Origin of the sequence: Lactobacillus sp. B4005, from assembly GCF_026536045.1 — a bacterium.
GTDB lineage: Bacteria > Bacillota > Bacilli > Lactobacillales > Lactobacillaceae > Lactobacillus > Lactobacillus panisapium.
In genome coordinates this window covers 92343-150013 of the sequence record NZ_JAFNOZ010000002.1, presented here as the reverse complement: position 1 = coordinate 150013, position 57671 = coordinate 92343, and the positions used below count along the sequence as shown (strand labels likewise).

Annotated in this window: 65 protein-coding genes (1 of these 65 only partly in view); 56 read left to right on the top strand and 9 right to left on the bottom strand. The window is 38.7% G+C overall.

Features of this window, described 5'->3' with window-relative positions; all coding sequences use genetic code 11:
- Positions 1–925 carry the end of a DNA-directed RNA polymerase subunit beta gene (gene rpoB / locus J3U73_RS05165; RefSeq protein WP_220232231.1) on the top strand. Its footprint begins 2717 nt before the window's first position, so only the last 925 of its 3642 coding nucleotides appear in the window; its start codon lies off the left edge, out of view; its stop codon occupies positions 923–925.
- 16 nt (positions 926–941) lie between these two features.
- Positions 942–4607: a DNA-directed RNA polymerase subunit beta' gene (gene rpoC, locus J3U73_RS05160; RefSeq protein WP_267409777.1), complete on the top strand. Its 3666-nt coding sequence runs from the start codon at positions 942–944 to the stop codon at positions 4605–4607.
- A 60-nt stretch (positions 4608–4667) separates the two neighbouring features.
- Here rpoC and J3U73_RS05155 read toward each other — a convergent pair whose 3' ends face one another.
- Positions 4668–5360, bottom strand: coding sequence for an A24 family peptidase (locus J3U73_RS05155; RefSeq protein WP_220268378.1), 693 nt, complete (start codon positions 5358–5360; stop codon positions 4668–4670).
- Between the two features lie 178 nt (positions 5361–5538).
- On the opposite strand from J3U73_RS05155, the gene rpsL reads away from it, so the two are divergent.
- From rpsL to rplQ, 32 genes are all read left to right on the top strand, one after another.
- The gene (rpsL, locus tag J3U73_RS05150) at positions 5539–5946 is read left to right on the top strand and encodes a 30S ribosomal protein S12 (RefSeq protein ID WP_103752371.1); all 408 of its coding nucleotides are present in this window, start codon (positions 5539–5541) and stop codon (positions 5944–5946) included.
- A gap of 14 nt (positions 5947–5960) precedes the next feature.
- Entirely contained in the window at positions 5961–6431 is a 471-nt protein-coding gene (rpsG, locus tag J3U73_RS05145) for a 30S ribosomal protein S7 (protein ID WP_220268377.1), read from the top strand.
- Positions 6432–6454: 23 nt separating this feature from the next.
- The gene (gene fusA / locus J3U73_RS05140; RefSeq protein WP_267409776.1) at positions 6455–8551 is read left to right on the top strand and encodes an elongation factor G; all 2097 of its coding nucleotides are present in this window, start codon (positions 6455–6457) and stop codon (positions 8549–8551) included.
- A 430-nt stretch (positions 8552–8981) separates the two neighbouring features.
- Complete coding sequence (rpsJ, locus tag J3U73_RS05135) at positions 8982–9290, top strand: 30S ribosomal protein S10 (protein ID WP_046307586.1); 309 nt, start codon at positions 8982–8984, stop codon at positions 9288–9290.
- Between the two features lie 25 nt (positions 9291–9315).
- A complete protein-coding gene (rplC, locus tag J3U73_RS05130; protein WP_103752374.1) occupies positions 9316–9945 on the top strand; it encodes a 50S ribosomal protein L3 in 630 nt (209 codons plus the stop codon).
- A 14-nt stretch (positions 9946–9959) separates the two neighbouring features.
- Positions 9960–10592: a 50S ribosomal protein L4 gene (gene rplD, locus J3U73_RS05125; protein WP_103752375.1), complete on the top strand. Its 633-nt coding sequence runs from the start codon at positions 9960–9962 to the stop codon at positions 10590–10592.
- Complete coding sequence (gene rplW / locus J3U73_RS05120; RefSeq protein WP_103752376.1) at positions 10589–10894, top strand: 50S ribosomal protein L23; 306 nt, start codon at positions 10589–10591, stop codon at positions 10892–10894. Before rplD ends, rplW begins: the two co-directional genes overlap by 4 nt.
- Positions 10895–10909: 15 nt before the next feature.
- Entirely contained in the window at positions 10910–11746 is an 837-nt protein-coding gene (rplB, locus tag J3U73_RS05115; RefSeq protein WP_103752377.1) for a 50S ribosomal protein L2, read from the top strand.
- An 18-nt stretch (positions 11747–11764) separates the two neighbouring features.
- Positions 11765–12043, top strand: coding sequence for a 30S ribosomal protein S19 (gene rpsS / locus J3U73_RS05110; protein WP_267409775.1), 279 nt, complete (start codon positions 11765–11767; stop codon positions 12041–12043).
- A gap of 19 nt (positions 12044–12062) precedes the next feature.
- Complete coding sequence (rplV, locus tag J3U73_RS05105; protein WP_038523752.1) at positions 12063–12416, top strand: 50S ribosomal protein L22; 354 nt, start codon at positions 12063–12065, stop codon at positions 12414–12416.
- Between the two features lie 13 nt (positions 12417–12429).
- Entirely contained in the window at positions 12430–13101 is a 672-nt protein-coding gene (rpsC, locus tag J3U73_RS05100) for a 30S ribosomal protein S3 (RefSeq protein ID WP_220268375.1), read from the top strand.
- Positions 13101–13541 carry a 50S ribosomal protein L16 gene (gene rplP / locus J3U73_RS05095; RefSeq protein ID WP_220268374.1) on the top strand — a complete coding sequence of 147 codons (441 nt, stop codon included), beginning with the start codon at positions 13101–13103 and terminating at the stop codon, positions 13539–13541. The genes rpsC and rplP overlap by 1 nt, the downstream gene beginning before the upstream one ends.
- Positions 13531–13728, top strand: coding sequence for a 50S ribosomal protein L29 (gene rpmC / locus J3U73_RS05090; protein ID WP_103752381.1), 198 nt, complete (start codon positions 13531–13533; stop codon positions 13726–13728). The genes rplP and rpmC overlap by 11 nt, the downstream gene beginning before the upstream one ends.
- An 18-nt stretch (positions 13729–13746) precedes the next feature.
- Complete coding sequence (gene rpsQ, locus J3U73_RS05085; RefSeq protein ID WP_220268373.1) at positions 13747–14013, top strand: 30S ribosomal protein S17; 267 nt, start codon at positions 13747–13749, stop codon at positions 14011–14013.
- 32 nt (positions 14014–14045) lie between these two features.
- Positions 14046–14414 carry a 50S ribosomal protein L14 gene (gene rplN, locus J3U73_RS05080; protein WP_034980437.1) on the top strand — a complete coding sequence of 123 codons (369 nt, stop codon included), beginning with the start codon at positions 14046–14048 and terminating at the stop codon, positions 14412–14414.
- 17 nt (positions 14415–14431) lie between these two features.
- Positions 14432–14683 carry a 50S ribosomal protein L24 gene (gene rplX, locus J3U73_RS05075; RefSeq protein ID WP_046307564.1) on the top strand — a complete coding sequence of 84 codons (252 nt, stop codon included), beginning with the start codon at positions 14432–14434 and terminating at the stop codon, positions 14681–14683.
- A gap of 14 nt (positions 14684–14697) precedes the next feature.
- Positions 14698–15240, top strand: coding sequence for a 50S ribosomal protein L5 (gene rplE, locus J3U73_RS05070; RefSeq protein ID WP_103752383.1), 543 nt, complete (start codon positions 14698–14700; stop codon positions 15238–15240).
- A 12-nt stretch (positions 15241–15252) separates the two neighbouring features.
- Positions 15253–15438, top strand: coding sequence for a type Z 30S ribosomal protein S14 (locus tag J3U73_RS05065; RefSeq protein WP_103752384.1), 186 nt, complete (start codon positions 15253–15255; stop codon positions 15436–15438).
- A 22-nt stretch (positions 15439–15460) separates the two neighbouring features.
- Positions 15461–15859, top strand: coding sequence for a 30S ribosomal protein S8 (rpsH, locus tag J3U73_RS05060; protein WP_090092302.1), 399 nt, complete (start codon positions 15461–15463; stop codon positions 15857–15859).
- A gap of 24 nt (positions 15860–15883) precedes the next feature.
- Positions 15884–16414, top strand: coding sequence for a 50S ribosomal protein L6 (gene rplF / locus J3U73_RS05055; RefSeq protein ID WP_267409774.1), 531 nt, complete (start codon positions 15884–15886; stop codon positions 16412–16414).
- A 24-nt stretch (positions 16415–16438) separates the two neighbouring features.
- Positions 16439–16798, top strand: coding sequence for a 50S ribosomal protein L18 (rplR, locus tag J3U73_RS05050; protein WP_103752386.1), 360 nt, complete (start codon positions 16439–16441; stop codon positions 16796–16798).
- Between the two features lie 16 nt (positions 16799–16814).
- On the top strand, positions 16815–17321 hold the full coding sequence (gene rpsE, locus J3U73_RS05045) for a 30S ribosomal protein S5 (protein ID WP_103752387.1): 507 nt from the start codon (positions 16815–16817) through the stop codon (positions 17319–17321).
- A 13-nt stretch (positions 17322–17334) separates the two neighbouring features.
- Complete coding sequence (rpmD, locus tag J3U73_RS05040) at positions 17335–17520, top strand: 50S ribosomal protein L30 (RefSeq protein ID WP_220268372.1); 186 nt, start codon at positions 17335–17337, stop codon at positions 17518–17520.
- Between the two features lie 23 nt (positions 17521–17543).
- Complete coding sequence (gene rplO, locus J3U73_RS05035) at positions 17544–17984, top strand: 50S ribosomal protein L15 (protein WP_220268371.1); 441 nt, start codon at positions 17544–17546, stop codon at positions 17982–17984.
- Positions 17984–19279 (top strand): preprotein translocase subunit SecY, encoded by a 1296-nt coding sequence (secY, locus tag J3U73_RS05030; RefSeq protein WP_220268370.1) that lies wholly within the window; start codon positions 17984–17986, stop codon positions 19277–19279. Before rplO ends, secY begins: the two co-directional genes overlap by 1 nt.
- 10 nt (positions 19280–19289) lie before the next feature.
- On the top strand, positions 19290–19946 hold the full coding sequence (locus J3U73_RS05025) for an adenylate kinase (RefSeq protein ID WP_267409773.1): 657 nt from the start codon (positions 19290–19292) through the stop codon (positions 19944–19946).
- Between the two features lie 65 nt (positions 19947–20011).
- A complete protein-coding gene (gene infA / locus J3U73_RS05020; protein ID WP_220268368.1) occupies positions 20012–20233 on the top strand; it encodes a translation initiation factor IF-1 in 222 nt (73 codons plus the stop codon).
- Positions 20234–20247: 14 nt separating this feature from the next.
- Complete coding sequence (rpmJ, locus tag J3U73_RS05015; protein ID WP_003647815.1) at positions 20248–20364, top strand: 50S ribosomal protein L36; 117 nt, start codon at positions 20248–20250, stop codon at positions 20362–20364.
- 23 nt (positions 20365–20387) lie between these two features.
- Positions 20388–20735, top strand: a complete 348-nt coding sequence (gene rpsM, locus J3U73_RS05010; RefSeq protein WP_046307546.1) for a 30S ribosomal protein S13 — start codon at positions 20388–20390, stop codon at positions 20733–20735.
- A gap of 23 nt (positions 20736–20758) precedes the next feature.
- Positions 20759–21142, top strand: a complete 384-nt coding sequence (rpsK, locus tag J3U73_RS05005) for a 30S ribosomal protein S11 (RefSeq protein WP_034980403.1) — start codon at positions 20759–20761, stop codon at positions 21140–21142.
- A 45-nt stretch (positions 21143–21187) separates the two neighbouring features.
- The gene (locus J3U73_RS05000; RefSeq protein ID WP_103752393.1) at positions 21188–22126 is read left to right on the top strand and encodes a DNA-directed RNA polymerase subunit alpha; all 939 of its coding nucleotides are present in this window, start codon (positions 21188–21190) and stop codon (positions 22124–22126) included.
- A 25-nt stretch (positions 22127–22151) separates the two neighbouring features.
- Positions 22152–22535, top strand: coding sequence for a 50S ribosomal protein L17 (gene rplQ / locus J3U73_RS04995; protein WP_103752394.1), 384 nt, complete (start codon positions 22152–22154; stop codon positions 22533–22535).
- Between the two features lie 977 nt (positions 22536–23512).
- Here the strand turns inward: rplQ and J3U73_RS04990 are convergent.
- On the bottom strand, positions 23513–23893 hold the full coding sequence (locus J3U73_RS04990) for a hypothetical protein (RefSeq protein WP_267384393.1): 381 nt from the start codon (positions 23891–23893) through the stop codon (positions 23513–23515).
- 18 nt (positions 23894–23911) lie between these two features.
- Entirely contained in the window at positions 23912–24385 is a 474-nt protein-coding gene (locus J3U73_RS04985; protein ID WP_267409772.1) for a hypothetical protein, read from the bottom strand.
- 474 nt (positions 24386–24859) lie between these two features.
- Between J3U73_RS04985 and J3U73_RS04980 the strand changes: the two genes are divergently transcribed.
- The 7 genes from J3U73_RS04980 (at position 24860) to J3U73_RS04950 (ending at position 29568) form a co-directional block, all read left to right on the top strand.
- Positions 24860–25711 (top strand): energy-coupling factor ABC transporter ATP-binding protein, encoded by an 852-nt coding sequence (locus J3U73_RS04980; RefSeq protein ID WP_267384389.1) that lies wholly within the window; start codon positions 24860–24862, stop codon positions 25709–25711.
- Positions 25687–26532, top strand: a complete 846-nt coding sequence (locus J3U73_RS04975; protein WP_267409771.1) for an energy-coupling factor transporter ATPase — start codon at positions 25687–25689, stop codon at positions 26530–26532. The genes J3U73_RS04980 and J3U73_RS04975 overlap by 25 nt, the downstream gene beginning before the upstream one ends.
- Positions 26533–26536: 4 nt before the next feature.
- The gene (locus J3U73_RS04970) at positions 26537–27334 is read left to right on the top strand and encodes an energy-coupling factor transporter transmembrane component T family protein (protein WP_267409770.1); all 798 of its coding nucleotides are present in this window, start codon (positions 26537–26539) and stop codon (positions 27332–27334) included.
- A complete protein-coding gene (gene truA, locus J3U73_RS04965) occupies positions 27334–28128 on the top strand; it encodes a tRNA pseudouridine(38-40) synthase TruA (RefSeq protein ID WP_103752398.1) in 795 nt (264 codons plus the stop codon). Before J3U73_RS04970 ends, truA begins: the two co-directional genes overlap by 1 nt.
- A 100-nt stretch (positions 28129–28228) precedes the next feature.
- The gene (gene rplM, locus J3U73_RS04960) at positions 28229–28672 is read left to right on the top strand and encodes a 50S ribosomal protein L13 (protein WP_103752399.1); all 444 of its coding nucleotides are present in this window, start codon (positions 28229–28231) and stop codon (positions 28670–28672) included.
- Between the two features lie 13 nt (positions 28673–28685).
- A complete protein-coding gene (gene rpsI, locus J3U73_RS04955) occupies positions 28686–29081 on the top strand; it encodes a 30S ribosomal protein S9 (RefSeq protein WP_103752400.1) in 396 nt (131 codons plus the stop codon).
- A gap of 124 nt (positions 29082–29205) precedes the next feature.
- The gene (locus J3U73_RS04950) at positions 29206–29568 is read left to right on the top strand and encodes a DUF6176 family protein (protein ID WP_267409769.1); all 363 of its coding nucleotides are present in this window, start codon (positions 29206–29208) and stop codon (positions 29566–29568) included.
- 143 nt (positions 29569–29711) lie between these two features.
- Here J3U73_RS04950 and J3U73_RS04945 read toward each other — a convergent pair whose 3' ends face one another.
- The 4 genes from J3U73_RS04945 to J3U73_RS04930 form a co-directional block, all read right to left on the bottom strand.
- Positions 29712–30977 carry an ABC transporter permease gene (locus tag J3U73_RS04945; RefSeq protein WP_267409768.1) on the bottom strand — a complete coding sequence of 422 codons (1266 nt, stop codon included), beginning with the start codon at positions 30975–30977 and terminating at the stop codon, positions 29712–29714.
- Positions 30974–31657, bottom strand: coding sequence for an ABC transporter ATP-binding protein (locus tag J3U73_RS04940; RefSeq protein WP_220220053.1), 684 nt, complete (start codon positions 31655–31657; stop codon positions 30974–30976). The genes J3U73_RS04945 and J3U73_RS04940 overlap by 4 nt, the downstream gene beginning before the upstream one ends.
- A gap of 130 nt (positions 31658–31787) precedes the next feature.
- Positions 31788–32417 (bottom strand): SdpI family protein, encoded by a 630-nt coding sequence (locus tag J3U73_RS04935; protein ID WP_220220052.1) that lies wholly within the window; start codon positions 32415–32417, stop codon positions 31788–31790.
- Positions 32410–32682 carry an autorepressor SdpR family transcription factor gene (locus tag J3U73_RS04930; protein WP_103752405.1) on the bottom strand — a complete coding sequence of 91 codons (273 nt, stop codon included), beginning with the start codon at positions 32680–32682 and terminating at the stop codon, positions 32410–32412. Before J3U73_RS04930 ends, J3U73_RS04935 begins: the two co-directional genes overlap by 8 nt.
- 192 nt (positions 32683–32874) lie before the next feature.
- Between J3U73_RS04930 and J3U73_RS04925 the strand changes: the two genes are divergently transcribed.
- The 7 genes from J3U73_RS04925 (at position 32875) to J3U73_RS04895 (ending at position 40543) form a co-directional block, all read left to right on the top strand.
- Positions 32875–33186 (top strand): PadR family transcriptional regulator, encoded by a 312-nt coding sequence (locus tag J3U73_RS04925; protein ID WP_220268363.1) that lies wholly within the window; start codon positions 32875–32877, stop codon positions 33184–33186.
- A complete protein-coding gene (locus tag J3U73_RS04920) occupies positions 33183–33827 on the top strand; it encodes a DUF1700 domain-containing protein (protein ID WP_220268362.1) in 645 nt (214 codons plus the stop codon). The genes J3U73_RS04925 and J3U73_RS04920 overlap by 4 nt, the downstream gene beginning before the upstream one ends.
- Before the next feature lie 2 nt (positions 33828–33829).
- Complete coding sequence (locus tag J3U73_RS04915; protein ID WP_267409767.1) at positions 33830–34699, top strand: DUF4097 family beta strand repeat-containing protein; 870 nt, start codon at positions 33830–33832, stop codon at positions 34697–34699.
- 255 nt (positions 34700–34954) lie between these two features.
- A complete protein-coding gene (locus J3U73_RS04910) occupies positions 34955–36028 on the top strand; it encodes a S66 family peptidase (RefSeq protein WP_220268360.1) in 1074 nt (357 codons plus the stop codon).
- A gap of 195 nt (positions 36029–36223) precedes the next feature.
- Entirely contained in the window at positions 36224–36484 is a 261-nt protein-coding gene (locus J3U73_RS04905; protein WP_220268359.1) for a SemiSWEET family transporter, read from the top strand.
- Between the two features lie 30 nt (positions 36485–36514).
- The gene (locus J3U73_RS04900) at positions 36515–37867 is read left to right on the top strand and encodes a hypothetical protein (protein WP_267409766.1); all 1353 of its coding nucleotides are present in this window, start codon (positions 36515–36517) and stop codon (positions 37865–37867) included.
- A gap of 441 nt (positions 37868–38308) precedes the next feature.
- Positions 38309–40543 carry a glycoside hydrolase family 3 C-terminal domain-containing protein gene (locus tag J3U73_RS04895; RefSeq protein ID WP_267409765.1) on the top strand — a complete coding sequence of 745 codons (2235 nt, stop codon included), beginning with the start codon at positions 38309–38311 and terminating at the stop codon, positions 40541–40543.
- 140 nt (positions 40544–40683) lie between these two features.
- Here the strand turns inward: J3U73_RS04895 and J3U73_RS04890 are convergent, their stop codons facing one another.
- Positions 40684–41967 carry a glycosyltransferase family 2 protein gene (locus J3U73_RS04890; protein ID WP_267392317.1) on the bottom strand — a complete coding sequence of 428 codons (1284 nt, stop codon included), beginning with the start codon at positions 41965–41967 and terminating at the stop codon, positions 40684–40686.
- A complete protein-coding gene (locus tag J3U73_RS04885) occupies positions 41958–42458 on the bottom strand; it encodes a hypothetical protein (protein ID WP_267409764.1) in 501 nt (166 codons plus the stop codon). The genes J3U73_RS04890 and J3U73_RS04885 overlap by 10 nt, the downstream gene beginning before the upstream one ends.
- Positions 42459–42958: 500 nt before the next feature.
- Between J3U73_RS04885 and J3U73_RS04880 the strand changes: the two genes are divergently transcribed.
- From J3U73_RS04880 to J3U73_RS04845, 8 genes are all read left to right on the top strand, one after another.
- Entirely contained in the window at positions 42959–43408 is a 450-nt protein-coding gene (locus tag J3U73_RS04880; protein ID WP_267409763.1) for a PTS sugar transporter subunit IIA, read from the top strand.
- 4 nt (positions 43409–43412) lie between these two features.
- Positions 43413–43730 (top strand): PTS fructose transporter subunit IIB, encoded by a 318-nt coding sequence (locus tag J3U73_RS04875; RefSeq protein WP_220220043.1) that lies wholly within the window; start codon positions 43413–43415, stop codon positions 43728–43730.
- A 1-nt stretch (position 43731) separates the two neighbouring features.
- A complete protein-coding gene (locus J3U73_RS04870) occupies positions 43732–44829 on the top strand; it encodes a PTS fructose transporter subunit IIC (RefSeq protein ID WP_220220042.1) in 1098 nt (365 codons plus the stop codon).
- A 72-nt stretch (positions 44830–44901) separates the two neighbouring features.
- Positions 44902–47571, top strand: a complete 2670-nt coding sequence (locus tag J3U73_RS04865) for a glycoside hydrolase family 38 C-terminal domain-containing protein (RefSeq protein ID WP_267409762.1) — start codon at positions 44902–44904, stop codon at positions 47569–47571.
- An 8-nt stretch (positions 47572–47579) separates the two neighbouring features.
- The gene (locus J3U73_RS04860; RefSeq protein ID WP_267409761.1) at positions 47580–50201 is read left to right on the top strand and encodes a glycoside hydrolase family 38 C-terminal domain-containing protein; all 2622 of its coding nucleotides are present in this window, start codon (positions 47580–47582) and stop codon (positions 50199–50201) included.
- Positions 50202–50258: 57 nt separating this feature from the next.
- The gene (locus J3U73_RS04855) at positions 50259–52190 is read left to right on the top strand and encodes a BglG family transcription antiterminator (RefSeq protein WP_267409760.1); all 1932 of its coding nucleotides are present in this window, start codon (positions 50259–50261) and stop codon (positions 52188–52190) included.
- Between the two features lie 13 nt (positions 52191–52203).
- Complete coding sequence (gene scrK, locus J3U73_RS04850) at positions 52204–53082, top strand: fructokinase ScrK (RefSeq protein WP_267409759.1); 879 nt, start codon at positions 52204–52206, stop codon at positions 53080–53082.
- Positions 53083–54087: 1005 nt separating this feature from the next.
- On the top strand, positions 54088–57671 hold a 3584-nt coding region (locus J3U73_RS04845), incomplete at its 3' end, for a DUF1542 domain-containing protein (RefSeq protein ID WP_267409758.1).

Below are 57671 nucleotides of genomic sequence, written 5' to 3'. Positions count from 1 at the left end.
AGTTCGCGTTTACATTGCCCAAAAGAGAAAGATTCAAGTCGGAGACAAGATGTCTGGTCGTCACGGTAACAAGGGTACGGTTGCTGCTGTTGTTCCTGAAGAAGACATGCCATACTTACCAGATGGTACTCCAGTTGATATTTGTTTGAACCCAATGGGTGTTCCTTCACGTATGAACATTGGACAGCTGTTAGAATTGCACTTAGGTCGAGCAGCTAATAGTCTTGGTATTCACGTTGCCACTCCTGTATTTGATGGAGCCAGCGAAGATGATGTTTGGGATACTGTCCACAAGGCTGGTATCGATAAAGATGGTAAAACTGTTCTTTATGACGGTCGGACGGGTGAACCATTCCATAACCGTGTATCTGTCGGAATCATGCATTACTTGAAGCTGACTCACATGGTTGATGATAAGATTCACGCTCGTTCAATTGGGCCTTACTCATTAGTTACGCAACAACCTCTTGGTGGTAAAGCACAATTTGGTGGTCAGCGTTTCGGTGAAATGGAAGTTTGGGCACTTGAAGCTTATGGTGCTGCTTATACTTTGCAAGAAATTTTGACTTACAAGTCCGATGATGTTGTTGGACGTGTTAAGGCTTATGAGGCAATTGTTAAGGGCGATAGAATTCCTAAGCCAGGTGTGCCAGAGTCATTCCGCGTTTTAGTCAAGGAATTGCAATCTTTAGGACTAGATATTCGTGTTCTTGACATGGACCACAAGGAAATTGAATTGCGCGACATGGATGATGATTCAAATGAACATTTGAATATTGATACTTTGTCGAAGATGGCCGAAGAACAACAAAAGAAGAAGTTAGCCGAAGAAACCACAAAATCTGAAGATGAAGAAACTGAGGAATCAACACCGGTTGATACTCCTGTGGATGAATCTGATGACGATAATAAGATTTCTAAATAAGTAGGGGGTTAAACTTTTGATCGACGTAAATAAATTTGAAAGCATGCAAATTGGTCTTGCTTCGCCAAACAAAATTCGGAGCTGGTCGTATGGTGAAGTTAAGAAGCCAGAAACGATTAACTACCGTACTTTAAAGCCAGAAAAGGATGGTCTGTTTGACGAAAGAATCTTTGGACCAACCAAGGATTGGGCCTGTGCATGTGGCAAATACAAGGGTGTAAGATACCGCGGGATCGTTTGTGATCGCTGTGGGGTCGAAGTTACTTCCTCTAAAGTTAGACGGGAACGGATGGGTCACATTGAGTTGGCCGCTCCAGTTACTCATATTTGGTACTTTAAGGGTATTCCATCACGGATGGGATTAATTCTTGATATGTCACCAAGATTGCTGGAAGAAGTTATCTACTTTGCAGCATATATCGTGATTGATCCAGGCGATACAGACCTTGAATTTAAACAATTGCTGACGGAAGCTGAATACCGTGAGCAAAAAGCTAAGTTTGGTAGTCGCTTTGAAGCAAAAATGGGTGCCGAAGCAATCCGTGACTTATTGCGCAAGGTTGACCTTGAAAAAGAAGTTAAAGATTTAAAGAAAGAATTGGAAACTGCTACAGGTCAAAAACGGACTCGTGCAATCAGAAGATTAGATATCTTGGATGCGTTTAAAGATTCTGGCAATAAGCCTGAATGGATGGTGATTGACGCTGTTCCAGTCATCCCACCAGACTTGCGTCCAATGGTACAACTTGAAGGTGGCCGTTTTGCCACTTCAGACCTAAACGACTTGTACCGTCGGGTTATTAACCGTAATAACCGTTTGAAGAGATTACTTGACCTGAATGCACCAAACATTATCGTTCAAAACGAAAAGCGGATGTTGCAAGAAGCAGTCGACGCTTTAATTGATAACGGTCGTCGTGGTCGTTCAGTTGTTGGGCCTGGTAACCGTCCACTTAAGTCACTTTCACACATGCTTAAGGGTAAGCAAGGACGTTTCCGTCAAAACTTGCTTGGTAAGCGTGTTGACTACTCTGGTCGTTCAGTTATCGATGTTTCACCAAAATTGAAGTTCTATCAATGTGGTGTTCCTCGTCCAATGGCACTAGAATTATTCAAGCCATTCGTTATGCATGAATTGGTTAAACGCAAGATTGCTTCTAACATTAAGAGCGCTAAGCGTAAGATTGATCGTGAAGACGATGATGTCTGGGATGTACTTGAAGATGTAATTAAGGAAAGAACGGTTTTACTAAACCGTGCGCCAACATTACACCGTTTGAGTATCCAAGCCTTTGAACCAGTTTTAGTTCCTGGTAAATCAATTCGTTTGCATCCACTTGCCTGTGAAGCTTACAACGCTGACTTCGATGGTGACCAGATGGCCATTCACGTACCTTTGTCAGATGAAGCTGTTGCAGAATCACGCTTGTTAATGCTTGCAGCTCATCATATTCTTGCTCCAAAAGATGGTAAGCCAATCGTTACTCCTTCTCAGGATATCGTTTTAGGTAACTACTGGTTGACTCAAGCTGAAAAGGGTCGTGAAGGTGAGGGAATGATCTTTAATTCACCTGACGAAGCAACTGTTGCATACAATAATGGTGATATTCACTATCACTCTATTATTGGAATGTCTGCGGACTCAATGCCAAAGAAAGCATGGCCTAAAGGTTACGAACACGGCATTTTCATTACTACCTATGGTCGTGTGATTTTCAACCAAATCTTCCCAGAAGATTACTTCTACGTTAACGAACCAACTGAAGAGAACCTGAATAATCCACTAGCTGCTAAGTACTTCTTGGAGCCAGGTGAGGATATTCATGAAAAAATTGATAATGTTGCTGGTGATCTAATTGCTGCGCCATTTAAGAAATCATTCTTATCTGACTCAATTGCCACAATTTACAAGTACTACAAGGTTCAAAGAACTTCAGAATACCTTGATGACTTGAAGACACTTGGTTACACAAGTTCAACTACTTCTGGTATTACAATCGGAATGACCGATGTTCCAGAAATTGATGACAAAGATGAAAAAGTAGCTAAGGCCCACAAGCAAGTTGATGTCGTTTCTAAGCAGTTTAGACGTGGTTTAATTACTGAGCAAGAACGTCACGATCGAGTAATTAGTATTTGGAATGAGTGTAAGGACCAGGTTCAAAATGAGATTGCACAGATCTATGATCCACGTAATCCTATTACAATCATGGCTGACTCTGGTGCTCGTGGTAATATTTCTAACTTTACTCAGCTTGCCGGAATGCGTGGTTTGATGGCCACTCCTAACGGTGGTTTGTTCGAAATTCCAGTTACTTCAAACTTCAAGGAAGGTTTGTCAGTTCTAGAATTATTCATGTCCACTCACGGTGCACGTAAGGGAATGACTGATACGGCCTTGAAGACTGCTCAGTCAGGTTACTTAACTCGTCGTTTGGTTGATGTTGCTCAAGATGTTATTATCCGGGAAGATGACTGTGGAACTGATCGTGGTATCAATGTTCACTCAATCATGGAAGGTGACGAATTAATTGAGCCATTATACGATCGTTTACTTGGTCGGTTCACTGCTGAAACTGTTAAGGATCCACAAACCGGTGAGGCGATCGTTGGACCAAACGTAATGCTTGATGAAAATCTGTCACATAAAATTTGTGATGCCGGTGTTACAGACGTGAAGATTCGGTCAATTTTAACTTGTGATACCCCTCACGGTGTCTGCCGTAAATGTTATGGTATGAACCTGGCTACAGGTGAAGAAGTTGAAGTTGGTGAAGCAGTTGGTACTGTTGCCGCTCAATCCATTGGTGAACCTGGTACGCAGCTTACTTTACGTACTTTCCACAACGGTGGGGTTGCCGGTGCTGAAGATATTACTCAGGGTCTTCCTCGTGTGCAAGAATTGTTTGAAGCTCGTAACCCTAAGGGTCGTGCTATTATTTCTGAAGTTGATGGTGTTATTGACTCAATTCAGGAAAACCCAGCAGAACACACACGTGAAATTACTGTTAAGGGTAAGATTGATACTAGAAGCTACAGTGTTCCTTATACTGCTTCAGTTGCAGTCAGTGAAGGTGATGAAGTTCGCCGTGGTAACAAGCTGACTCTGGGTTCAATCGATCCTAAGGAATTAATTCAAGTAACTGATACGTTGACAACCGAAGAATACATCTTGGTTGAAGTACAAAAGGCTTACCGGATGCAGGGTGTTGACATTTCAGATAAGCACGTTGAGGTCTTAACTAGACAAATGTTGCAAAAAGTTCGTGTTCTTGATCCTGGTGAGACTAACTTGCTTCCAGGTGAAATCATGGATATTGGTGAATTCAAGGAACGCAACACTTCTGTAATTATTTCAGGTGGAATCCCTGCAACAGCTCAAAGTGTAATTCTTGGTATTACTAAGGCTGCCCTTGAAACTAATAGTTTCTTGTCAGCTGCTTCATTCCAGGAAACTACTCGTGTGCTGACTGATGCTTCAATCAGAGGCAAGAACGATCCACTTCTTGGTTTGAAAGAAAATGTTATTATCGGTAAGATTATTCCAGCCGGTACTGGTCTTCCAATTTACCGTGATATGGAACCTGAAGCTGATGTGAAGAAGCCTAAGTCTGTTTACTCAATAGCTGATATTGAGAAAAAGATGAAGGAAGCTGATCAAGCTGGGGAACCACAAGGATAAGTAAAATTTATTAATAAAAATAGCTTTTCTACTAATTAAAGTAGGAAAGCTATTTTTTTGCTATTGCAGAAGTAATTGAATGATTAGTCCAACAAAAATATATGGTACAAAGGCAATTTGCTTTTGCAAGGACCAAGTTTTTCTTTTTAGAAAGAATTGAAAGAGAAGTAGAAAAGAGCCAAAAAGAAAAACCAGGTTAGCAAAGTGAGGGGTAAAGAAAAAGGCTAAAATTAAGTAGATAATTAAATCACCCGAACCCAACTTCTTTTGCATAGTATAAAAAAGCAAGACTAGCAAAATGGGAATTAGTTCAATTAAATCGCCTAATTGCAACTTAAAGAGATGTTTGAACCTAAGTAGTGTTAATAAAAGTGCGGGAAGAATCATTGTTAGGTGAAATTCTAGCCTGTCATAATCGCAGATTGCGGCCAATAGTAAACAAAAAATGACAATCGCAGTGGCAATTCCGGTCATCTGACTAAAATCAATCTTAAGATATGCTAAACCACCCAAAAATTCGATTAACGGTAATTTAATGGGGATACTGCGCTGGCAGTAGCGACATTTTCCGTGTAAAAAACAATAGGACAAAATTGGCAACTCGTCCACCAAAGTAAGTTTAGTCAAACAGAAATCACAGCGAGAACGTCCCCAAATGAAGTCATCAGTATCAAAGCGGTCGCAAACAACACAGGCGTGGGATGCTAAGCAGGTTCCAATTAAAAAGTTAGTAAGTTGATAAATCCAAGCCATTTTTTACCTCCCATAATTAGTTACGCTAAAAATAAAAAACTTTTTTGCCAAAATAATTTTGCTTTTTGGTAAAAAGGGAGTACAATGTCAATTGTGCATTTTGAAGATAGATTCAGGACTAAAAAAGAAACTCCTGGATGTGTGAACAAGATAATCAAATTTTAGGAGGAACAATTTAATGCCAACCATTAACCAATTGGTAAGAAAAGGCCGTCACTCAAAGACGACTAAATCAAAATCACCAGCCTTAAGCTACGGCTACAACAGTATGAAGAAAGAATTAGTATCAAACCCAGCACCACAAATGCGTGGAGTTGCAACTCGTGTTGGTACTATGACTCCAAAGAAGCCAAACTCAGCTTTACGTAAGTATGCTCGTGTTCGTCTTTCAAACTTAATTGAAGTTACTGCTTATATTCCAGGTGAAGGCCACAACTTACAAGAACACTCCGTTGTTTTAATTCGTGGTGGTCGTGTAAAGGACCTTCCTGGTGTACGTTACCACATCATCCGTGGTGCACTTGATACTGCCGGTGTTGACGGCAGAAAGCAAGGCCGTTCTAAGTACGGTGCCAAGAAAGATTAAGGAGGAGATAAATAATGCCTAGAAAAGGACACGTAACTAAAAGAGATATTTTAGCGGATCCAGTTTACAATTCAAAGCTTGTTACTAAGTTGATCAACCACTTGATGATTGATGGTAAGAGAGCTAAGGCATCTTCAATCCTTTATGATGCTTTTGACATTGTGAAAGAAAAGACTGATAAGGAGCCACTTGAAGTCTTTGAAGAAGCTATGAACAACATTATGCCAGTTTTGGAAGTTAGAGCTCGCCGTATCGGTGGTTCAAACTACCAAATTCCAGTTGAAGTTCGTCCAGAAAGAAGAACTACTTTGGGCTTAAGATGGCTTGTTTCATATGCTCGTTTACGTAATGAGCACACAATGGATGAGCGTTTAGCTAACGAAATCATTGATGCTTCTAACAACACCGGTTCAGCAGTTAAGAAGCGTGAAGATGTACACCGTATGGCTGAAGCTAACCGTGCATTTGCTCACTATCGTTTCTAATTTTTTAAGGAGAGAAATAATTTATGGCTAATAAGCGTGAATTTCCATTAGAAAAAACACGTAATATTGGTATCATGGCCCACATTGATGCGGGTAAGACTACCACTACTGAGCGTATTCTTTACTATACTGGTAAGATTCATAAAATCGGTGAAACCCACGAGGGTGACTCACAGATGGACTGGATGGACGAAGAAAAAGAACGTGGTATTACCATTACGTCAGCTGCTACTACAGCTCAATGGAATGACTACAGAATTAATATCATTGATACACCTGGACACGTTGACTTCACAATCGAAGTTGAACGTTCACTCCGTGTTCTTGATGGTGCCGTAACTGTTCTTGATGCTCAAGCAGGTGTAGAGCCACAGACTGAAAATGTTTGGCGCCAAGCTGAAACTTACGGTGTTCCTCGAATTGTTTTTGTTAACAAGATGGACAAGATTGGTGCAGATTTTGATAAGTCTGTTAAATCTTTACATGAACGTTTAAACGCCAATGCTTTAGCTGTTCAAATGCCAATTGGTTCTGCTGATACCTTTGAAGGTGTTATCGACTTGATCAACATGGTTGCCGATGTTTATGATGAAGACAAGCTTGGTTCAAAATGGGATACTATACCAGTTCCTGACGAATATAAAGAAGAAGCAGAAAAGCGTCGTAACGACTTAATTGAACAAGTTGCAGACGTTAACGATGACATTATGGAAAAATACCTAAACGGTGATGAAATTTCCATTGATGAATTAAAAGCTGCTATCCGTAAAGCAACTTTGGAATTGAAGGCATTCCCAGTATTTGCTGGTTCTGCTTTCAAGAACAAAGGTGTTCAAATGATGCTTGATGGTGTTGTTGATTACCTACCATCACCATTAGATGTTAAGCCTTACGTTGCTCATGATCCTAAAACTGGCGAAGAAGTTGAATTGATTGCCGGTGACGACAAGCCATTCTCAGCTTTAGCATTTAAGATCGCAACTGACCCATTCGTTGGTCGTTTAACTTATATCCGTGTTTACACTGGTTCTCTTGAATCAGGTTCATACGTATTGAATGCTTCTAAGAACAGTCGTGAACGTGTTGGTCGTTTGCTTCAAATGCACGCTAACTCAAGAAGCGAAATTTCAGAAGTATTTTCAGGTGATATCGCTGGTGCGATTGGTTTGAAAAACACTACAACTGGTGACTCATTAACTGATCCAGATCACCCATTAATTTTGGAAAGTTTGGAAGTTCCAGACCCAGTTATTCAAGTTTCAATCGAGCCAGAATCAAAGGCTGATCGTGACAAACTTGATGTTGCTTTGCAAAAGTTAACTGAAGAAGACCCAACTTTCAGAGCTGAAACTAATGCTGAAACAGGTCAAACTTTGATTTCCGGAATGGGTGAATTACACCTTCAAATCATGGTTGAACGTATGAAACGTGAATTCCACGTTGAAGCTAAGATCGGTGAACCACAAGTTGCTTACCGTGAAACCTTCACTAAACCTGCTAAGGCACAAGGTAAATTTGTTCGTCAATCAGGTGGTAAGGGTCAATACGGTGACGTTTGGATTGAATTCACACCAAACGAAAGAGGTAAAGGTTACGAATTTGAAGATGCCATCGTCGGTGGTGTTGTTCCTCGTGAATTTATCCCTTCAGTAGATGCTGGTTTGCAAGAATCAATGAAGAACGGTATCCTTGCTGGCTACCCATTGATCGATGTTAAGGCTAAGCTTTACGATGGTAGTTACCACGAAGTCGACTCTTCAGAAGCTGCCTTCAAGGTTGCTGCTTCACTTGCTTTGAGAAATGCAGCTCCTAAGGCTGGTGCTGTTATTCTTGAACCAATTATGAAGGTACAAGTTATCACACCTGAAGAATACTTGGGTGATGTAATGGGTTCAATTACCGCTCGTCGTGGTACAATGGACAACATGGTTGACCGTTCAGGTGCTAAGGTCTTGAACTCAATGGTTCCACTTGCTGAAATGTTTGGTTACGCAACTACTTTGCGTTCATCAACTCAGGGACGTGGTACTTTCACAATGGTATTTGACCACTATGAAGCAACTCCTAAGTCAATTCAAGAAGAAATTATTAAGAGCCGTGGCGGCAACAACGCTGACTAGTTTTTAATAACTGACAATAAAAATTAACAACAATTTTAATCGAGCTATTGGTAAATCCGATAGCTCTTTTTTTATTTAAAAATGAGTCTATTAGCGACCATAAAAAATTAAGAATGGCATTGCTCAAATTCTAAGCAAAAAAATTTACAAAATATATTTGGTAGAGTAAATTTTTATTTTGCCATTGCTTGTTTTCAGAAAATCATGAAAAAATTAAAGAAAAAGTCCTAAAACCCTTGATATTTAGGCTTAAAGTAAGTATACTAGTTTTTGTGCGCTTAGGGCATAGTATGCTCTATTGCACATATTTGTTGTAAAGCGTTGATGTAAAAGGTTGCGGCACACCAGGCTGCATTGCCACAGAGGTGGCGCCGGGAATTTTTGCGGAAGCTAGTCATCTTTTAAAAGAAGACGTTGAGGAGGTAATTCAATGGCAAGTCAATCAATTCGTATCAGACTTAAGTCTTACGAACATGGTATTCTCGATGAATCGGCTGCTAAAATCGTAGAAACAGCTAAGAGAACTGGTGCTGAAATTTCAGGTCCAGTTCCTCTACCAACAGAACGGGTATTATTCACTGTTCTTCGTTCACCACACAAGAACAAGGACTCACGTGAACAGTTTGAAATGCGTACGCACAAGCGTTTAATCGATATTTTAAGCCCTACACCTAAAACTGTTGATTCTTTAATGAAGCTTGATCTACCAAGCGGCGTTGACATCGAAATCAAATTATAATTTTTAAAGAGAAAGAGGTGTAATCATGACCAAAGGAATCTTAGGAAGAAAAGTCGGTATGACTCAAGTCTTCACCAAAGATGGCATCCTTGTTCCTGTAACTGTTGTCGAAGCAACTCCTAACGTTGTTATGCAAGTTAAGACTGTTGAATCAGACGGTTACGAAGCAGTTCAATTGGGATACCAAGACAAGCGTGAAGTTTTGAGCAACAAACCAGAAAAAGGTCATGCTGCAAAAGCAAAGACTTCGCCTAAGCGCTTCATACGTGAAATCCGCGGAGTTGAGCTTAAGGACTACGAAGTCGGCTCAGAAGTTACTGTGGACACATTTAAGGAAGGTGACGTCGTAGACGTTACTGGTACTACAAGAGGTCATGGATACCAAGGTAACATTAAGCGTTGGGGCCAATCACGTGGACCTGAAACTCACGGATCAAGATACCACAGAGTTCCTGGCTCAATGGGTTCCATCATTAACCGTGTACCAAAGGGCAAGCGTTTGCCAGGTCACATGGGTATGAAGAAAGTTACCATTGAAAACTTAGTAATTGAAAAGGTTGTAGCTGACAAGAACGTATTACTTATCAAAGGTAATGTTCCAGGTGCTAAGAACTCATTAATTACTGTTAAATCTGCTGTTAAGAATAATAAATAGGAAGGAGGACTAGAATGGCTAATTTAAAAGTTATCGATCAAAAAGGTAAAGATGCTGGTGAAGTTACTTTAAAAGATGAAGTATTTGGTATTGAACCAAACGAGAGCGTTGTTTTCGATGCAATCATCAGACAAAGAGCTGGCAAGCGTCAAGGTACCTCAAAGGTTAAAAATAGATCTGCTGTTCGTGGTGGTGGTAAGAAGCCTTGGAAGCAAAAGGGTACAGGACGTGCTCGTCAAGGTTCAATCAGATCACCTCAATGGCGCGGCGGTGGTGTAGTCTTTGGACCAACTCCACGTTCTTACGCGTACTCAATGCCAAGAAAACAACGTCGTTTGGCTATCAAGTCAGTTCTTTCCCAAAAATTGATTGATCAAGATTTAATCGTTTTAGACCAGTTGACATTGTCAGCTCCTAAGACTAAAGAATTTAAGTCAATATTAGACAGCTTAAATATTGAAGGTAAAGTACTTGTTGTTTCAGAAGACAAGAATGTACAACTTTCAGCAAGAAACTTGCCAAAAGTTAAGGTTATTACAATTAACGGCTTAAACGTTGAAGATGTAGTAAACTATGACAAGTTAATCTTGACTAAAGACGCTATTGAGAAGATTGAAGAGAATGTTGAGGGGGCTTCGAAGAAATGAGTGCACATGATATCATTTTAAGACCTATCATTACTGAAAAGTCAACGAACTTAATGGATGATAAGAAGTACACTTTCAACGTGCTTTTAACTGCAACCAAGACTCAAGTTCGTAACGCTGTTGAAGAAATCTTTGATGTCAAAGTTAAGAAAGTTAATATCATGAATGTTCGTGGTAAAGACAAGCGTGTTGGCCGTTACACTGGTAAAACAGCTCGTAGCCGTAAAGCAATTGTCACTTTAACTGATGATTCAAACGACATTAAGATTTTCAAAGACGAAAATCAAGAAGAAAATAAGTAATAGGAGGTCAGTCAATTGGCTATTAAGATTTATAAGCCAACCACAAATGGTCGCCGTAATATGACTTCTTCCGACTTTGCTGAGATTACTAAGAGCAAGCCAGAACGTACCTTGCTTGAATCACAATCACACACTGCAGGTCGTAACTCATATGGTCATATTACAAGTAGACACCGTGGTGGTGGTCATAAGCAAAAGTACCGTATCATCGATTTCAAGCGTAACAAGGACAATGCAAAAGCTGTTGTTAAGGCTATCGAATACGATCCAAACAGAACTGCTAACATTGCACTTCTTCACTACACTGATGGTATCAAAGCTTACATTTTAGCTCCCAAAGGATTAAAAGTTGGCGATGTGGTTGAATCTGGTCCTAATGCAGACATTAAACCAGGTAATGCTTTACCATTAAAGAACATTCCTACTGGTACTTCAATTCACAACATTGAATTAAGACCTGGTAAGGGTGGACAACTTGTCAGAAGTGCTGGTGCCAATGCTCAAGTTTTGGGTAGTGACGGTAAGTACACTTTAGTTAGACTTCAAAGTGGCGAAGTTCGTAAGATTTTGTCAACTTGTCGTGCAACTATTGGTGTTGTTGGTAACGAACAACACTCATTGATTCAATTAGGTAAGGCTGGCCGTAGTCGCTGGTTAGGCAGACGTCCACAATCACGTGGTTCTGTAATGAACCCTAACGATCACCCACATGGTGGTGGTGAAGGTAAGGCTCCAGTTGGTCGTCCACAACCTATGACTCCTTGGGGTAAGAAAGCTCGCGGTATCAAGACTAGAAATAGTAAGAGAGCTAGCGAGAAGTTAATTATTCGTCACCGTAAGGGTAACAAGTAATAGAAGGAGGGTTAATTAATGAGCCGTAGTATTAAAAAAGGGCCTTTTGCAGACGCATCTTTGCTAAAGAAAGTTGATGCACAAGCAGACACAGAGAAAAAACAGGTTATTAAAACCTGGTCACGTCGTTCAACTATTTTCCCTTCCTTCGTTGGTTTGACTATAGCTGTTTACGATGGTAGAAAAAATGTTCCAGTTTACATTACTGAAGACATGGTTGGTCACAAGTTAGGTGAATTTGTTCCAACAAGAACTTTCCATGGACACAAGACATCTGACGATAAGGCAACTAAATAGAGGAAGGAGAAACACTTAAATGGCAGAACAAATTAGTTCAGCTAGGGCTGAAGCAAGAACTGTTCGTATTGCTCCAAGAAAAGCACGTTTAGTCGTTGACTTAATTCGCGGTAAAGACGTTGCTGAAGCATTGGCAATCTTGCAATTTACGCCTAGAGCTGCTTCCCCAATCGTTGAAAAAGTTTTACGCTCAGCAATCGCTAATGCGGAACACAACTACGATCTCGAAAGTGCTAACCTTTACGTATCAGAAGCATACGTAAATGAAGGTGCAACTTTAAAGAGATTTAGACCACGTGCCAAAGGTATGGCTTCTCCAATTAACAAGAGAACAAGTCATGTAGTTGTAGTAGTTTCAGAAAAGAACGATTAAGGGAGGTATATTAATGGGTCAGAAAATTAACCCAAATGGTTTTCGTCTCGGCGTAATTCGTGACTGGGAATCTAAATGGTATGCTGACAGAGGATATAAAGAAACCTTAAATGAAGACCTGAAGATCAGAAAATTCATTTCTAAGAAATTAAAGGATGCCTCTGTTTCTACTGTTGAAATTGAACGTGCAGCAAACAGAATCAACGTATCAATTAATACCTCAAAGCCAGGTATGGTAATTGGTAAAGGTGGTTCTGAAGTTGAATCTTTAAGAAAAGAATTAAATGCGTTGACTAACAAGCAAGTTCACGTTAACATTGTCGAAATTAAGAAACCAGATCTTGATGCTAAATTGGTAGCAGATAGTATTGCAAGTCAACTTGAAGCTCGTATTGCTTTTAGACGTGCAATGCGCCAAGCTACTCAAAGAACTATGCGTGCTGGTGCTAAAGGAATCAGAGTTCAAACTTCTGGTCGTTTAAACGGTGCTGACATGGCGAGAAGAGAATGGCATACTGAAGGTCGTGTTCCATTACAAACTTTAAGAGCAGACATTGACTATGCTTGGGTAAATGCCTTCACTACTTATGGTGAAATTGGTGTTCAAGTATGGATCAACCGTGGTGAAGTCTTACCTTCAAAGAGTAAGCAACCTGAAAAAGCTGTGAAGGGAGGAAACAAATAATGCCTCTAGTACCAAAAAGGGTAAAGCACCGTCGTGAATTCCGTGGTAAGATGCGTGGTGCTGCTAAGGGTGGCAAAACCATTGCCTTTGGTGAATATGGTTTACAAGCTCTTGAATCACACTGGATTACTACCCAACAAATCGAAGCTGCTCGTGTTGCGATGACTCGTTACATGAAGCGTGGTGGTAAAGTTTGGATTAGAATTTTCCCTCAAAAATCATATACTGCTAAAGGTGTAGGTGTACGTATGGGTTCCGGTAAAGGTGCACCAGCCGGCTGGGTAGCTGTTGTTAAGAGAGAAAAAATTATGTTTGAAATTGGTGGCGTTAGCGAAGCAACTGCTCGTGAAGCTTTAAGACTTGCTTCAACTAAGTTACCAATTAAATGTAAGTTTGTGACTAAAAGTTCGGAAGTAGGTGGCAATTCTAATGAAGGCTAAAGATATCAGAGCACTAACCACTGATCAGATGTTGGACAAGGAAAAGCAATACAAAGAAGAACTCTTTAATTTGCGTTTTCAACAAGCAACGGGTCAATTAGAAAATACCGCTCGCCTAAGCAAAGTCCGCAAGAACATCGCTAGAATTAAAACAATTCTAAGTGAAGATGCATTGAAGAAAGATTAGTGGAAGGGAGTTATTAACTTGAGCGAATCAATCGAAAGAAATCGTCGTCACGTATATCAAGGTCGAGTAATTTCTGATAAGAATGACAAAACTATCACTGTTGTTGTTGATACTTACAAGAATCACCCTGTTTACAAGAAGCGTATCAAATATTCTAAGAAATATTACGCACAAGACGAAAATAATGAAGCTAAAGTTGGCGATACTGTTCGTATCATGGAAACCCGTCCATTATCTCGTACAAAGCGCTTCCGTTTAGTAAAAATTGTCAAGAAATCTGTATAGTTTTGCGGATTTAGTGAGGGGAGGATTAAATAGTGATTCAAAATGAATCCCGTTTAAAGGTTGCTGATAACTCAGGTGCCAGAGAACTATTAGTTATTAGAGTCTTAGGTGGTTCAAGACGTAAGACTGGTAACATTGGTGACATCGTGGTTGCAACTGTTAAACAAGCAACACCAGGTGGCGTTGTCAAAAAAGGTGACGTTGTCAAAGCTGTCATTGTTAGAACAAAATCAGGCGCACGTCGTGAAGATGGTTCATACATCAAGTTTGATGAAAATGCCGGTGTAGTAATTAATGCAGATAAGAGCCCACGTGGTACTCGTATCTTTGGGCCTGTTGCACGTGAGCTGCGTGAGCACGACTTTATGAAGATCGTCTCTCTTGCTCCTGAAGTCTTATAATTAAGTGAGGTGCACTGATGTTTGTTAAAACTGGTGACAAAGTAAAAGTTATTGCCGGAAAAGACAAAGGTAAAGAAGGTACTGTTCTTTCTGTTAACGTTAAGAAAAACCGTGTGGTTGTTAAGGGCGTTAACACAATTAAGAAACACCAAAAGCCTTCGCAAACTAATGCAAATGGTGGTGTAGTTGAATCAGAAGGTTCAATTCACGCATCAAACGTAAAAGTTATTGCTAAGTCTGAAAGCAAAAAAGAAGAAACTAAGAAATAGGAAGGAGGACACAAATGGCAAATTATTTAGCTGAAGAATATAAAGAAAAAATTGTTCCTGCATTGCAAGAAAAGTTTGAATACAGCTCAGTTATGCAAGTACCTAAGATCGAAAAGATCGTTTTGAACATGGGTGTTGGTGACGCAGTTACTAACGCAAAGAACTTGGATGAAGCAGTCGAAGAATTAACTTTGATCTCAGGTCAAAAGCCTTTAGTAACAAAGGCTAAGAAATCAATCGCTAACTTCCGTTTACGTGAAGGTATGTCTATCGGTGCTAAGGTAACACTTAGAGGAGACAGAATGTATGATTTCTTGTACAAGTTAATTAGTGTTTCGCTTCCTCGGGTTCGTGACTTCCGCGGTGTTTCAAGCCGTTCATTCGATGGTCGTGGTAACTACACTTTAGGTATCAAGGAACAACTTATTTTCCCAGAAATTGACTTTGATAAGGTTAATCGGACAAGAGGTTTAGATGTTGTTATCGTTACTACTGCCAACACTGATGAAGAAGCTCGTGAGCTTTTAAGTCAATTTGGTATGCCGTTTGCAAAATAATGGAGGACACTAATGGCTAAAACATCACAAATAATTAGAAATCATCGTCCTGCTAAATTCTCTTCACGTGAATATACTCGTTGCGAGAGATGTGGTCGTCCACACTCCGTTTACCGTAAATTTGGTTTATGCCGTATTTGCTTGAAGGATTTAGCTCACAAAGGTCAAATCCCAGGTCTTAAAAAGGCTAGTTGGTAATACGGTTAGGAGGATAGCATAAATGGTCATGACAGATCCGATCGCAGATTACTTGACTAGAATTAGAAATGCCAATATGGCAAAGCATAGTTCAGTTGAAATTCCTGCATCAAACATTAAAAAATCTATTTCAGAAATTTTGAAACGCGAAGGTTTCATCCGTGATTACGAAGTTACTGATGACAACAAACAGGGCATTATCAAGATTTTCTTGAAATATGGTCCAGACGGAGAACGTGTCATTTCAGGCTTAAAGCGTATTTCTAAGCCAGGTCTTAGAAATTACGTTAGTGCTGAAAACTTACCTAAAGTTCTTAATGGTTTAGGTATCGCCATCGTTTCAACTTCTGCTGGTGTAATTACCGATAAAGAAGCTCGACAAAAAGACGTCGGCGGCGAAGTTATCGCTTACGTTTGGTAATTCTGACAGAAAGGAGAACAATCAATGAGCCGTATTGGTTTAAAAACAATTGAAGTCCCAGATAGTGTCACAGTTACCAAGGATGGTGACAACATCACCGTTAAGGGACCAAAGGGTGAATTAACTAGATACTTCGATCCAAAGATTACTTTCAAGCAAGAAGATGGCAAGATTAACTTTTCACGTTCAAATGAAAGTGATAAAGCACTTCACGGTACTGAAAGAGCTAACTTGGCATCAATGGTTGAAGGTGTAGTTAATGGCTACAAGAAGACTTTGAAGTTAATCGGTGTTGGTTACCGTGCAACAGCACAAGGCAACAAATTAACATTAAATGTTGGTTACTCACACCCAGTTGAAATGACTGCACCAGAAGGTGTTTCCGTAAAAGCTACTTCAGCAACTGATATTGAAGTAGAAGGGATTTCTAAGCAAAATGTTGGACAATTTGCTGCTGAAATCCGCGATGTACGTCCACCAGAGCCTTACAAGGGTAAAGGTATTCGTTACACTGACGAATATGTACGTCGTAAGGAAGGTAAGACAGGTAAGTAATAAATAAATTTTTGAGGTGAAATTGTGATTTCAAAACCAGATAAAAATAAGTTACGCTTAAAGCGTCACAAACGTATTCGTGGCAAGATTTCTGGTACTGCTGAGCGCCCACGCTTAAGCGTTTTCCGTTCAAACAAAAACATCTACGCTCAATTAATTGATGACGTAGCGGGTGTAACGCTAGCAAGTGCCTCAACTTTGGATGATTCCGTAGCTAAGGATTCAACTAAGGTAGAACAAGCTCAAGCTGTAGGTAAGGCAATTGCCGAAGCAGCTAAAGCTAAGAACATTTCAAATGTTGTGTTCGATAGAAGTGGTTACCTATACCATGGCCGTATTTCAGCTTTGGCAGATGCCGCTCGTGAAAACGGATTAGATTTCTAGGGAAGGAGAATAATACATGGCAAACCGCAACGATTCTCGCAATAATCGCAGAAATAAAGACGACATCGAAGATCAGTTAGTAGCAATTAATCGTGTCACCAAGGTTGTCAAGGGTGGTCAACGAATGAGATTTGCTGCCTTGGTAATCGTTGGCGACAAAAAAGGTCGTGTAGGCTTTGGTACTGGTAAAGCTCAAGAAGTTCCAGAAGCAATCCGTAAGGCCGTTGAAGCCGGTAAGAAGAACATGATTACTGTTCCTAAGGTTGGTACTACCATTCCTCACGAAGTAATCGGTCACTACGGCTCGGGTAGCATCTTAATTAAACCTGCTCCTGCTGGTTCCGGAGTTGCTGCCGGTGGTGCCGTTCGTATCGTTATGGATATGGCTGGTATCGCTGATGTTACTTCTAAGTCACTTGGTTCAAACACTCCAATCAATGTTGTTCGTGCAACTATTGATGGATTGAAAAAACTTAAGACCAGTGAGCAAGTTGAAAAACTACGTCACGCTGATTTAGATTAGGGAGACAAAATAAATGACTGAATTAAAAGTTACTTTAATTAGAAGTGCTGCGCACCGTCTACCTAACCAACGAAAAGTTGTTAAAGCCTTAGGCTTAGGTAGAATTAATAGTACAGCTACTCTACCAGACAACGCCGCTACTCGTGGTGCACTGTTGAAAATTGCACATTTAATCTCTGTTGAAGAGATCAATAAATAATTAATTAAGGAGGTGCCGAATTAATGAAGCTTCATGAATTACATGCTGCTGAGGGTTCACGCAATACTAGAAAACGTGTTGGACGTGGTACTTCAAGTGGTTACGGAAAGACTTCTGGCCGTGGACAAAAGGGTCAATTAGCCCGTCAAGGTGGACACACTCGTTTAGGTTTTGAAGGTGGCCAAATGCCATTATTCAGAACTATGCCTAAGCGTGGTTTTAAGAACATTAACCGTAAAGAATATGCAATTATTAATTTAGACGACTTAAACAAGTTTAAAGACAACGACGAAGTTACTGTTGCTAGTCTTAAAGAAAACGGCTTGGTAAAGAAAGAACTATCAGGCGTTAAGCTGCTTGCTAAGGGTGAGCTAAAAGTTAAGTTAAACGTAAAGGTTAACAAGGTTTCCGCCGCTGCTAAAAAAGCAGTTGAAGCTGCCGGCGGATCTGTTGAGGTGATCTAATGTTTTCGACTTTGAAGAACGCCTTTAAGGATAAAGAAATTCGAAATAAGATTTATTTCACACTCTTTATTCTTTTGCTGTATCGCATTGGAGCTAACATTACTGTTCCAGGTGTCAATGCAAAAGCGATTACTCAAGTTGCACAAACTGGTTTAGTTCCAATGCTGGACACTGTTTCCGGTGGTGGGCTAGATAATTACTCAATTTTTTCACTTGGTGTTTCGCCCTTCATTACTGCGCAAATTGTTATCCAATTGTTGCAAATGGACATTGTTCCTACTTTAGTGGAATGGGGCAAGCAAGGTGAAGTTGGCCGCCGTAAGACAAACCAAGTTACAAGATGGCTTGCACTATTTGTCGCATTTTTTCAAAGTCTTGGAATCACGCTTGGATTTAACGCTTTGACTGAAATGGGACTAGTTAAATCCCAAACTTGGCAAACTTACTGTGAAATTGCAATCATCATGACTGCGGGCACGATGCTTTTGACCTGGCTTGGTGATGAAATTACCGATAAAGGTTTGGGTAACGGCGTTTCAGTAATTATTTTTGCCGGTATTATTGCTCGACTTCCACGCGGTCTTTGGCAGTTATATAAAGATGAAGTGATCAATAATAGTGCGAGTGATCGTTGGCAAGGAATTGTGTTCTTCATTGCGATTCTCATTGCAATACTCATCGTAACGCAGATAGTTACTTGGGTTGAACAGGCTGATCGCCGTATTCCAATCCAATACACTAGACGAGCAACTACTAGTGGCTCAGAAAGTTTCTTACCATTAAAAGTTAATGTCTCAGGTGTGATTCCAGTAATTTTCGCTAGTTCGTTTATTGTTACACCAGCTACAATTTTAATGGCCTTTCAAAGAACTCAAGGCGACCAACAATGGTATAAAGTAATGACTAACATTTTTAGTATGCAGACTACAACTGGTGTTATTATTTACACTCTTTTGATTGTACTGTTTACCTTCTTTTATGCTTTTGTTCAGGTTAATCCTGAGAAACTTGCAAAGAATTTGCAAAAACAAGGTGCTTACATTCCTAGTGTATGGCCAGGTAAGGATACGCAAGATTATGTTTCAAAGTTGTTAATTAGATTATCAACTGTTGGTTCAGTATTCTTGGGTTTGGTGGCTTTACTACCACAACTTGCTACTAATATTTGGGACTTACCGAGTTCAATTGGACTAGGTGGTACTAGTCTTTTGATCGTAATCGGAGTTGTCTTGGAGTTATCTCGTCAAATTAACGGTTTGTTAATGAAGAGAGAATATGTAGGATTCATCAGATAGGAACGAATAAATGATTAATTTATTTCTTTTAGGTTTGCCGGGTGCTGGTAAAGGAACAGTATCAGAGCAAATTGTTGATAAATATCATCTAACTCATATTTCAACTGGGGATATGTTTAGAGAAGCAATGGCTAATAAGACCAAAGTTGGTCTTGAAGCTAAAAGTTACATTGACAAAGGTGATTTGGTACCGGACGAAGTTACTGCTAGATTAGTAGAAGAACGTTTGGGTCAACCAGATATTAAAGAAGGCTACATTTTAGATGGCTTTCCTAGGACGATTGTTCAAGCTGAACTTTTGGAAGATATCACTAAGAAGTTGAACGAACCTTTAACTAACGTAATCTCTTTAGAGGTTAAGGAAGATACTTTAGTCAAACGTTTATCAGCACGCTTTATGTGTAAAAAGTGTGGTGCCACTTATAACAAAATTACTAAGATGCCTAAGGTAGAAGGTACTTGTGACCGTTGTGGCAGTCATGAATTTTATCAACGTGAAGATGACAAGCCAGAAGTAGTTAAGAATCGTTTACAAGTTAATGAAAAGATGAATACACCTTTGAAAGACTACTATCAAAAGAATGGGTTGTTAACCTGTGTAGATGGTGAACAATCTCCTGAGAAAGTCTTTGAAAGTGTTGATGCGGTTTTAAGTAAAAAGCAATAATTTGTATATTTACTTTTCCGTGTTATAATTTCAAAGTATGACTGTTTAAATGCGGAGGAACAGCTTTGGCAAAAGATGATGTCATTGAAGTAAAGGGTAAAGTTATTGATACTTTGCCTAATGCTATGTTTAAGGTTGAATTGGAAAATGGAGCAAAAATATTAGCACATGTTTCTGGGAAAATCAGAATGCACTATATTCGTATTCTGCCCGGAGACCGTGTTACTGTGGAACTTTCTCCTTACGATTTAACAAAAGGTAGAATTACTTATCGGTTTATAAAATAATAACGGAGGGAAACATGAAGGTTAGACCATCTGTTAAACCAATGTGTGAACATTGTAAGATTATTAAAAGACATGGTCGTGTGATGGTTATTTGTTCTGCAAATCCAAAACACAAACAGCGTCAAGGTTAAAAATAAAATAGGAGGTGCAATTTATGGCACGTATTGCTGGTGTTGACTTACCAAGAGATAAAAGAATAGTTGTTGCATTAACATACATTTATGGCATTGGTGAACCAACAGCTCAGAAAATTTGTGCGGATGCTGGTGTTTCTGAAGACATACGTTCAAAAGATTTGACTCCAGATGATCAAGAAAAGCTTCGCGCAGAAGTTGATAAATACCGTGTTGAAGGTGACTTGCGTAGAGAAGTCAGCATGAATATCAAACGGTTAATTGATATTGGTTCTTACCGTGGTATGCGTCACCGCCGTGGACTTCCAGTTCGTGGACAAAATACCAAGAATAATGCCCGTACTCGTAAGGGTAGTAAGAAGAGATAAACAAAATATAAGGAGGTTTATTGATGCCTAAAACAGCACGTAAGCGTCGTGTGAAGAAGCACGTTGAAAAAGGCGTTGCTCACATTCATTCTACGTTTAATAATACTTTAGTCATGATTACTGACGTTCAAGGCAATGCAATTGCTTGGTCTTCAGCTGGTGCATTGGGCTTTAAAGGTAGTCGTAAGTCTACCCCATTTGCAGCTCAAATGGCAGCCGAAGCAGCAGCTAAGAGCGCAATGGACCAAGGCATGAAACATGTAGAAGTTTCTGTTAAGGGTCCTGGTGCTGGTCGTGAATCTGCTATAAGATCACTTCAAGCTACTGGACTTGAGATCACTGCAATCCGTGATGTCACTCCAGTTCCCCACAATGGTTCTAGACCACCAAAACGTCGTCGTGTTTAATTTTGTTCTTAATGAAGGACGTTGCGTTTTGAAAGGGGCCTAGTAATGATTGAATTTGAAAAACCAAATATTACCGTTGTGGACCAAGAGAAGGCTTATGGTAAATTTGTTATTGAACCACTTGAACGAGGCTTTGGTACTACTTTAGGTAACTCATTACGTAGAGTTTTACTTACATCTATTCCAGGTACTGGACTTGTTTATGTTCAAATTGATGATGTTTTACACGAATTCTCCACTGTTCCAGGTGTTAGAGAAGATGTTGCTAAGATTATCTTGAACCTGAAGAAGCTTGAATTAAAATCTTTTTCAGATGAGCAAAAGACCATCGAAGTAGATGTTGAGGGTCCAGCTACTGTTACCGCCGATGATCTGAAAGCCGATTCAGATATTCAAATTCTGAATCCAGATCAATATATTTGTACCATTGCTGACGGTGGTCACTTGCATATGCAGATTGCAGTCAAAAATGGCCGTGGTTACGTTGCCGCAAGTGAGAATAAGAGTGAAGATATGCCAATTGGTGTTATTCCGGTTGATTCTCTCTTTTCACCAATTAAAAAAGTTAATTACCAGGTTGAGTCAACTCGTGTTGGTAAAAGAGACGATTTTGACAAGCTCACTTTAGAGATTTGGACTGATGGTTCAATCAAGCCTAATGACGCCCTTAGTTTTGCTGCCAAAATTTTGGTAGCGCACTTTAAAGTGTTTGAAACTGCTGATGCAAATACCCAATTCAATGATGTTATGGTTGAAAAAGAGGACGATACTGCAGAGAAGAAGCTCGAAATGACAATTGAAGAGCTTGATTTATCTGTTCGTTCATACAACTGCCTTAAACGTGCCGGCATTAATACTCTGCAAGAACTGACTGATAAGACAGAAGCAGATATGATGCGTGTACGTAATTTAGGACGTAAATCATTAGAAGAAGTTAAAAATAAATTAACTGATTTGGGACTTTCACTTCGTCAAGAAGATTAACTAACAAATAAAAGGAGGTAAACTGATGGCATACCGTAAATTAGGTCGCGATAGTGCACATAGAAAAGCAATGCTTAGAGAAATGACTACTCAATTGATCATGAACGAACGCATTGTTACTACTGAAACACGTGCTAAAGAAGTCCGCAAAACTGCCGAAAAGATGATTACTTTAGGCAAGCGTGGTGATTTAGCTGCAAGAAGAAAAGCTGCTGCTTACGTTCGTAATGAAGTTGCTGACATTCAAGAAGAAAAAGATGCAGTTGTTGTAAAATCAGCATTGCAAAAACTCTTCAGTGATATTGCACCTCGTTACAAAGACCGTAATGGTGGTTACACCCGTATTTTGAAGTTAGCAAAAGCTCGTCGAGGCGATGCTGCTCCAATGGTTATTCTAGAATTGGTTTAAGTTAGAATAACCAAAACTTAATAGCTATTAAGAATTACCCGTGAGAGTGAGAATAAGCGTTAAGATGATGACGAAAGTTTAGTCTAGCTTAGATAATTCATTTTATCCCTCCTCATGGGTGATTTTTTTTTCTGAATTCAATTGAAATGTAAAGTTTCAGCCTGAATTTAATATTTGTTTTTGAATGAATCCTAATTTTAGTGTAGCAACCAACGGATATATCTATCTAAGTGAAAGTCACGAATTTGCTCATATAAAGAGATGCAACTTTAGTTGAAACAAAAAAGTTTTGATTTAAGATCTTCTGATTGAACTCTTTTTAAAAATATTAAAATAATTGGAGTAGGTAAAAAGCTAATACGTTTCTTTTAATAGAAGTAAATTGTTATGTTTCAAATTGATTTTTTTATTTGAAACAAGTATAGTCTGACTATAATTCGATAAGTAACTGGTAAATAAAAAATGATTTTTTCAGTATGTTTCTTTAAAATTGTAATTAAAGAATAAATTTAATAATTATTTATGAGGTAAATAAGGGAATTCATTTTGGCATTCATTAAAGTTCACATTCTACTCAAAAGAGTCAGAAATTAAAAATTTAAACTAACTGTTTTCTCTTCAAACCGATTTTAAAAAATAAGTACCAAGACTTATTTGACTAAAAAATTGAAGAATGTGAGCCAAGAAAAGGTAATAAATTTTCCTTAAAAAGTAAACTCAAAATCATCAATACTGTTAAATTTGGATTGACTTAATTAAGGCTTATTCTGATAAAGCTTTTTATTACATCCATTTAGATCATTATATAAGCAAGGGACCAAATTAAAAGACTAAACTCTGATAAACAATCGGAATTTAGTCCAAAGATAGAAATTATTAAGATTTATTACTCCTAACTTTATATCAATAAAGTTAATATTTGTTTAATTACTTTTCTGCTACGATTTAATGGGAATCCAGTCTATTAAAACTTCGCTTTATTTTGTTATTGTTGGCACATCTGAAACCTTTTTAACAATAATTACCTTATCTTTCAAATTTGGATAATATAAATACGAATCTCTACTTGTTAAAATCAAGGTTCCATTAGTACCTTTTTTACTTTTTAAAATATATGCATATTCACTAGATTTTTCTATAATACCTCGATCAAATTCAGTTCCTTTAAAATACAGTCGATATATGCTCTTTTGATGTATACCTAAAGCGATTCTCACATTATTTCCTGGATTTAAATTGTTAGAAAAATCTCCAAAAACGGAAGGCGGTTTTCTAATTGCTTTCAATAAAAAAAACAATGATAAAGTAAGTAAAAAAGTAAGCAGAAAAGTAGTGATTTTATAGAAGTTTTTCTTCATAATATATATTTCCTAATGCTATTGTGCTACTGCCCAAGCTGTTTGAGAGTACCAATGTTTTCTGTAACCATAATACAAAAATTGTTTTGGTCCACTTTGATGATTAATCGGGTGACCATAGAAAGCTAGTCTTTCAGCTTTATATGTTTTCTGAGCGTAAACCTTGAAATAGTCTCTTGTATTAGGAGCCTTTACCCAAACTCCTGAGGGACCAACTGTACCAAGACTTATCGAAAAGCTAAAACCGGGAAAACCGGATCCAACGGAAATTGAAGGGCCTCCAGATGTAGACCAAAAAAAGCCGCCTGACGAATTTTTAATCCTTGTTCCATGTGAAGGCTGATTGCCAACATATCCTTTAGCACTAGGATATTTTGTTCCATCGATTTTATAGGTAATATTAACATAGTTTGGTGTCCTAGTTCGGCTATTTTCCTCAATAATTGCAGCAGCTTGCTGCTCCATATCCTTTTTTAGAACTTTATCAGGCACTTTATAGTTAACTACTAGTGAAGACAAATCCTTATTTACATTTGAATTGATAGCAAAATTGTTCTCGGACTCGATATTCTCTTTTGCCGAAACATGTTGAGATACACCAATAGAAACGCAGGATAATAAAAATATTATATTACAACTATTATTATAAAGCATAAATTAACTTTATACAACAATAAAATTAAATAAATATTAAATTGATTTAATGAGGTTAAGCACATGTGATACTAACTCTTAAAGTTTACTAAATTAGGAAATATCACTGATCAACTTATTTGTATTATCACTAAATAGCAAGTCTTTAAGCCTGTTTTGCTTTGAAATAAAAAACCAGTTCGTTGAAAAATTGATGTTGTTTAAAATCTATAAGGTTTTTAGAACAACGTAAAAATTTTATTTTTGTTGATAATTTATTATATGAGTCTTTTTTTGGTACAATTGAGTAAGACTTTGTAAGAAGGTGAGAGCATGGCAAAAGATAGTATTATTAAAGTTCATAATATCAGTTTTACATATCCTGAGACCGACTCACCTGCGATTGATCACGTCAGTTTTGAAATTAAACGGGGTTCGTGGACTTCGATTATTGGTCATAATGGCAGTGGCAAGTCGACCATTATTCGCTTACTTAACGGCTTGCTGGTGGCCGATGAAAACAGTGACTCAGCCATTGAAATCGATGGCACTAAGCTAGATGATGACAGTGTGTGGGACATTAGAGATAAAATTGGCGTTGTATTTCAAAATCCGGACAACCAATTTGTTGGTGCGACGGTTGCTGATGATGTGGCTTTTGGTTTGGAAAATCGTGGTGTGCCACGTCCTGAAATGCTTAAAATTGTGCCAGAAGCGATTGAAGCGGTGGGAATGAGTGAATATGCCAATACTGAGCCGGCTAATCTCTCCGGCGGTCAAAAACAGCGTGTTGCAATTGCCGGAATTTTGGCAATCAGACCCAAAATTATCGTCTTGGACGAAGCAACATCAATGTTAGATCCAGAGGGCCGCGATAAGATTTTAAGTATTGTACGGCAAATGAAAGACGAATACGACTTGACGGTCTTGGCAATTACTCATGACCTTGATGAAGCCAATCAAGCGGATAACGTTTTGGTAATGAACGATGGCAAGCTGTTAACTCAGGGCACGACGACGGAGGTTTTCGGTCAGGTAAAGCTTTTGCGGGAGATTGGCCTTGATGTGCCTTTTTTCCAACAAGTAATGGATGATTTACGCAGCGATTCGCTTAAACTGCCTCAAAAGATTAATTCAGAAAAAGAGTTGGTGAATTACTTATGTCAATTAAATTCGAACAAGTAGGTTACACATACTCAATCGGCTCGCCGCTTGAAAAAAAAGGTCTAGAAGATGTGAGTTTTGAACTAGCAGATGGCTCCTTTACAGCGATTATTGGGCACACTGGCAGCGGCAAATCGACTTTAATGCAGCATTTTAATGCGCTGCTAAAACCAACTGAGGGCAAAATTGAAATCGCGAATACAACAATTACGCCTGCAACTACCAATAAAGATTTAAAGGAATTAAGACGGCACGTAAGCTTGGTTTTTCAATTTCCTGAAGCACAATTATTTGAAAGTACTGTACTCGATGATATTGCTTTCGGCCCCAAAAACTTTGGCTATAGTGCCGAAAAGGCAAAGAAAAGTGCCAAAATCTGGTTAAGAAAAGTTGGCTTGTTAGATGATATCTCTCAGCGCTCACCGTTTGAATTGTCAGGCGGGCAAATGCGCCGGGTAGCAATTGCTGGCGTAATGGCTTATGAGCCCGATATTTTATGCTTAGACGAGCCAGCTGCAGGACTTGATCCACGGGCACGCAAACAGATGATGCATCTTTTTGCACAATACCAACAAGAAGGGCATACGGTAATTTTAGTTACACACAATATGGATGATGTTGCCGATTATGCGGATGATGTTCTGGTAATGGAACACGGAAAGATGATCAAGCATGACTGTCCGGCAAAAATCTTTCAGGATCGGACATGGTTAAAAAAGCATCATCTTGAGGAGCCTAAGGCATCGCTATTTGCGTCACGATTAACTAATTTTAATTTTGTTCAGCCACCATTAACGGAGAAAAAACTTGTAGAAGAAATAGAGCAAAATTTAAGGGGATGAACTTGTGAATAAAATTTTAATTGGTCGGTACATTTCCGGAGATTCGCTAGTTTATAAGATGGATCCACGGGGAAAACTATTAACAACAATTTGCTTTATTTTGTTAATATTTTTGGCTAATAATCCCATTACATATATTATTGTTACGCTTTTCAGTATACTTGCAGTGGCAGCAACAGGTTTGAAACCAAAGGTCTTTTGGGATGGTGTCAAACCAATGATTTGGCTGATCCTATTTACCTCTTTTTTGCAATTATTTTTTACTGTTGGTGGAAAAGTTTATTGGCGATGGGGCATTTTTGCCATTTCAACTTATGGTATTACTAATGCGGTTTTTATCTTTATTCGGTTCACTGTCATCATTTTAATTTCAACAGTCATGACCGTAACAACAATGCCGCTAGAAATTGCAGATGCAATTGAGTGGCTGCTAATCCCCTTAAAATTATTTAGGATACCTGTGGATAAAATTGCGTTAGTAATGTCAATTGCCTTAAGATTTGTCCCCACGCTTTTTGATGAAACTTATAAAATCATGAACGCACAGCGTTCTCGGGGAGCCGATTTTAATAATGGTGGCTTAATTCAACGTGCTAAAGCAATAACGCCACTTTTGGTTCCTTTATTCATTAGTTCATTAGAAACAGCCATCGACTTATCAACAGCAATGGAATCACGCGGCTATCGCGGTGATGAGGGACGAACTAAATTCCGAGTTTTAAAATGGTCAAAATATGATTTAGTAAACTTAGGTTATTTCGTCGTTTTAACAGCTCTATTATTAATTTTTAGGACACATTAATGAATTACACAAGGTATAAAATGACACTTGCCTACGATGGGCACCTTTTTCATGGCTTTCAATCGCAACCTCGTCAGCGGACAGTGCAGGGAACAATTGAAGCTGCGTTAAAGAAAATGACTAAAGGTCGCGAAGTCGCCGTTGAAGGTTCGGGAAGAACGGATGCAGGCGTGCATGCTTTCGGTCAAGTTATTCATTTTGATTATCCGGGGACAACAATTCCGCCTGAACGCATGATTTGTGCACTTAATTCAATCATGCCGCTTGATATTGTTTTCAAAGAATGTGAAATTGTTGATGAAAACTTTCATGTTCGCTATAGTGCAAAGGGAAAATGGTATCGTTACCGAGTTAGCCTAGATCGCTTTGTTGATCCCTTCAAGCGTTTTTATACGGGCCATTATCCTTATCCGGTTGACTTGGAAAAAATGCAGCTAGCAGCAAAAGATTTATTAGGAACACATGATTTTACTAGTTTTGCCGCTAGTGGAGGCCAGATAAAAAACAAAGTTCGCACAATGTATTATGTCAATGTGCAAAAAGATGAAGAGGAAAATGAAATAATTTTTGACTTCATTTGTTCCGGTTTTTTATACAATATGGTCAGAATTTTGGTGGCAACTTTACTGGAAATCGGTAATGGTAAAAGACCGCTCAATGATATACCCCGAGTAATTAAAGCGAAGAACAGGGAAGAAGTCAGAGAAACGGCACAAGCCAACGGCCTGTTTTTATATCACGTCTTTTATGAAGATATTCCGAAAAAATATCGCCTAGATAGCGAATTATATTGACAATTAAGCAAAAAGGACGTATTCTATTTAGGTATGTTTGTCCACGATAGGCCCCGGAATCTTATTGTATTCAAACAACGTATAAACGGAGGAAATTAAATTGCGTACTACACAATTAGCAAAACCTAATGAAATTGAACGTAAGTGGTATGTTATTGACGCAACAGATGTATCTTTAGGTCGTCTGTCTACTGCAGTAGCAACTATTTTAAGAGGTAAGAACAAACCTCAATACACACCAAATGTTGACACTGGCGACAACGTTATTATTATTAACGCTGCTAAGTTAAAGTTAACTGGTAAAAAGGCTACTGACAAGATTTACTATCACCACTCTTCTTACCGTGGCGGTTTAAAGGCTACCCCAGCAGGTGACTTACTTGCCAACAACCCAGTTAGATTAGTTGAATTGTCAGTTAAAGGTATGCTTCCAAAGAACACTCTTGGTCACCAAGAATTCATGAAGATGCATGTTTATGCTGGTGAAGACCACAAGCATGAAGCACAAAAGCCTGAAAAATTGGACATTAATAAATTAATCTAGGAGGTTATTATAAATGGCACAACAAGTTGCATATGCTGGTACTGGCCGGCGTAAAGATGCTGTCGCTCGTGTACGTTTAGTACCAGGCAGTGGAAAAATTACAGTTAATAACAAAGATGTTGATCAATACATCCCATTCCCTAACTTGGTTAAGGATTTAAAACAACCTTTGACTTTAACCGAAACTGACAGTCAATACGACGTTAAGGTTAACGTTAATGGTGGTGGTTTCTCAGGTCAAGCTGGAGCAATTCGTTTAGGTATTGCACGCGCTCTTCTTGAAGTAGACCCAGATTTCCGTGGCCCATTAAAGAAGGCTGGCTTCTTAACTCGTGACCCAAGAATGGTTGAACGTAAAAAGCCAGGTCTCAAGAAGGCCCGTAAGGCATCACAATTCAGTAAGCGTTAATTTATTTACGTCTATTGAACAGATCAATAAAACTATTTGGTTATTGGATTACTTATTCTTTTTCCAGACAGGTTTTCAAGGCATCAGTGTTAAACTGATGTCTTTTTTTATAAGGTAGTAAAAAATGGCAAATATCGAATTAACACGTTTTCGGATTAAAAAGGGCAAAGAACAAACAGCACAAGAGTGGATGGATTTCTTAAACCAGCACCACCAAGATACTGTCGCCACCATGGCAGGTGAAAAAATGTACGTTGAAACGGTTTTTAAGGAAAGCAATCCAGACGGTTATACATACTTCTACTGGTATTCAATACAGGGGATAGGTGGAAATGCGGTTGAAGATTCCACCAGTTATATTGATCAAAAGCATTTAGAATATTGGGAAGAATGCATTGATGAAACTTATCGTCCGGTTGATATGGTGGTTGAACAAAGTTTATTAGCACCACTAATTGAGCAGACAATCAAGCAATCCGAACAATAATTGTAGGTTGCTTATCCCAAGCAGCTGCCGATTTTAGTTTTGTTAGCGGAGAATATCTGTTATTTTACCTAATTACTAATTTTTAATTGAATCAAAAAAGTGCGAGAGTAATTTCTCGCACTTTTTGTTTGTTTTAGAATTTGTTATTCATATCGTAGGGCCGTAATTGGATCTAGTTTAGCTGCCCGTCGTGCTGGTAGTGTTCCTGCCAAGAAGGTAATTAAACAGATGATACCAATGATTATCAAACTGCTTGACCAATTGAATTGTACCAATGTAAAGCCATCTAGTCCCTTTAGGAAACTTGTAGTCGCAACTTTATTAATGGCGTGTCCGATGCCCATTGCCGCTAACAAGCCAAGTAGGGATCCGATCAGGCCAATTAAAATTGCTTCACAACTAAAGATTGAGAAGACTTTTCCGCCGCCTAATCCAAGGGCCTTCATCAAGCCAATTTCACGCGTACGATCACGCACTGACATGTAAAGAGTGTTGATAACGCCAAAACTAGCAGCAATCAGTGCAATCGCACCGAATAAAATCAGTACGCCAGTCACAGCATTAAAGACTTGGAATAATTGTTTAACCGATTCCTTGAGTGTCATTGCATCAAAGCCTTTTTTGTTGAGCCTGTCCTCAATTTCCGTAATCTTTTGATCATCCTTACTTGTTGGTGTGGCTACAACTTCAACGTAACGTGCTTTTAGTGCTTTAGGTAAACCGGCTTGGTTGGCAGCAATAATCTTATCACTTAAACCGGTGCTATAAACCGATTGACCGCTGCTGACCATGCTTTCGTTACGAACGCCCACGACTTTAGCTGCAATCTTTTCCTTTTTCTTAGTCACAGGTGAAATTGCTGTCAAATTAATTTGTTGACCAATCGCGTGCCGTGGGTTTTTGTAGCCAAACGCCTTAGCCATCTCTTTAGTCAACAGAATTTCGCTTGCCTGACCTTGAGTAGCAACTTGACGTCCGGCCAACAAGTCATATTTAATTCCTAAGGTCACTTGAGCATCAATTAGGTATTTGGTTTTGCTTTTACCCTGAGCATACTCAACGTTACTATCTTTAAGAGCCTTAACGTCTTTTAACCCTTTGACAGACTTGATTTTGGCGACATCTTTTTTACTAATCATGCCATCGGCATTGTGGCTGCTCTTATTTGAGTTGTATTTTTGTGGTCCTGAACCATCACTGCTAGAATATTGCGGGCTGATAATCATTTGTTCAGTATTGCCAACATTGCCAATTTGCTTATGCAAATAATCGTTAACACCGGTATTGATTCCAAGCGTAATACTAATTGTCAAAGCACCGATTAACACCGCGATTATGGTTAAAAAAGTGCGTCCTTTGTTATGCCATAAATTAGTTGCGGCGGAATTTAAAATATCACGAAATTTCATTCTTTGCCTCCTTCAACTAACTGGCCATCTTTAATTTGAATTTGTCGTTCACACTTGTTTGCTAAATCTGGATCGTGGGTGACGATAATTAAGGTGATTCCTTTTTCTTTATTTAAGTTGAATAAAATATTTTCAACCATTTCACCAGTGCCAGAGTCAAGATTACCAGTTGGTTCGTCAGCAAAAATTATTTGCGGATCATTGACTAAAGCACGTGCGATGCAGACCCGCTGCTTTTGACCACCAGAAAGTGCGTTAGCCTTATTATTAGCCTTGTTTTCAAGGCCCACGGCTTTAATTGCCTTTAAGGCAGCTTCACGCCTTTTCTTCCCCGTGATACCAGCTATTTTCATTGGCAACATGACATTTTCGAGTACACTGTCTTGAGCATTAAGAAAAAATTGTTGGAATACAAAGCCAAAAGTCTTGTTACGCAACTTATTCAAGTCTCGCGCCTTGATTTTAGCTGTTGGTTCGTCATTAAGCCAAACGCTACCCGAAGTGGGGTGGTCAAGTAAGGCCATGATATGCATCAAGGTTGATTTACCCGAGCCACTTTTACCGATAATGGCAACTGATTCGCCCTGATTAATTTGTAAACTGATTCCACGCAGCGCATCGAACTTAGAGGCACCTTTGCCATAAGTTCGTGTGACTTCGCGCGTTTCTAGTAGACTCATCTAGTCTTTCCTCCTTGGATCACTGTATTATTGATATAATACAGCTCAGTATATTAATAGTCAATACTTTTTTAATAAAAATCACAGATTAGCGTAGATAGCTGTTACTATTAGATTTACAAGTGCCTTCTTACTTTTTACTTAAATAGTATGAGTAGATAATGGGCACAATAAGATCGATAAGAATAATGATGATAAAAAGGGACATTGTTTGATCAAGTGCGGTTACTAATAAAAATAGCCCACTAAGCAGCATGAGCCAACCAGCTAGACGGTGTGTTTTTTGCCAGTTAACATTATTGTTCAATGTCCAAGGAAGACGAAAACCGATTTGACCATTCGGTCTGGTTTTTGGCAGGTAATTGCCGAAAATAACCAGTATTAATCCAAACAAAATATTGAAAACGAATGACATTTTAAGTGGGTAGCCGAGTGCAAAAGCGTAAATTGAATAACTGGTTACGTTAACAATAATTGGAATAAACCATAAGGTAATGTTAACGATCTTAAAATTTAAACTACCTGTCTTTGACTCATGCGCAATGAGATAAAAAACTAACAATTGCAACAGCAACATTAAGATTGGAATAGCACAAATTGCCCAAATTTTAGCAGCAAAACCGTTTGGACTATCATTTAGGCCAAAGTGAATTGCCATTCGCGCAGGTAATTTATTATATAGCAGTAAACCAACTAAAATTGGTAAAAGCGTTAGTAAACAGGTAATCACAAACGTTTTTTGGTATCTTTTTTTATTCATCTTGATCTCCTTTCAAATCAACGAGCCAAGTCATGATTTCTTCAATGATGGAAGTATTTAAAGAGTAATAAATATAGTTTTTTTCTTTTTCTTCACTAATTAAATCAGCTTTTTTAAGAACGTTTAGATGATAAGAAATTGTTGCTTGTGTCATATCAAAGTGACTAGCAATTTCACCGGCAGACATCTGTCCAGCTTTTAATAACTGCAAAATCTTACGTCTGACAGGATCTGCTAACGCTTTAAAACTGGTTTCAAAAGCCATTTTTTCTCCTTTCTATTTAGAAAAACATCTAATTAGGTAGTTTTCTAAATAGTACCACCTTTTTTACTGAAAGCAAGTTATTGGGACAGTAAAAGTTTTAAACTGAAACTTTTAAAAAAATAAGGTACTTGCATTAATAGGTCTTTCATTTTAGAATATTATATAAAATATAATATCGGAGGAAATAAAAGTATGCAAATGCAAATTCAAACTCGTTTCCTTGATGGCGCAGTTTTAGCTCTGATTAGTCAAAATCACTTGTACGGTTATGCTCTGACCCAAGAAGTTAAACAGATTTTTGCTATTTCTGATTCAACTGTTTATCCCGTCTTGAAACGATTAAGAAAGGAAAACTTAGTTATTACTTATGATGAGCCCTTTCAGGGCCGTAATCGGCGGTATTATCAAATTACCGCATCTGGAAAAAAGGAATTAGAGACTATTGAACAGGAATGGTGGGCTTTTAGCACCAAATTAAACAATCTGATGGGGGAGAGAAAATGAGTAAAATAATTGAGAATTACATTAAGGAACTAAATCAAAAGCTAGAGGATCTTCCTGAATCTGACCGTCAAGATGTCATTGATTATTACCATGAATTTTTACTTGACGGTGATTTTCAAACTGAACAAGCAATTATAGAGGATTTAGGCACACCTAAAATGCTGGCACGCAAAGTATTAGCTGATTACTCTGCTTCGGCTGATTCACAGTCAACTAAGCAAAGTAGGAAATCTTCACATTCTAATTTGAAAACTATCTGGCTAATTCTATTGGGCGTTCTTGCAGCACCGATTGGCATCCCGTTAGCAATAGTTTTTGCTTTTGTTATGATTGCTGTTCTCGTAATCTTTTGTGCTGTTTTCATTGCTTTTGTTGCCTTTGTCCTGGCACTCATTACTGGTGGAATTTTTGTACTAGTCAAAACCTTTGGACTGTTGTGTAGTAGTAACTGGGCAACAGGAATGTTCTATGTTGGCCTCAGCCTAGCCCTAACAACTATTGGCATCATGCTGTTACCAATAATTGGCAAATTTGTTCAGTTTTTGCTTGCCAGGTGTGCCACTCTTTTTCGCTATCTGGGTGGAAAAATATTTAAAAGACATTACTTTAAAACGAGATCAACATCAGGAATCGAGGAATAAAAATGAAGAAGTTTTATCGAACTAGTTTGGTAGTTGTCATTATTGGTTTAATTACGGCAATTATTGGAGGAATCAATCATGGCGTGAAGCCAGTGATTGATAATGGCAAAACGTTTACCTACACGGCAATTAATGATCGTTTACAGACAACGACTCTGACTAATCGAACAGATTTTAATATTGTAGAAATAAATTTAGATCAAGCAAATGTGCAAATAACCCAAGGAAAGCAAAATAAAATTGTGTTTAAGTCAAATAACCCATACGCACTTAGGGCTCATGTCGCTGGCAGAAAGTTGATTGTTGGAGAACCACCATTAAAGGGGATTGTTTGGAAGAAAATTAATAACAATGTTCAAGTTATTATCCCTAAAAAGCTGAAATTACGCGCACTTGTCGTGGGAAGTGCGTCAGGCAATGCTGAGATCAATAATTATTCTGGTGACTTTGTCAGCATGATTACTGCTAATGGGCGATTGGTTGCTAACCAGCTGACTACTAATAGTGCGAATTTAGCCGCTACCCAAAGGGGTAAAATTGACATTGATCGTTCTAAAATAACTAATAGCGATATTGACATTAATTCTGGTAATCTTTCTATTGCTAATAGTATTATTAATACTAATGCTAGGACTGTTGGTGGTAATGCAACAATCACAAATTCCGAGTTACTTGGTAATAACTCCATTGAAATGAAAAAAGGTGGTGATATAATCATCAAGAATGCCTCTAAATTATCTTATAAACTAATTTCAAATTCGGAGGGAATTTATTATCATAACTTAAAGCCACGTAATCATTTTGCTAAAAGAGTAGCTGGTAAAAACTCGCTTTATGTTAAAAATCTTGATGGAACGATAGCGATTAAGTAACAAGAATTAAAAAAAGCATATTTTATATAGCTAGCCAATTTGAGTATTTTAATTAATCAAGCAAATCGAAATTTACTAGGATTTTTAACTCAATTAAATTGGACTATGATTTATTCGCTCAGCTATTAAAACGAGACCCTGAATTAGAAAAAACTAGATGCACGGTAATTCTTGTGGTTACCTTATTCAATAATTATTGTAGTTTAGTTCTATTGCTTATGCTTGGTCTGTTAGTTAACCAACAGGAGATACTAGATGTTAAAAAAACCGCACCGTCTAAACCAAGGAGACCAAATTGCTATTGTTAGCTTATCAATGGGAACGCTAGGAGAGGATTTTGCCGCACACCAACTTAAGCTGGGCAAGAGGCGAATTGAAGAACTCGGCTTAAAACCAGTTTTTATGCCACACGCTCTTAAGGGAATTGATTATGTAAGAAATCATCCGGAAAAAAGGGCAGCGGATCTGAAAGAGGCCTTTCTAACTCCTAACATTAAAGGCATTGTTGCTGCAATTGGGGGCGATGACACTTACCGAATTCTACCTTATTTGCTGGAAGACGAAGAATTTAAACAAGCGGTAGTAGATCATCCGAAGCTGTTTACCGGTTATTCGGACACTACTAATGATCATCTGCTGTTTTATCGGTTAGGGATGCAGAGCTTCTACGGCATTAGCTTTTTAAACGATTTTGCTGAACTAGATAATGACATGTTGCCGTATACTGCAAAAACGATTGCCCACTTTTTTACTAATCCGCCAATAACGGACATCCCCGCTAGCACAACTTGGTATGAAGAGCGAACGGATTTTTCTCCGACCCAATTGGGCCAAGCTCGCGTGAGTCATCCTGATACAGGCTACAAAATTTTACGCGGCAAAGGTAAGATTCAAGGCCAACTTTGGGGTGGCTGTCTTGACAGCCTAGCCGATGATTTAGGTGATGATCGCTATCCTGATGAACCTGAAGTTATTTCCCACTACCATCTATTGCTTTCGCCCGATGAAGCCAAGGGAAAGCTGTTGTTTATCGAAACATGCGAAGAACAGCCTGAGCCCGCTCTTTTCCGTGAAAAATTAGCTAAGCTTGATAAGGTGGGAATTTTACCCAGTGTCAGTGGTATTTTAGTCGGTAAGCCGCAGAATAAAAAATATTTTTCAGAATATCAGCAAGAATTACTGGCTGCAACCGCGGACTACCAAACACCGATTTTATATAACGTCAACTTTGGTCATGCCTATCCGCATACGGTCCTGCCATACGGTGCTACTGCCGAAATTGATTGCGAGCAAGCGGGCTTACGGATTCTAGAACCGTGGTTTGCTTAGTATAATTCCTTTTATGCTAGGTCATTAAATAAAGGTTCACATGTTTTAACCTTCATTTATATAAAAATCGTGCCACGGCTGCTGTAGAAAACCTGGTAACTCCACCAACATAAATTTTTTTCATCTGCGACTTCAAATCTTTGTGAAAGCGATCGCTTAATGCTAGGCTATTCATATAGATAGGAGGTAAAGTTGATGAAAATTGATAAATTTATGAATACGCTAGGATGGATTGCTTCGATTACGGCAATCATTATGTATGTTGCATATATACCGCAAATTTTTAACAATATAAGAGGAATTAAAGGTAGTCCAATACAACCTTTAGCAACGGCCATCAACACTTTTTTATGGGTAATCTATGCTCTTTTTAAAAAAGATCGTGACCTTCCTTTAGCTCTGTGCAATGCCGCTGGTGTAATTTTTGGTTTAATTGCATTTTTCACCGCTTTGTAAGTCACAAATCATTAAAATGAAAGGAAAGCTATGGTTAAAGTTAAAATTTTTAATCCTCAAAATGGCAGCAAAATTCCGCTACCTGTTAAATTTAAATTACCTGCTGAAATTAAGGGCGATTATTGGGTAACAAAAAATAGTAAGGGAGAAACAATAGTAGCGCAGCGGTTATATCATGATGAAAAAAATAATTTTGTAGCAGTAGTTACGTTTGCGGGCGCTCAAGAAGAATTAACCTTTGATCACGAAATAAGCGTGGATCAAGTCAAGGGAATCAAAGAAATAAAAACTGCTCAGGAAAAAGATGCGTATGTGCATCTGAATACGGGTAAATTTGACTTTGAGCTTTGCCGTGGAACCGCTATGGGAGAGGGCTCATCAAAATGGGGCTTGCGACATTTCATGGCAGTTGATGAAAAGAAAGATTTACTTCCTTCTGGTAACAATGCCATCGGTGGCTTTTATGGGCCCTTCTTTACGCCGGATAACGGCTTAATTAATCCTGCCGAGCATATCATAGTTGATATTGAGCCAATCGAAGATGGTCCGGTAATGAAGAAGTATCGTTTATCTGGACGCATACCGGATGGGCTAAAACCTGAACTTCATGGTAAGCGTTTTGCTTTGGACTGGTCTTTTTACTATAATGTTCCTTTCTTTTCGAGAACATATCAGGTTGATCATTTTCAGACCACTGTTAATAACCGGTCAATCGTTGATAAGATTACCGTTGGTGATGAATTTGAAAGTGGCATTGGTCAACTAGTTTTTGATCGGTTTGCCGCATATGACGGTGTTTGGTACCGTGAAGGTGATCCATATTCCGGCCAATTGGCGAAAAAAGTGCAAGAGTTAGTGCATGACAGTCAAAAAAGATCTACCAGGTTTGAAAATTTCCGTAAGCAACTGACTGATAACATGGAAAATGCTCATTGGGATTTATATTGGCGGTTGTTTTCTGTATGGGAAAACGCATTGACACCAGATGAAATTGAAACTAACCTGCAAGATGTGCGTCAAAAGGCCTTTGTGTTGGCGGAGCTAAATAATCGGCCCTGGTTGTATAGCTCTGATCCGGTTAACGTCAGTTCCGTTTCTGACCAAACGATTTTTGCTGGTCCGGCTACTAAGAGTGCCGAAATTAATACCAAAACTGGCCAAGCAATGATCTGGCAAACAGATCAGGCTGCAAGCGCATTTCAAATCGTTCAACGGCCGCAATCTGGTTGGCAAAATTGGGGCACAAATGCTGAAAATGAATGTCCTTCATTGCCAGTAGGCAGTTTAATTCATACAGCTTATGGTCCTTATCAAGATAATTGGCGTGAAATAGCTGATAGTTTGGCGGCAATCGTTAAGATTAAGACAGAAATACATGCATAATTTTTCTTGAAGAGTTTCAATTGAATAGAAAGTAAAAACTGGTTATTTAAGTTAATACACGATCCCGCTAAATGTATCGGAATCGTGTATTTTGTATATTTTTTCTCTTATTTGATTACAGATATATTGTTGCTGGATAAATCTAAAATTTGTTCAGTTTAACTTAAACTTTATAATATCAAAAAAGCAGCAAAACTATTCGTGTAATGTTATAATATCATTAATAGCTTTACTTATTCTTCATTTTTAATATTATTTATGTATCTAATGAGGCAATGGCTGTTATAATATAAACAACTTACAAAAATTGATTTATCGAATTAATTTTAAAGCGTAAGTAGCAATTAAAATCTAGTTAGATATTTCTAGCTGAATATCTAAGGAAGAATAATTTTAATTAGTTAATATTGATATTTTTAATAAAAAGTTAAGGTAATAGTTATGAGTAGTAAATTTAATTTGTCTTTTGTAAGAAATTTAACGCTTACTGAAAAAGCAGCATTAGTAACGGGCAAAAATTATTGGTATACTGCAGATAATAAAAAGCGTGAAATACCTTCAATAATGATGACTGACGGGCCATCAGGTTTAAGAAAACAGGCTGAAGGTGCGGATGCTTTAGGTTTAAATGGAAGTGTTGAAGCTGTATGCTTTCCCACAGCTGCTTTAACGGCTTGCTCGTTTGATAAGTCTATGTTATTTAAATTAGGACAAAACTTGGGTCAAGCGGCTAAAGCAGAAAATATTAGTATTTTATTGGGCCCTGGAGTTAATATTAAGCGTTCTCCTTTAGCTGGCAGAAATTTTGAATATTTTTCTGAGGATCCATATTTAGCTGGAGAATTAGGCAGTAGCTATGTTCAAGGAGTGCAAAGTCAAAAAGTAGGCGTTAGTGTTAAACACTTTGCTGCTAATAACCGTGAAAATCAACGATTTACAGCGTCTTCCAATATTGATGAGCGAACATTGCGTGAGATATATTTGAAAGCGTTTGAAAAAATTGTCAAAACAGCGCAGCCTGCAACTCTGATGTGTTCTTATAACGAACTTAATGGTGTTTTAAACTCTCAAAACCATCGTTTACTGACGCAAATTCTACGTAATGAATGGGGCTTCCAAGGTGCAGTGATGTCTGACTGGGGAGCGGTAGCCGATCATGTAGCTGCTCTTAATGCTGGCTTAGACTTAGAAATGCCCGGCAATGGAAAGGATTCTGTTCACCAAATTGTGACAGCAGTGCAAAATGGTCAATTAGAAGAATCAGTCTTAGATACAGCAGCTTTGCGTGTATTGCATCTAGTCGAAAAATATGTAAATTCACAAACCGTTCATTCAAGTTCCTATGATAAAGCAGAGCAGCACGATTTTGCGCGGCAGGCGGCTGAGGATAGTTTGGTTTTGTTGAAAAATGAGCATCAAATTTTGCCACTACAAAAAAATGATCATGTTGCACTAATTGGCGCTTTGGCAAAAACTCCACGGTATCAGGGTGGTGGTAGTTCGCACGTTAACTCTTATCGTGTTGTAGCCCCGTTAGATGCTGCACAACAAAGTGATTACGACTTTGATTATGCTCCAGGTTATAGTTTAAATACGAATAAACCCGATAAGGAATTAGTTAATGCCGCTATTAAGTTGGCTCAGGAAAATGATAAAGTAATTTTCTTTGCAGGAGTGCCTGAGCAAGATGAATCAGAAGGTTTCGATAAAGAAACACTTGATTTGCCCGATAATCAAGTTGCACTAATTGAGCAATTGGCGCAAGTTAATCCTAATTTGATTGTCGTTTTACAAAACGGTTCCGTCGTAACAATGCCTTGGCGAGATTCAGCACTTGCAATTTTGGAGACTTATTTAGCTGGAGAGGCTGTTGGTGAGGCAACCTGGAATATTTTGACAGGTGCCACTAATCCTTCTGGTAAATTAGCTGAGACTTTTCCAATTCGATTAGAAGATAATCCGACTTATGGCACTTTTAACGCTAGCAAAACCCAGGAAAATTATCATGAAGGTATTTTTGTCGGTTATCGTTATTATGATTTAAAGAAGAAAGCAGTTAATTATCCATTTGGCTATGGATTAAGCTACACAACCTTCACATATAGTAATTTGGTGATTCAAAATACTAGCGATCAAGTGAGTGTAGAATTTGACATTCAAAATACCGGTCAAGTTGCAGGTCAGGAAATTGCGCAATTATATGTGCGTAATTTAGTAAGTGCTGTCGAAATGCCTGTTCAAGAATTACAAGGCATTTCTAAAGTTTACTTGCAACCAGGTGAAAGTAAAACGGTTCAACTAAAGCTTACACGGCCTAATTTTGCTTGGTATAATAAACAAAACTCTGCTTGGCAGACAGACCAAGGAGAATATGAAATTCGAGTAGGAAAATCTTCTCGCCAAATTGAATTGCGTCAAAGAATCCAATTAGAGATTGGGACTAAACCTTCAAAAACGATAAATTTAAATACCTATTTGAAGGATATAATTTACCGTTCTGATTTAAAAAACGCTTTGGCAAAAGCCGGTTTGCAGAGCAGTATTGATCAAATTTTACAGTCAGATAGTAATGCTGAATTGTTAGAAAACATGCCACTACGAGCTTTGGTAATGCTTGGAGCCAGTATGCAGCAGATTGAAACATTTTTAAAACTGGTTCAAAACAAAAATAGTTAGTACATAATTTATTCATCTAAAAAACACATCCTGAGATCTTATCAGAATGTGTTTTTTTAGTATATGTCGAAATTTTATTTTGGAAGGCAGTCCATATGATGCCCGAGTATGATAAATTAGCCAAATATTACTTATTTACTTTACCGCGATGGACTGACCCAGGTGCCAGACCCGTGACCCATAATCGTTTTAACCGCGGGGATGAAGGTGGTAATAATCGTTATGGTGTTGATAACCCATAGACATAATAAATAGATTGGTGCAAATAGCAGGTACTCAATCTTATTTCCGCGTTTATCAATTACCAATGCCGTTACTAATTGCATAATTCCGGCAAGCATTTCAAAGCTAATTAGGATCAAGGCCGAGAAACATAAATAAGCTAAAGAGGACCAATTTTGCGTAAGTAAAGCGCTAGTTGCTAAAACTGCAAAGATGGCGGTAGAAATCCAGAAGAAGAATGCCCAGCAAATGCTCAGGGTTTGGTCAAAAAGCATTAGCACTTCACCTAAATTTTTAAGTGGGTGGCGCAAAACTCGTAAGAGATTGGTCAACCAAACTTCAGTCCCACCTTTGGCCCAGCGCTTACGCTGATGGTATAAATCACGCAAATTTTCTGGCACTAAGGTGTAGGAGATTATATCAGGTGCAAAAACTGCGAGCCAGTTGTTGAGCTGATGATCCCACGCAATGCTAATGTCTTCGGTTGCCCGATCTTGCCGAAAAAGCCCGACATCCATCAAAGCACTCTTTCGGTACATCGTGTTAGCACCACTATAAGCAAAGATACTGCCAAACACGCCCATTTCCGCGCGTTTAATGATACCGACGATACTGGAAAATTCAACCGTGATTGACTTGGTAATCAGCTTGGTCCGATTGCGCACCTCTACGTTAGAAGTTACTGCGGCAATATTTTGCCCCTCGGGACTATTAAAATAATTGACATAACGTTTCAGCGCATCTGGTTCAGGAATCGTATCTGCATCGTTACTGAGAACCAAATCTCCTCGAGCAAATGCTAATCCAACGTTAAATGCATGAGCCTTACCATGATTTTGTTCTAGCCGAATGACGCGCAGCTTAGCGTATTGCTTTTGCAATTTGGCGAGAATGGTCGGCGTCTGGTCAGTTGAGCCGTCATCAATCACCAATAATTCGTAGTTGGTGTAGTTAAGCTGGGTTAGGAGGTAATGAATGGTTTCTGCCAGCGAAACTTCTTCGTTATGGGCGGGAATCATGATTGTAATCATCGGTTCTTTTTCCGGTGGAATCATGGCAAATTTCTTTCTTTTATTTTGAAAAACATATTTATAGCATAAACCACCGATAAACCAGGCTAGGCCCCCTAAAATTGGGTAGGAAACTAAAATCAAAAACAAAAATTGCGGAACAATTTTGAAATTAAGCCATGTTAAGTACACTGATGATCGTCTCCTTTGACAAATAATAGCTGGGCAAAGTAAGGCTCAAGATTCTGTTGCTTTTTTACGGTATAAAAACTGTCTTGCTGCCGTTTTTGTAAATTACCAAATTTATCTGTCCAGGCATTTTCAATTAACTCTTTTCGAACATCACATCTGTGAGTATTAATCGCGACTCGGCGGGTCCAAGTTGACGAAAACCGGTAATTGTTCCACTCAGTCAGACTAAAATATAAAAGAGCAATAAAAACAAAATAACCATTAAAAAAGCGCGCGAGAAATTTTAGTGGAATGATAATCTGATGATAATAGTTAAATGGCAGTGCATGTCTTGCCTGCGGGAGCCATAAGGGCAACATCAAAAAGAAAAATGGCAAAATAACGCCAAGCCAACCAACTAACGCAATAGCAGTTTGCTTTGCTTTAAGCTGCCAATTAGTTGAATTAAAATAGTCATCTTCGACCAATTCGATTTTGTTTTTGTGATTCAATGCTTTCTCCTCCGTCGAAACAATTATTAGGCCTGAAAAGCGCGTTTTCTACTTTATTAGCTTGCCCAAAATAATTCAAATTAGGAACCTTAGCTTAAGATATTCTCAATAAAGGTTGTTATTTGGTAAAGGACTTTAGTTTACCTTAATCATCTGAGTAGCCAAATGTCCTTTATGGCAAAAAGCAAGCCAAACTTCTTTTTAGCATTAATTGATTTTGCCCCTGTGCTTTTAAACAGGGGCTTTTTGGTATGTCTAAAAGCCAATAATTGTTTAACAAGTAAGAATCAGCTGATATATATGCTGGTTTTTTAAGCGTTCAACTATCAAAAATAATTCGGGCTAAAAGCCGCACTAGCAAGCATTTTGCGACTTAAAGGCATTATGGTAAATATTATTTTTCCATTTTAAATGGAAATAAGCAGTAATTACAAAGTAAGCGTTTCAGTTTAGTATTAATCATTGTAAAGGGTTACAAAGAATGGAAGTGAAAAATAGTAATGAAATTTACCGCCAATGACGTGTTTTTGGATGTCGATGAACAAAGCGTTGCTTCTTTTTTAGAGTTTGCCGCCAAAGCAGCTAAAGATGCTGGCTTTACTGCTGATGTCAGTGAATTAAAACGCAGTTTTTTAGAACGGGAAAAGGAATTCTCAACGGGATTAGAAGACGGCTTTGCCATTCCACATGCCAAAACAGCTGCTGTGTTAAAACCTGGGTTCTTATATTTTAGGTTGACGCAGCCAATTGACTGGCAGACCTATGATGATCAACCAGTCAGCGATATTTTTACCTTAATGGTCCCACCTGAAAATGCGGGTGATGAGCATTTAAAGATGTTGGCCAACCTGTCGACAGCATTGCTTGAAGATGACTTTAAGGTCAAATTACGGGAGTTAACTTCCAGGAAAGCAATAGCAGATTTTATTAACCAAAAGATTGGAGAATAGCAAGATGAATGTAGTAGGAGTTTCTGCTTGTCCTGCAGGACTAGCACATACACCAATGGCTGCTAAGGCATTGGAAAAAGCCGGTACTGAACTCGGCTGGAATGTCAGAATTGAACAACAAGGAATGATGGGCCCAGTTAACCCAATCACGCAAGATGAGGCTAATGCAGCAGACTTTGTCTTAATTGCTTCTGATCAAAAGATTACTAGCATGGAGCGTTTTGAGGGGAAGCCAGTTATTCGAGTTGACATTAATACTTGTATTAAAGCGCCAAAGGCCGTTTTGAAAAAGTGTGCGGCTGCAGTTCAAAAGGAGAACTAAAATGAAACGGATTTTGAAGGAATGGGAAGGAGCCATCATGAGTGGGATCTCCTACATGATCCCTACGGTCATTGGTGGTGCTCTCGTTGTTGGTGTCCCGCAGTTAATTGGGATGTGTTTTGGCTATGGTGACTTATCGAAGTTTGCGAAAACACAAGGCTTTTTCCATTTTTTGTATCAAATCAACCAAGTGGGTTGGATTGGAATTGGCTTAGTTAACCTGGTTATCGGAGGTTATATTGCCTATGCCTTAGGTGATAAGCCTGCCCTAGGTGCGGGTTTTATCGGCGGACAGCTTGCAACCAATAACCAATTAGGTTTTATTGGTGCGATTGCAGCCGGCTTAATTGCAGGTTATGTAGCACGTTGGTGCCGCAAGATTAAGGTCCCTGACAAATGGAATTCAGCAATCGAATTGATTGTAATGCCGCTTTTAACAGTGGGGTCGGTCGCGCTCTTTGTCGGCGTGGTCTTAACGCCGCCACTAGCGTGGATTAATAACGGACTGACCTCATGGGTTAAGTTTATGGTAGAGCAAAAGACTAATGCCATTTTGTTAGCTGCTATTATGGGCGGCATGATTGGCGTCGACCTTGGTGGCCCAGTTAACAAGGCTGCTTGGGGCGTGGGTAATTTCTTCTTCATTGAGGGAATTTACCAACCTTGTCTTTACACTAATATTGCAATTTGTGCGATTCCAATGGGTTACGCAATCATGAGTTTTATTTGGCCAAAGAAGCGTTTTTCACCAGAATTACTTGAAATGGGCCACAACAACCTCATTATGGGAACATTCGGCATTACCGAAGGAGCGATTCCTTTCATGATGAAGGCACCACAATTGATTATTGTTAATGTTATTGGGGGCGCACTTGGCTCTGCTACCGGTGCATTTTTAGGAGTAAAATCACATATTCCTCCTCTAGGCGGTTTGCCAGGCATTTTAACAGCTGATAACATTATTGCCTACTTAGCCGGAATTTTGGTTTGTGCATTGTTTATCGCAATTGTTGCACCATTAATTGCTGACTTTACCGATCAAGACTCAACTGGTGAGGAATCAATGAGTGATGACGATATTGAATTAAATATCCAATAATATGAAACCAAAAACTATAGTTTGGAACGAATTAAGCAATTTCTAGCTATAGTTTTTTCTTTAGGAGAGAAAATGACTAAAAAAGTTTACGTAGTCCCGCATACCCACTGGGATCGGGAGTGGTTTTTTACCGCGTCTAAAGCAAAAGTCTACCTATTAAAAGACGTAAAGGATGTCCTAGATTATTTAGAACAAGGTGGGGTGTTTAAGTTCTTTTTGCTAGACGGGCAATCGTCACTAATTACTGATTACCTTAAATGGCGCCCGCAAGATACCGAACGCGTTAAGCGCTTAGTGCAAGAAGGAAAATTAGCGTTAGGTCCGTGGTATACGCAAACCGACCAGTTTTTACCTTCGGGTGAAAGTATTATTAATAACTTACGCATTGGGATTAAGCAAAGTGATCGTCTCGGCGGTCATATGCCGGTTGCTTATGTACCCGATTCTTTCGGGCAGGAATCCAGTATGCCGCAAATCTATCGCGGCTTTGGCATCAAGGATGCGGTTTTGTACCGTGGCTTTTGCCGGGACACTGCTGCTAAATCTGAATTTATCTGGCGCGGTGAAGATGGCACGGAAGTTACTGTTTTTCGGATGGCCTGTGGCTACTTTGTCGGTGGCGTGATTGATGAAACAAAACTAGCGCAATTAATGACGGAAGAACCATTTAAAACGATCGTTGATGAGGCAACAACAGCCAATATTTTATTCCCGAATGGTTCAGATATGGCGCCAATACGCTTTGATCTGCCCGTGTTACTCGAAAAGTTAACTGCGGCGAATCAAGGCAAATATACCTTCGAAGTTGCTTCTTTAACCGATTATGTTAACGCAGTCAAAAAGGAGCAGCCGCACTTTTTGCGTCTAACGGGTGAGCAGGACAGCGGAAAAGATATGCGGGTGCATAAGTCGATTTCCTCTTCTCGGGCAGACTTGAAGAAGTTAAATACGGAATTGCAAAATTACTTGAGTAATGTGATGGAGCCGGTTCTAGCTTTAGGAGATTATTACGGTTTGCCATATCCATCCGAAGCAGTCGATGATATCTGGGAAAAGATGTGTCAAAATGCGGCACATGATTCAATGGGCAACTGCGTTTCTGACCGGGTTAATGAGGATATTAAAGCCCGCTATCTAACCGTGCAAGAGATTGCCACTAGCCTAGTCGATGTTACTTTGCGTCAACTGGCTACCCGCATAAAAAAGCAGGAGCAGCCGATAACCCTAACTGTTTTTAATTTGCTGCCACATCCGCGTAAGGGCATAGTTAGTCAAACAATTTATTCGCCTAGCCGTAATTTCGTACTTCAAGACGAAACGGGTAAAAAGGTCCCTTATGAGATTACAGCAGTTACGGAGGTAACGGAATTAATTAAGGGAGCAACAATTCAGCTTGATCCTGGCAAGAAGATTTACCAACCGGATAAGGTTTACCGCTTAGAAGTTAACTTAGAGTTTGAGCAAATTCCGGCCATGGGCTACCAGCAATTTTACATTATTCCGCTAGCTGATAAGGAAATCGAATTGGCTAACCGGCAGCAAGATTCGACAATTGAGAACGAATTTTACCGAATTACGGTAAACGATGACGGCAGTTTAGCGATTTTGGATAAGCGCAACCAGCACTTATACCAGCACCAGGCCGTGATTGAGGAAAATGGGGACGACGGTGATTCCTATAATTATTCTCCTGCTAAAAAGGATTTGGTGATTTATTCCACCAGTCAGCCGCACCATGCACAGGTTATCCACGGGCAATTAGTTAGTAAATTAATACTTGATTTTGACTTCATGGTACCTGGTGATTTGACTAAGCGGGCTCAAGGAATTACGGATACACCAATGCCGGTTCAGCTGGAAATTACGTTGAAGAAAAACGAGTCGGCAATTAATTGCGTACTCAACATTGATAACACCAAGCCTAAGAGCCACCGAGTATGCATTGATTTTGCCGGTGATATTGCCGCCAAGACCAGCATTGCAGATATCCAGTTTGGCGCAATTAAACGCCCATTTGTTAAAGAAAAAGAACTGCAAGATTGGGAGCAAAATCAGGCTAATTGGGAAGAAAAACCAATTGCAATTAACACGATGCAGAGCTTTGTTGCCTTATCAGATGAGCAGCGTTTGCTAGCCTTGGCACCGCAAGGGGTACGGGAATATGAATGTTGCGGAAAAAAGCATAATACAATCAGGTTAACAATTTTTCGTACCTACGGGATGCTGGGCAAGCGCGATTTATTGTACCGTCCTGGACGTGCCTCAGGAGACGAGACTGTTCCAACACCGCAGGCTCAGCTTAACCAGCAACTCAGTTTTGCCTTTAGTTTAATTACGGGGCAAACCAGTTACGAAAACAGTAATTTAGCAAATAAGGTAAAAGAACTCGAAACGCCACTACAAGTGTACGAATATGCCGAGTTCTTGAACGGCCGGCTGACATTTCCGTTTAATCCTGCAACCAGAGTCTATGAACCAGCTTTTAGTTGGCTGACAACAACTAATCAGTTGAGCATCAGTACAATTCAAAAAGATCATGAGCGTCCGGGATACATCATCAGGATGTATAACCCCAAGGAGCACCCCATCCAGGAGCGCATCACTTTTACTAAATTGCCGCAAAAAATCGAAATCGTAGATTTACGTGGTAAAAAAGTCAGGTCATTGACGCCGGTTAAAAAGCAGGTCGTTTTACCTGAATTGACGCATGCTAAGTTAATAACAGTTTATTTTGAATATTAGGAGAAATTATGGTTAAAGCATATTTTGTAAATCACACTCATTGGGACAGAGAATGGTATTTCACAACGCAGGATGCCCAAGTACTGAGTGATCAGCTCTTTACCGAGGTTCTTGATGAACTCGAGCAGCATCCAGAAGCCAATTTCACGCTCGATGGCCAAATGTCAATTGTAGATGAATATGTAGAAATTCACCCTGAAGCCAAGAGCCGGATTCATGACCTAGTTGAGCGTAAGCAGTTGTTCATTGGCCCCTGGTACACACAGACAGATGCGCTGGTGCCTAATGCCGAATCACTCTTACGCAACTTGATTATCGGCATCTTGGATGCCTGCAAAAATTACGGTGAACCAATGATGCTGGGATATTTACCCGATACGTTTGGTTTTAATGCTAATTTGCCAATGATTTTGCGCCAAGTTGGAATTCATGATTTTTTATCGTGGCGCGGGACTAACTTTAAGCGCCAGACTAATTCTGTTTACTTTAAGTGGAAAGCTCTTGGCGGTAAGGCCGTCTTTGCGGCCAACTTCCCTTTGGGCTATTACACTGGTCAAATTGATTTAGAATCAAAACAAAATTTAGCGGACTTTGTCAAAAACAGGCTGGATCAGGGGATTGAATTTGAAGCGTTAAAAGGCAATAACCAAGAGGTTCTGATCCCCTCGGGCATTGACCAGATGAATATTATTCATGACCTCGCGCACACACTCAAGCAGGTGAATAAATATTCTAAGCATGACGTAGTTATTGGGACTTATCCAGAATTTATGGCCAAATTACGTGGACAAAAATTACCAGAATATCAGGGTGAATTACGCTACCCAACTTATTCACGCGTTCACCGCACAATTGGCTCTGTTCGTTCACGCAATAAGCGGAGCAACTTTAAGCTTGAACAGCTTATTACCAAGAGGGTTGAACCATTAATGTTAATTGCTAAGTATGCTGGTATCCCTATTTCAAACGGCATTGTGATCAAATTGTGGAAACTGCTGTTTGAATTACAGCCGCATGATACATTGGGTGGCAGCGTGACCGACAATGTTGCGCTTGATATCAATCAACGCATTAAGCAGGCAACTGAAATTGCGGAAGGAGTGGAAAATTACGTTAAAAAGCGCTTGGCTCAGCGACTAAAATTAAATGACCATGATGTTCTTATTTTTAACCTGGACCCAACTGAATTTGATGGCCGTAAGACCGTGACCATCATTAGCCCAACTTCCCAGATTGAATTTCCAGCAGAAAATGAAGCGGTGATTGTTGCTAAAGAAGAAATTAAAGCGCGGCCACATATTATGCAGTTAACACCCAACGGTTATGAATTTAAGGATGAACCAGGTTACTTTAAACTTAAAGTTAGCCTGCACGTTAAGATGGCTGGTTTGGGCTATCAGGTGCTGCATTTTAATGACAGCAAGCATGCTGCTCCGGAGCTGCAAGAAGAAAGTGGCAGCTCAATTGGCAATAAACACGTTGAATTAGTCTTTGAAGAAGGCAAGTTCTATTTGATTACCAAGAATAAAACCTTCAGTGATATCATCAGCATTTATGACCAGGCCAATGATGGCGATACCTACGATTTTTCACCATTAAGGGGTGATAGCGAGGTGCGCTTACCGTGGAATGGCATTATCCATAAACAGGCGGCACCAGGAATCGAAAGCTTGACTTTGAAGGGTAAGTGGCAATTACCGTACGACCTGGCAGATCGGGTGTCCACCGCCGAGAGTAGATTAAAGGATGTCAATTACCAGTTGGTGCTGTCAATCACCGACGAGGCAAAGGTGATTACGGCTAAACTAATTATCGATAACCAAGTACTGGCACATCGCTTACGGTTGCGGCTGAAGACTGATATTGAAACTGACTATGCGCACGCACAAATTCAGGGCGGTTTTCGCGAAACTAAAAATGAACCAATTGCAGCCAACTGGAATGATGAGTTTGTCGAAAAGCCCGTTAATATTTACTTGTTTGACCGCATGGTTGGTCTAAGAAATCAAAATCAAGGGTTGTATTTCCTAGGGACAGGGCAAAAGGAATACGAAAAAGTAGGGGATGCACTCTACATTACGTTAATGGCAACAACTGGCCAGTTGGGTAAACCCGACTTATTGTGGCGCCCTGGACGTGCTTCGGGTGATACCACTTCGGTAGGCCACATTATGATGCCAACGCCAATGGCACAAGAACAGGGCCTTAACGAATTTACTTTTGGACTATATGCCACTAGTTCCCAGCTGGTGACTGAAGAAAGTTTATCAAAGCAATTAACTAAGTGGTATTCACCGTCTGTTAGTTACCAGTTGCAAAAATACAATTTATTCGTCAATCGCCTGGATAACAAACTGTGGGATATTGAGTTTGCACCAGATTTGCCAAAACTTGCACGCACGCAATCCTGGCTTAACCTTAAGCCCGATCTGGAAGTGGCTGCTTTGTACCCAGCTTACACCGTTAAAGATAACCTGGTTTTACGCTTATCAAATCTTACCGGTGAAACACAGGATGTCTCTTACCTAAAAGATGAAGGTTTCATTGTGGTTAATGGCTTGGAAGAAACAATCGCGCAAGACTACCAAGTTGCGCCATACGACCTGATTACCTTAATTAAGCCAATCTAGCAAGAATCACCTGCAGGTAACCAATTTTACAAAATCAAAATGAGAAGAAGTGAAAGTATGAAACTATCTTATAAACGATTGGGAACAATCCTTGAATTCTTATTAAACAATTCAGCCAACCGCTACGTTTCTGCCTCCTTTTTAGCTCAAAAATGCAACGTTAGTACTAGAACAATCAGATCCGATATTAAGGAATTAAATAAGGAACTTTCTAGTGACCACGTTAAAATCCAAAATAAACGAGGTGAGGGCTTTTATCTTAATGAGATCAGTGATGCAACAAGGCAAAAGCTGAGTGAGATTGCTAAAAGCGATTTGCCAGCTTCGAGTTCTGGCGAGCGCATCATCGAGGTTGAACAGTATTTACTGGTTAATGACCGAGTTTGCCTTAGTCAATTGACAGATAAGCTATTTATCAGTGACAATACCTTTTTTACTTATCTGGTGACCATTAAGAAAGAATTTAGCCAATTCAATTTACGGGTTGTTAAGAAAGGCGACTATTATTTGGTGGCTGGTACTGAGTCAGCCAAGCGCAAATTCATTATTGCTAAGTTAATTAATAAGAAGTCCAACAGCTACATCGTTGACTTCACCGAGCAGGAAAAAATCATCTTTGCCAATATTGACTTAGACAAGCTCAAGCAGCTAATTCACGGCTTTTTACGCCATTATAGTTATCATATTTCAGATATTAATACGAAAAATATTATCTTACATGCGGCTTTAACTATATCCCGAATCAAACTGGGTTTTCACTTGGAGAATAGTAATACGGTCAAGATTAAGCCTGAAGTGCTAGCAACTTTAAGAAAATTGTGCCAGAAGCTGGAAAAGGTATTTAACGTTAAGTTTAATTGCCATGAGGTTAATGATTTAGTGTATCATTTTGCCTTGAATTATCCGGAATGTGTTCGTAGCAGCAATAAGATTAATACTAAGGAAAAAATTACTAGGGCCGTGACGATTTTTTTGCAAAATATCAAGAAAGAATTTGCGATTGATCTTCTGGATGATAATGAGTTGCGGATTAACTTAGTCCAGCATCTGGAAAACTTGGTGAAGATTAAGACAGTTAACGGCAACCGGAAGAACCCACTGTTAAATGTTATTCTGTCGACTTTTCCCTATGCCTATGAGATTACGGCCTATTCTGCTCCGATTTTGGAACACATGCTTGACTTGAAGCTCAATGATGATGAACTGTCATTTATTACGCTGCATGTGGGTGCGTCAATCGAGCGGCAGGGCAATCGTTCTTACCAAAAGAATGCGGCCTTAATTTGCGGGACAGGGATGTCGACGGCTTCGCTAGTGCGGGCCAAGCTAGAGACGCAGTTTGCTTCATTTTTAAATATCACGGGGACTTATACTTATGATGAATATCTTGAAGGCAAGGCAGCGGGCAACGACTTTCTAATTTCCATGGTGCCACTAAATGATGCCGCGATTCCAGTAATTCAGATTGACTTAGCTAACTTCCATAATGATATTTTGCAATTGTCTGAGTATCTAAAGTCGCTTAATAATCCTTACCGAGCAATTAATAAATTATTTGATGAGGAAAATATCTACCTGATAAAAGACAAGATGTCTAAAACGCAGTTGTTAAATATGCTAATCCATAATCTGGAACAGAAAAAAATTGTCAGTAAGGACTTTATGCCGAAGGTCTACGAACGAGAGCAAATGTATTCAACTGCAATCGGTGGCAAAATTGCGATACCGCACTCGTTGGGTTATGCAACTAAGAAGTCGAAGGTTTCCTTTGCTAGACTTGATCAGCCTATTAAATGGGATCAAAAAAACGAGGTAAAGTATGTCTTTCTGCTGGCAATTGCTCGACCGGATTACCTCAGTGTGCAAAAGTTGTTCGATTTTATTGTTGATTTGCAAACCAATTCTACTTTTAGAAAAATTATCGATAAAAGCTCTAAACCAGCTGAAATAAAGAATGCAATCAGCTCGTTAATTAAAAGCAGTTATTAAAGAAAGGGCAAAAATGTTATTTGGATCAATTGAGGCAGGGGGAACCAAGTTTGTCTGTGCCGTTGGTAATGAGGACTACCAAGTTAAAGAGCGGTGCGTAATTCCCACTACGAATCCGCAAGAAACTATTCCAAGGGTCATTAATTATTTAAAGCAATTCGATGTGGCGGCAATTAGTGTCGCATCATTTGGCCCAATTGAAATTAAAAAGACGGCACCTAATTATGGGTATATTACAACAACACCCAAGAAGGGCTGGGCTAATACGGATATTGTTGGCATGATTAAAGCAGCAATTAAGGTGCCAATCTTTTTTACCACCGATGTCAATGGCTCAGCATATGGAGAATACATGATGTCACGCTTATCTAACGAGGATATCAGTTCACTCGTATATTACACAATTGGTACCGGCGTTGGCGGTGGTGCGATTATTGATGGCAAGGTGTTAGGCGGAATCGGTCATCCAGAAATGGGGCACGTCTTGGTCAAGCGTCATCCTGCAGATAGCAATTTTTCAGGTATTTGCCCGTACCACGGAGATTGTTTGGAAGGGTTAGTCTCAGGGCCAACTTTTGCAAAACGGCTAGGTAAGAAAGGGGAGGATGTGCCGTTAACCGATCCAGTTTGGGCAATTTTAAGTTATTATGTTGCTCAGGCTGCCGTACAGGCCACGCTCATCCTGCGGCCTGATAAAATTGTGTTTGGCGGCGGCGTTGTTAGTGAATTGTTTTTGAAAAAGGTGCGGCAAGAATTCGCTCAGCTTTTAAATGACTATGTTCAAGTTCCAGATTTGACTCAGTATATTACGATGCCAGCAATTGCGGAAAATGGTTCGGCTACTGTCGGAAACTTTGCTCTTGCCAAGAGGCTGCTTCGGTCATTTGATTAAGTTACTGAATAAAAAGATATGTAAGTAATCAAACCAAGGTGCAAAATAAGCTCCTTGGTTTTTGTGTTTATTTAAAAAATTACTTAAACTCAAGAATTAACTTTTTTGGTAATTTAGCAGCCGTAGCATAGACACGAGTAAGGTAGTTATTATTCTTTTGGTAGTATCAATGACTTGTTTATGGTAATCAATAATTTATATTTTCACTATATACGTCTAGGATACTTAAATACAATAATATTTTATATATTATTGTATTTAAGCACTTATAATATAAAAAGCAATTGCGTGCTACATTATTAAAGCACATTGTTCCTTTCAGTTTCTCAAGATTACTATATAAATTTTAAAAAAATTGCAATAAGTTAAATATTTATCTTTAATTCATTATGACCAATCTACTGTTTTCTCAAGTATAAAATTGTCTCCTTGAATTGACCAGTGTAATTATAAGAAAAATGATGTCTAATTAAGCTTTCTTGTTGAAAGTGCTTGTGAAATTAGACATTCAGAATAATTTTTGGCTAAGAATTTTAGATGTTTCAACTGAGAAACAAAATTTTAAAATATTATAGCTATCTAATATTTCTTTGCTAATTGTATATTTGACTACAAAAAAAGTTTAAATTTAGTTTTAGTGGAGTTTGAATAGTCAACTTGAAATTTTTTCTTGCCAGAAAATTTAAATAACATAAGTCGTTAAATAGATTAATAATACACATATTGGATCTTAAAAAATATTTTGCATATATAATTTAAGAATACGAAATAATCTGATAAATAAAGATTTAATGTTTGTAAAATGTAATTTAATTTCTTTTTTCTTTAAAAGACACAGCCTAAAAATTTCTTTTATTTAGTTTGAAAAACCCTTTTAAAGTAGCTAAACTAAAGCATTTTATTAATAAAATAATCAAAAAAGCCTTTATACAATTTTGAGATTATGCTAGACTAAGTTTGTTATATATTAATGATTTATATTATTGGAAGAATGGTGAGTATAATTTGAAAAGTAAATCAAACTTAATTGGCGAGACCAAAAATACAAATTATAAAATGCATAAAAGTAAAAAGGGATGGCTAGTTAGCTATTCTTTATTAACATTTATGCTTGGTGGGATATATCTAGGAAGTAGTAACTCAACCTTTCAGGTAAATGCTGCTTCAGATACTGATAAGCAAGAAGAACAGGGAAAGAAGGGTGAAAGTGAAGATTTACAAAAAACTGTAGAATCAAAATCGTTAGAGGACGCAAAACAAAATGCTTTAACCAACATTGATGCTGAAGCTACTATAATTAAGGAAAAAATTAACTCAGATTTAAACTTGACTAGTACCGAAAAAGCGCAGCAAGTTTCTAATGTTGATGCCTTAGTTACAGCTGCAAAAACCAAGTTAAATGAGGCTGCTGACCTAGCAGGTGTAAAGGCTATCATTGAAGACACCGTGTCCAATATTGATAATACTTATCATCCTGGTTCAGTTATTTCTAAGGCTAAGTCTACCGTTAAGAAAGATACTAAAAAAGCCCCTGTAGTCAATAAGAAGTTACAACCTGCTAATAATGGAAAAAGCATTGATAATTATAAAGGCTTGAGCGTATTCTTCAGATCTAAGGCAAGTTCTAACAACGCCATTGCTACAAATGATAATTCGGTTGCAGTTACGGAAAGCAAGTCTGGAAATACTGAAAGCACTAGTTCGCTAGTGGCTAAGTCAAGTGAAAATTCAGCGACAGATTCTGCTAAGATTGTAACGGAAAATCCTGCTTCTGAGAAAGTAGAAAACTCTTCTGATAATGCAGCAATTGATAAGAAAAGTATCAATGATGTTACTACTCAAGACAATGATGATTTAATTGCGGGAAAAGCAGCTGATACGGATTTAGGAAAGAGCGTAACTGTTGCAAATGATCCTGATAATGGACGTCAGGATTTTAACAATTCGGTTGGTGTAGCTAAAGAAACGCAAACTTCTGTAAATATTCCAGTTCCTGATCAAGTAACTAATCCTACTAAATATATGCAAAATGCTGTTAATGTTTCAACATTTACCGAATTAGCAAATGCTTGGGTATCATCCAGTGTCACTTATATTAACATTACAAGTGACTTGGCTAATACTGATAGGACTAATATTGGAAATCGTCCACGTGGTTCTGCAAACGTTATAATTAATGGTAATGGTCATACGATTGATTTAACTGATCAGGTTTTCAGATTGCAAAATGTTACAAGCTCAAATCCAATGACGGTTACCATTACTAATGCAAACTTTAAGCAAGGATTTGCTGTCAACGATTGGGATTACGATGCTTTAGTAGTTGTTGGAGCCGGTGCTTGGGATGCTGGCGGGCTAACCGTTAATATTGATAATGTTAATTTGTCACCATCTGGTAATAGAAATCCTATTCACGTTGTTGTTGCTGGCGGAGCCAAGCTTACTTTTTCTGGGAAAAATGTATTTAATATTTCCAATGAAGTTACGCGTAATGTTGGCACTATTATTTTCGCAAATAATAGTAGTATTGAGATGTACAGAACCTCCAACGATATACATTTCTCCGAATTTTATTTTAAAGACAGAATAGATAAAAACTCTGTTGGCTATGGTAATAAAATTATTATGGGAAATGGCTCTACTAATATTGCTAAAACCTATAATAATAATTCCGCGGGCTATCCTGCTATGTTTCTATTTATCGATGAATTTACGGCTGGAGATAACGTTACTTGGGAGCAATCAGGATTTCAGTTCTTTTTAAATGGTGCCCAATTAGCTAAAGACGATGCTAAGTATACTTTTGGACAAGGCTTTACGTTAAAGTCACCAGTTACTACTTCTTCTGGTGCTATTAAGCTCCGGGCTAGGCAAACAGCCACTTTTGCTGCTGGTGCAAGTTTAGATATTAGTCAAACTGATAATAGTGCTGTAATTCAGGCTAATGATTCATCAAATATTGTATTTACTTCACCAAGGCAACTTCATTTGGCCATTATAAATAGGGATGGAACAGCGGTAAATAGAACTTCTTCAGGGGTTATATCTGGATCAGGAACTGTTACTTTGAACAATTCCAAGATTAGTACTTGGTTAGGTGGAAAGTCACAAGGGGGTAAAGACCCTGCAAATAATACAGCTCAATTTGCACAAATGTATGTTAAAGGTGGCAAAGCTTATTTAACGCCTTTAGGTGGTGATCCATCAAAAGATGCTCAATTTTCTGATATTACTACTTCTAATACTCGTGAATTACAAACGATTGCTCTTCCGGTTGGAAAGATGGCTGTCCAGTTTATCGATCAATTTGGAAATCCAGTTAAAGTAGGGAATAATGCCAATGGCTTGCTAAATATACCTCTTTTGGATAAGGGTGAAAATGTAGATAATTATAACTATATTGGTCAATATATACCATTAAACAGTAAATACGTTATTCAAAATATCCCTAAAAACTATATGTGGGCATTAGATAACCAAGTATTTACTGGAGCCAAATCTGATAAGCAAAGTGGTGGTAATACGGCTACTACTGCAGATGATGGCGATCCAATTACTGGGCAAGCAAACGTTGGTATTGTCCCTATGCGTACAGCTGCTGATGATGACCCTAATCACTATGACTACATTTACAAGGTTTATGTATATGGCACGCCACAAAAAGTTACTTACCAATATGTTGATAAAGATCACCCTGATCGAATCTTAACATCTCCACTATCTGGTAAAACAGGTACTGAAGCTGAGAAGGGATTAGTAACAGCTAATTATGGTAACACTATTGATTGGGATAATAATTCTTACTATACTACAGATAATGTTCCAGTCGGTTATCATTATGCCAAGGGATATGGTTTACAACCTAAGCCAACCGTGGTTTCAGATAATAATCCTGTAGTTACATTATATGTAGAAGGCAATGATCAAAGCATAACTCCTGAATATCAAGAAGTAGACGAAAAAGGTAATAAAACGGGCACATATCTTGTTCCTAATATTGGTTCTGCTTCTAATATAACTGGGAGAACTGGTTCTTTAGTAGTAGTCCCTGATGCTCCTGATGTAAATAATTATGCTTTAGATCATGTTGAAATTGATGGCAAACAGATTTCAGTAGGTGCTACTTTTGAAATGTCATCAGGTGGAACAGAAAAAGTAATATACTATTATCACTCCTTAGACAAGGAAAAAAATGCAGCATTGACGGATATTAATCAAAAAGCTGAAAATAAGAAAAAAGAAATTCAAAATGATTCGACTTTGACTCAATCTCAAAAGGATGCTCAAGTTCAAGTGGTTGAAGATGCAGTTGCAAACGCTAAAAAAGAAATTGGTGATGCGAAACTTCCTAAAGAGGTAGATACTGCACATACAAATGCCATAGAAAAGATTGATGCTGCACACCAACCAGGTGATACTGTAGATAAGCAAAAAGCTGATGCGATAGATTATTTAAAACAAAAAGCAGCAGAAGCAAACAGCAGAATCGATGAAAGTAAAGTCTTGACTATTGATGAAAAGAATAGTCAACAGACTGAGGTTGGAAATAAATTAACTGAAGCAACTAATGCTATTAATTCTGCCGAAGT

Excerpts from the sequence above, each read along its gene's own strand:
- J3U73_RS05155 (WP_220268378.1), bottom strand. The coding sequence starts at position 5,360 with ATGGCTTGGATTTATCAACTTACTAACTTTTTAATTGGAACCTGCTTA.
- rpsL (WP_103752371.1), top strand. The coding sequence starts at position 5,539 with ATGCCAACCATTAACCAATTGGTAAGAAAAGGCCGTCACTCAAAGACG.
- rpsG (WP_220268377.1), top strand. The coding sequence starts at position 5,961 with ATGCCTAGAAAAGGACACGTAACTAAAAGAGATATTTTAGCGGATCCA.
- fusA (WP_267409776.1), top strand. The coding sequence starts at position 6,455 with ATGGCTAATAAGCGTGAATTTCCATTAGAAAAAACACGTAATATTGGT.
- rpsJ (WP_046307586.1), top strand. The coding sequence starts at position 8,982 with ATGGCAAGTCAATCAATTCGTATCAGACTTAAGTCTTACGAACATGGT.
- rplC (WP_103752374.1), top strand. The coding sequence starts at position 9,316 with ATGACCAAAGGAATCTTAGGAAGAAAAGTCGGTATGACTCAAGTCTTC.
- rplD (WP_103752375.1), top strand. The coding sequence starts at position 9,960 with ATGGCTAATTTAAAAGTTATCGATCAAAAAGGTAAAGATGCTGGTGAA.
- rplW (WP_103752376.1), top strand. The coding sequence starts at position 10,589 with ATGAGTGCACATGATATCATTTTAAGACCTATCATTACTGAAAAGTCA.
- rpsS (WP_267409775.1), top strand. The coding sequence starts at position 11,765 with ATGAGCCGTAGTATTAAAAAAGGGCCTTTTGCAGACGCATCTTTGCTA.
- rplV (WP_038523752.1), top strand. The coding sequence starts at position 12,063 with ATGGCAGAACAAATTAGTTCAGCTAGGGCTGAAGCAAGAACTGTTCGT.
- rpsC (WP_220268375.1), top strand. The coding sequence starts at position 12,430 with ATGGGTCAGAAAATTAACCCAAATGGTTTTCGTCTCGGCGTAATTCGT.
- rplP (WP_220268374.1), top strand. The coding sequence starts at position 13,101 with ATGCCTCTAGTACCAAAAAGGGTAAAGCACCGTCGTGAATTCCGTGGT.
- rpmC (WP_103752381.1), top strand. The coding sequence starts at position 13,531 with ATGAAGGCTAAAGATATCAGAGCACTAACCACTGATCAGATGTTGGAC.
- rplX (WP_046307564.1), top strand. The coding sequence starts at position 14,432 with ATGTTTGTTAAAACTGGTGACAAAGTAAAAGTTATTGCCGGAAAAGAC.
- rplE (WP_103752383.1), top strand. The coding sequence starts at position 14,698 with ATGGCAAATTATTTAGCTGAAGAATATAAAGAAAAAATTGTTCCTGCA.
- J3U73_RS05065 (WP_103752384.1), top strand. The coding sequence starts at position 15,253 with ATGGCTAAAACATCACAAATAATTAGAAATCATCGTCCTGCTAAATTC.
- rpsH (WP_090092302.1), top strand. The coding sequence starts at position 15,461 with ATGGTCATGACAGATCCGATCGCAGATTACTTGACTAGAATTAGAAAT.
- rplF (WP_267409774.1), top strand. The coding sequence starts at position 15,884 with ATGAGCCGTATTGGTTTAAAAACAATTGAAGTCCCAGATAGTGTCACA.
- rpsE (WP_103752387.1), top strand. The coding sequence starts at position 16,815 with ATGGCAAACCGCAACGATTCTCGCAATAATCGCAGAAATAAAGACGAC.
- rpmD (WP_220268372.1), top strand. The coding sequence starts at position 17,335 with ATGACTGAATTAAAAGTTACTTTAATTAGAAGTGCTGCGCACCGTCTA.
- rplO (WP_220268371.1), top strand. The coding sequence starts at position 17,544 with ATGAAGCTTCATGAATTACATGCTGCTGAGGGTTCACGCAATACTAGA.
- secY (WP_220268370.1), top strand. The coding sequence starts at position 17,984 with ATGTTTTCGACTTTGAAGAACGCCTTTAAGGATAAAGAAATTCGAAAT.
- J3U73_RS05025 (WP_267409773.1), top strand. The coding sequence starts at position 19,290 with ATGATTAATTTATTTCTTTTAGGTTTGCCGGGTGCTGGTAAAGGAACA.
- rpmJ (WP_003647815.1), top strand. The coding sequence starts at position 20,248 with ATGAAGGTTAGACCATCTGTTAAACCAATGTGTGAACATTGTAAGATT.
- rpsM (WP_046307546.1), top strand. The coding sequence starts at position 20,388 with ATGGCACGTATTGCTGGTGTTGACTTACCAAGAGATAAAAGAATAGTT.
- rpsK (WP_034980403.1), top strand. The coding sequence starts at position 20,759 with ATGCCTAAAACAGCACGTAAGCGTCGTGTGAAGAAGCACGTTGAAAAA.
- J3U73_RS05000 (WP_103752393.1), top strand. The coding sequence starts at position 21,188 with ATGATTGAATTTGAAAAACCAAATATTACCGTTGTGGACCAAGAGAAG.
- rplQ (WP_103752394.1), top strand. The coding sequence starts at position 22,152 with ATGGCATACCGTAAATTAGGTCGCGATAGTGCACATAGAAAAGCAATG.
- J3U73_RS04990 (WP_267384393.1), bottom strand. The coding sequence starts at position 23,893 with ATGAAGAAAAACTTCTATAAAATCACTACTTTTCTGCTTACTTTTTTA.
- J3U73_RS04980 (WP_267384389.1), top strand. The coding sequence starts at position 24,860 with ATGGCAAAAGATAGTATTATTAAAGTTCATAATATCAGTTTTACATAT.
- J3U73_RS04975 (WP_267409771.1), top strand. The coding sequence starts at position 25,687 with ATGTCAATTAAATTCGAACAAGTAGGTTACACATACTCAATCGGCTCG.
- truA (WP_103752398.1), top strand. The coding sequence starts at position 27,334 with ATGAATTACACAAGGTATAAAATGACACTTGCCTACGATGGGCACCTT.
- rpsI (WP_103752400.1), top strand. The coding sequence starts at position 28,686 with ATGGCACAACAAGTTGCATATGCTGGTACTGGCCGGCGTAAAGATGCT.
- J3U73_RS04950 (WP_267409769.1), top strand. The coding sequence starts at position 29,206 with ATGGCAAATATCGAATTAACACGTTTTCGGATTAAAAAGGGCAAAGAA.
- J3U73_RS04945 (WP_267409768.1), bottom strand. The coding sequence starts at position 30,977 with ATGAAATTTCGTGATATTTTAAATTCCGCCGCAACTAATTTATGGCAT.
- J3U73_RS04940 (WP_220220053.1), bottom strand. The coding sequence starts at position 31,657 with ATGAGTCTACTAGAAACGCGCGAAGTCACACGAACTTATGGCAAAGGT.
- J3U73_RS04935 (WP_220220052.1), bottom strand. The coding sequence starts at position 32,417 with ATGAATAAAAAAAGATACCAAAAAACGTTTGTGATTACCTGTTTACTA.
- J3U73_RS04930 (WP_103752405.1), bottom strand. The coding sequence starts at position 32,682 with ATGGCTTTTGAAACCAGTTTTAAAGCGTTAGCAGATCCTGTCAGACGT.
- J3U73_RS04925 (WP_220268363.1), top strand. The coding sequence starts at position 32,875 with ATGCAAATGCAAATTCAAACTCGTTTCCTTGATGGCGCAGTTTTAGCT.
- J3U73_RS04920 (WP_220268362.1), top strand. The coding sequence starts at position 33,183 with ATGAGTAAAATAATTGAGAATTACATTAAGGAACTAAATCAAAAGCTA.
- J3U73_RS04915 (WP_267409767.1), top strand. The coding sequence starts at position 33,830 with ATGAAGAAGTTTTATCGAACTAGTTTGGTAGTTGTCATTATTGGTTTA.
- J3U73_RS04910 (WP_220268360.1), top strand. The coding sequence starts at position 34,955 with ATGTTAAAAAAACCGCACCGTCTAAACCAAGGAGACCAAATTGCTATT.
- J3U73_RS04905 (WP_220268359.1), top strand. The coding sequence starts at position 36,224 with ATGAAAATTGATAAATTTATGAATACGCTAGGATGGATTGCTTCGATT.
- J3U73_RS04900 (WP_267409766.1), top strand. The coding sequence starts at position 36,515 with ATGGTTAAAGTTAAAATTTTTAATCCTCAAAATGGCAGCAAAATTCCG.
- J3U73_RS04895 (WP_267409765.1), top strand. The coding sequence starts at position 38,309 with ATGAGTAGTAAATTTAATTTGTCTTTTGTAAGAAATTTAACGCTTACT.
- J3U73_RS04880 (WP_267409763.1), top strand. The coding sequence starts at position 42,959 with ATGAAATTTACCGCCAATGACGTGTTTTTGGATGTCGATGAACAAAGC.
- J3U73_RS04875 (WP_220220043.1), top strand. The coding sequence starts at position 43,413 with ATGAATGTAGTAGGAGTTTCTGCTTGTCCTGCAGGACTAGCACATACA.
- J3U73_RS04870 (WP_220220042.1), top strand. The coding sequence starts at position 43,732 with ATGAAACGGATTTTGAAGGAATGGGAAGGAGCCATCATGAGTGGGATC.
- J3U73_RS04865 (WP_267409762.1), top strand. The coding sequence starts at position 44,902 with ATGACTAAAAAAGTTTACGTAGTCCCGCATACCCACTGGGATCGGGAG.
- J3U73_RS04860 (WP_267409761.1), top strand. The coding sequence starts at position 47,580 with ATGGTTAAAGCATATTTTGTAAATCACACTCATTGGGACAGAGAATGG.
- J3U73_RS04855 (WP_267409760.1), top strand. The coding sequence starts at position 50,259 with ATGAAACTATCTTATAAACGATTGGGAACAATCCTTGAATTCTTATTA.
- scrK (WP_267409759.1), top strand. The coding sequence starts at position 52,204 with ATGTTATTTGGATCAATTGAGGCAGGGGGAACCAAGTTTGTCTGTGCC.